The 54,688-nt window shown below is 54.8% G+C and carries 61 protein-coding genes and 1 tRNA gene (2 of these 62 only partly in view); 41 read left to right on the forward strand and 21 right to left on the reverse strand.

Annotated features, from left to right (window positions below):
* The 4 genes from MMW58_RS23105 to eutC form a co-directional block, all read left to right on the forward strand.
* A protein-coding gene (locus MMW58_RS23105; protein WP_241722178.1) for a glycoside hydrolase family 28 protein crosses the window boundary here: on the forward strand, positions 1-1,279 show its 3' portion. The gene continues 104 nt to the left of window position 1, outside the view; the window shows 1,279 of its 1,383 coding nt (coding positions 105-1,383); its start codon lies beyond the left edge, outside the window; its stop codon occupies positions 1,277-1,279.
* Between the two features lie 159 nt (positions 1,280-1,438).
* Positions 1,439-2,818, forward strand: a complete 1,380-nt coding sequence (eat, locus tag MMW58_RS23110) for an ethanolamine permease (protein WP_241722179.1) — start codon at positions 1,439-1,441, stop codon at positions 2,816-2,818.
* 9 nt (positions 2,819-2,827) lie between these two features.
* Positions 2,828-4,201 (forward strand): ethanolamine ammonia-lyase subunit EutB, encoded by a 1,374-nt coding sequence (locus tag MMW58_RS23115; RefSeq protein WP_241722180.1) that lies wholly within the window; start codon positions 2,828-2,830, stop codon positions 4,199-4,201.
* A gap of 11 nt (positions 4,202-4,212) precedes the next feature.
* The gene (gene eutC, locus MMW58_RS23120) at positions 4,213-4,992 is read left to right on the forward strand and encodes an ethanolamine ammonia-lyase subunit EutC (RefSeq protein ID WP_241722181.1); all 780 of its coding nucleotides are present in this window, start codon (positions 4,213-4,215) and stop codon (positions 4,990-4,992) included.
* 106 nt (positions 4,993-5,098) lie between these two features.
* On the opposite strand, the gene MMW58_RS23125 is transcribed toward eutC, so the two are convergent.
* Positions 5,099-5,275, reverse strand: a complete 177-nt coding sequence (locus MMW58_RS23125; RefSeq protein ID WP_045854146.1) for a hypothetical protein — start codon at positions 5,273-5,275, stop codon at positions 5,099-5,101.
* A 273-nt stretch (positions 5,276-5,548) separates the two neighbouring features.
* Here MMW58_RS23125 and MMW58_RS23130 point away from each other — a divergent pair, with 273 nt between their 5' ends.
* From MMW58_RS23130 to phnE (MMW58_RS23165), 8 genes are all read left to right on the forward strand, one after another.
* Positions 5,549-6,358: an ABC transporter substrate-binding protein gene (locus MMW58_RS23130; protein ID WP_241722182.1), complete on the forward strand. Its 810-nt coding sequence runs from the start codon at positions 5,549-5,551 to the stop codon at positions 6,356-6,358.
* A 1-nt stretch (position 6,359) separates the two neighbouring features.
* A complete protein-coding gene (locus tag MMW58_RS23135; protein WP_133596315.1) occupies positions 6,360-7,178 on the forward strand; it encodes an amino acid ABC transporter ATP-binding protein in 819 nt (272 codons plus the stop codon).
* Complete coding sequence (locus tag MMW58_RS23140; protein WP_241722183.1) at positions 7,175-7,927, forward strand: amino acid ABC transporter permease; 753 nt, start codon at positions 7,175-7,177, stop codon at positions 7,925-7,927. The genes MMW58_RS23135 and MMW58_RS23140 overlap by 4 nt, the downstream gene beginning before the upstream one ends.
* The gene (locus MMW58_RS23145) at positions 7,917-8,612 is read left to right on the forward strand and encodes an amino acid ABC transporter permease (RefSeq protein ID WP_241722184.1); all 696 of its coding nucleotides are present in this window, start codon (positions 7,917-7,919) and stop codon (positions 8,610-8,612) included. The genes MMW58_RS23140 and MMW58_RS23145 overlap by 11 nt, the downstream gene beginning before the upstream one ends.
* 179 nt (positions 8,613-8,791) lie before the next feature.
* Positions 8,792-9,634, forward strand: a complete 843-nt coding sequence (gene phnC, locus MMW58_RS23150) for a phosphonate ABC transporter ATP-binding protein (RefSeq protein WP_133596310.1) — start codon at positions 8,792-8,794, stop codon at positions 9,632-9,634.
* A 23-nt stretch (positions 9,635-9,657) separates the two neighbouring features.
* Positions 9,658-10,599, forward strand: coding sequence for a phosphonate ABC transporter substrate-binding protein (gene phnD, locus MMW58_RS23155; RefSeq protein ID WP_133596309.1), 942 nt, complete (start codon positions 9,658-9,660; stop codon positions 10,597-10,599).
* 68 nt (positions 10,600-10,667) lie between these two features.
* Positions 10,668-11,540 carry a phosphonate ABC transporter, permease protein PhnE gene (gene phnE / locus MMW58_RS23160; protein ID WP_133596307.1) on the forward strand — a complete coding sequence of 291 codons (873 nt, stop codon included), beginning with the start codon at positions 10,668-10,670 and terminating at the stop codon, positions 11,538-11,540.
* Positions 11,537-12,415, forward strand: a complete 879-nt coding sequence (gene phnE, locus MMW58_RS23165) for a phosphonate ABC transporter, permease protein PhnE (protein WP_241722185.1) — start codon at positions 11,537-11,539, stop codon at positions 12,413-12,415. Before phnE (MMW58_RS23160) ends, phnE (MMW58_RS23165) begins: the two co-directional genes overlap by 4 nt.
* A 46-nt stretch (positions 12,416-12,461) precedes the next feature.
* On the opposite strand, the gene MMW58_RS23170 is transcribed toward phnE (MMW58_RS23165), so the two are convergent.
* From MMW58_RS23170 to MMW58_RS23185, 4 genes are all read right to left on the reverse strand, one after another.
* Positions 12,462-13,124: an HAD family hydrolase gene (locus MMW58_RS23170; RefSeq protein WP_241722186.1), complete on the reverse strand. Its 663-nt coding sequence runs from the start codon at positions 13,122-13,124 to the stop codon at positions 12,462-12,464.
* A 165-nt stretch (positions 13,125-13,289) separates the two neighbouring features.
* The gene (locus MMW58_RS23175) at positions 13,290-15,080 is read right to left on the reverse strand and encodes an aryl-sulfate sulfotransferase (RefSeq protein ID WP_241722187.1); all 1,791 of its coding nucleotides are present in this window, start codon (positions 15,078-15,080) and stop codon (positions 13,290-13,292) included.
* An 11-nt stretch (positions 15,081-15,091) separates the two neighbouring features.
* Positions 15,092-15,850 (reverse strand): ABC transporter ATP-binding protein, encoded by a 759-nt coding sequence (locus MMW58_RS23180; RefSeq protein ID WP_133596300.1) that lies wholly within the window; start codon positions 15,848-15,850, stop codon positions 15,092-15,094.
* Positions 15,847-17,415: an ABC transporter permease gene (locus MMW58_RS23185; RefSeq protein ID WP_241722188.1), complete on the reverse strand. Its 1,569-nt coding sequence runs from the start codon at positions 17,413-17,415 to the stop codon at positions 15,847-15,849. Before MMW58_RS23185 ends, MMW58_RS23180 begins: the two co-directional genes overlap by 4 nt.
* Positions 17,416-17,638: 223 nt before the next feature.
* Here MMW58_RS23185 and MMW58_RS23190 point away from each other — a divergent pair, with 223 nt between their 5' ends.
* The gene (locus MMW58_RS23190; protein ID WP_241722189.1) at positions 17,639-18,706 is read left to right on the forward strand and encodes an ABC transporter substrate-binding protein; all 1,068 of its coding nucleotides are present in this window, start codon (positions 17,639-17,641) and stop codon (positions 18,704-18,706) included.
* On the opposite strand, the gene MMW58_RS23195 is transcribed toward MMW58_RS23190, so the two are convergent.
* Positions 18,703-19,647, reverse strand: a complete 945-nt coding sequence (locus MMW58_RS23195; protein ID WP_095094211.1) for a LysR family transcriptional regulator — start codon at positions 19,645-19,647, stop codon at positions 18,703-18,705. The two genes, MMW58_RS23190 and MMW58_RS23195, sit on opposite strands and share 4 nt — an antisense overlap.
* Positions 19,648-19,973: 326 nt before the next feature.
* Between MMW58_RS23195 and MMW58_RS23200 the strand changes: the two genes are divergently transcribed.
* Entirely contained in the window at positions 19,974-20,537 is a 564-nt protein-coding gene (locus tag MMW58_RS23200; RefSeq protein WP_241722190.1) for a C40 family peptidase, read from the forward strand.
* An 88-nt stretch (positions 20,538-20,625) separates the two neighbouring features.
* Here the strand turns inward: MMW58_RS23200 and phoE are convergent, their stop codons facing one another.
* The gene (phoE, locus tag MMW58_RS23205; protein WP_133596292.1) at positions 20,626-21,678 is read right to left on the reverse strand and encodes a phosphoporin PhoE; all 1,053 of its coding nucleotides are present in this window, start codon (positions 21,676-21,678) and stop codon (positions 20,626-20,628) included.
* A 288-nt stretch (positions 21,679-21,966) separates the two neighbouring features.
* Here phoE and proB point away from each other — a divergent pair, with 288 nt between their 5' ends.
* Together proB and proA are read left to right on the forward strand one after the other, a co-directional pair.
* Positions 21,967-23,070: a glutamate 5-kinase gene (gene proB, locus MMW58_RS23210; protein ID WP_041144214.1), complete on the forward strand. Its 1,104-nt coding sequence runs from the start codon at positions 21,967-21,969 to the stop codon at positions 23,068-23,070.
* A 10-nt stretch (positions 23,071-23,080) separates the two neighbouring features.
* Entirely contained in the window at positions 23,081-24,334 is a 1,254-nt protein-coding gene (gene proA, locus MMW58_RS23215; protein WP_241722191.1) for a glutamate-5-semialdehyde dehydrogenase, read from the forward strand.
* A gap of 51 nt (positions 24,335-24,385) precedes the next feature.
* Here the strand turns inward: proA and MMW58_RS23220 are convergent, their stop codons facing one another.
* Genes MMW58_RS23220 through MMW58_RS23230 form a run of 3 tightly spaced genes read right to left on the reverse strand, consistent with a single transcriptional unit; the run spans position 24,386 to position 27,739 of the window.
* On the reverse strand, positions 24,386-26,413 hold the full coding sequence (locus MMW58_RS23220) for a hypothetical protein (RefSeq protein ID WP_241722192.1): 2,028 nt from the start codon (positions 26,411-26,413) through the stop codon (positions 24,386-24,388).
* On the reverse strand, positions 26,406-27,365 hold the full coding sequence (locus tag MMW58_RS23225; protein ID WP_241722193.1) for a glycosyltransferase family 2 protein: 960 nt from the start codon (positions 27,363-27,365) through the stop codon (positions 26,406-26,408). Before MMW58_RS23225 ends, MMW58_RS23220 begins: the two co-directional genes overlap by 8 nt.
* Entirely contained in the window at positions 27,365-27,739 is a 375-nt protein-coding gene (locus MMW58_RS23230; protein ID WP_241722194.1) for a GtrA family protein, read from the reverse strand. The genes MMW58_RS23225 and MMW58_RS23230 overlap by 1 nt, the downstream gene beginning before the upstream one ends.
* A gap of 344 nt (positions 27,740-28,083) precedes the next feature.
* Here MMW58_RS23230 and MMW58_RS23235 point away from each other — a divergent pair.
* The 3 genes from MMW58_RS23235 to MMW58_RS23245 all read left to right on the forward strand — a co-directional run bounded on the left by MMW58_RS23235 (position 28,084) and on the right by MMW58_RS23245 (position 28,964).
* Positions 28,084-28,156: transfer RNA gene (locus MMW58_RS23235), tRNA-Thr, on the forward strand.
* 200 nt (positions 28,157-28,356) lie between these two features.
* A complete protein-coding gene (locus MMW58_RS23240; protein WP_241722195.1) occupies positions 28,357-28,515 on the forward strand; it encodes a hypothetical protein in 159 nt (52 codons plus the stop codon).
* 296 nt (positions 28,516-28,811) lie between these two features.
* Entirely contained in the window at positions 28,812-28,964 is a 153-nt protein-coding gene (locus MMW58_RS23245; RefSeq protein WP_167879611.1) for a hypothetical protein, read from the forward strand.
* Positions 28,965-29,052: 88 nt separating this feature from the next.
* Here the strand turns inward: MMW58_RS23245 and MMW58_RS23250 are convergent, their stop codons facing one another.
* The gene (locus MMW58_RS23250; RefSeq protein WP_241722196.1) at positions 29,053-29,841 is read right to left on the reverse strand and encodes a hypothetical protein; all 789 of its coding nucleotides are present in this window, start codon (positions 29,839-29,841) and stop codon (positions 29,053-29,055) included.
* A 159-nt stretch (positions 29,842-30,000) separates the two neighbouring features.
* Here MMW58_RS23250 and MMW58_RS23255 point away from each other — a divergent pair, with 159 nt between their 5' ends.
* The 4 genes from MMW58_RS23255 to MMW58_RS23270 all read left to right on the forward strand — a co-directional run bounded on the left by MMW58_RS23255 (position 30,001) and on the right by MMW58_RS23270 (position 32,431).
* Entirely contained in the window at positions 30,001-30,228 is a 228-nt protein-coding gene (locus MMW58_RS23255; protein WP_241722197.1) for a hypothetical protein, read from the forward strand.
* Positions 30,225-30,695 carry a hypothetical protein gene (locus MMW58_RS23260; RefSeq protein WP_128879198.1) on the forward strand — a complete coding sequence of 157 codons (471 nt, stop codon included), beginning with the start codon at positions 30,225-30,227 and terminating at the stop codon, positions 30,693-30,695. The genes MMW58_RS23255 and MMW58_RS23260 overlap by 4 nt, the downstream gene beginning before the upstream one ends.
* Positions 30,695-31,372 (forward strand): DNA N-6-adenine-methyltransferase, encoded by a 678-nt coding sequence (locus MMW58_RS23265; RefSeq protein WP_241722198.1) that lies wholly within the window; start codon positions 30,695-30,697, stop codon positions 31,370-31,372. The genes MMW58_RS23260 and MMW58_RS23265 overlap by 1 nt, the downstream gene beginning before the upstream one ends.
* 498 nt (positions 31,373-31,870) lie before the next feature.
* A complete protein-coding gene (locus tag MMW58_RS23270) occupies positions 31,871-32,431 on the forward strand; it encodes a recombinase family protein (protein ID WP_241722199.1) in 561 nt (186 codons plus the stop codon).
* 229 nt (positions 32,432-32,660) lie between these two features.
* Here the strand turns inward: MMW58_RS23270 and MMW58_RS23275 are convergent, their stop codons facing one another.
* Positions 32,661-32,846: a hypothetical protein gene (locus MMW58_RS23275; RefSeq protein WP_241722200.1), complete on the reverse strand. Its 186-nt coding sequence runs from the start codon at positions 32,844-32,846 to the stop codon at positions 32,661-32,663.
* Positions 32,847-33,803: 957 nt separating this feature from the next.
* Between MMW58_RS23275 and MMW58_RS23280 the strand changes: the two genes are divergently transcribed.
* The 9 genes from MMW58_RS23280 (at position 33,804) to MMW58_RS23320 (ending at position 39,304) form a co-directional block, all read left to right on the forward strand.
* Complete coding sequence (locus MMW58_RS23280; RefSeq protein WP_241722201.1) at positions 33,804-34,223, forward strand: hypothetical protein; 420 nt, start codon at positions 33,804-33,806, stop codon at positions 34,221-34,223.
* Between the two features lie 179 nt (positions 34,224-34,402).
* Positions 34,403-34,603, forward strand: a complete 201-nt coding sequence (locus tag MMW58_RS23285) for a hypothetical protein (RefSeq protein ID WP_241722202.1) — start codon at positions 34,403-34,405, stop codon at positions 34,601-34,603.
* A complete protein-coding gene (locus MMW58_RS23290; protein WP_241722203.1) occupies positions 34,566-35,402 on the forward strand; it encodes a DUF6945 domain-containing protein in 837 nt (278 codons plus the stop codon). Before MMW58_RS23285 ends, MMW58_RS23290 begins: the two co-directional genes overlap by 38 nt.
* A 6-nt stretch (positions 35,403-35,408) precedes the next feature.
* A complete protein-coding gene (locus MMW58_RS23295; RefSeq protein WP_241722204.1) occupies positions 35,409-35,933 on the forward strand; it encodes a hypothetical protein in 525 nt (174 codons plus the stop codon).
* Positions 35,934-36,038: 105 nt separating this feature from the next.
* Positions 36,039-36,398, forward strand: coding sequence for a hypothetical protein (locus MMW58_RS23300; RefSeq protein WP_224931139.1), 360 nt, complete (start codon positions 36,039-36,041; stop codon positions 36,396-36,398).
* 654 nt (positions 36,399-37,052) lie between these two features.
* The gene (locus MMW58_RS23305) at positions 37,053-37,394 is read left to right on the forward strand and encodes a hypothetical protein (protein ID WP_241722205.1); all 342 of its coding nucleotides are present in this window, start codon (positions 37,053-37,055) and stop codon (positions 37,392-37,394) included.
* 25 nt (positions 37,395-37,419) lie between these two features.
* Positions 37,420-38,454, forward strand: a complete 1,035-nt coding sequence (locus MMW58_RS23310) for a major capsid protein (RefSeq protein WP_241722206.1) — start codon at positions 37,420-37,422, stop codon at positions 38,452-38,454.
* Between the two features lie 65 nt (positions 38,455-38,519).
* On the forward strand, positions 38,520-38,801 hold the full coding sequence (locus MMW58_RS23315; protein WP_241722207.1) for a hypothetical protein: 282 nt from the start codon (positions 38,520-38,522) through the stop codon (positions 38,799-38,801).
* Positions 38,802-38,929: 128 nt separating this feature from the next.
* A complete protein-coding gene (locus MMW58_RS23320; RefSeq protein WP_241722208.1) occupies positions 38,930-39,304 on the forward strand; it encodes a C2H2-type zinc finger protein in 375 nt (124 codons plus the stop codon).
* 45 nt (positions 39,305-39,349) lie between these two features.
* Here the strand turns inward: MMW58_RS23320 and MMW58_RS23325 are convergent, their stop codons facing one another.
* Positions 39,350-40,558: a site-specific integrase gene (locus MMW58_RS23325; protein ID WP_241722209.1), complete on the reverse strand. Its 1,209-nt coding sequence runs from the start codon at positions 40,556-40,558 to the stop codon at positions 39,350-39,352.
* Between the two features lie 428 nt (positions 40,559-40,986).
* On the opposite strand from MMW58_RS23325, the gene MMW58_RS23330 reads away from it, so the two are divergent.
* Positions 40,987-41,277, forward strand: coding sequence for a hypothetical protein (locus MMW58_RS23330; RefSeq protein WP_241722210.1), 291 nt, complete (start codon positions 40,987-40,989; stop codon positions 41,275-41,277).
* A 208-nt stretch (positions 41,278-41,485) separates the two neighbouring features.
* On the opposite strand, the gene MMW58_RS23335 is transcribed toward MMW58_RS23330, so the two are convergent.
* Positions 41,486-41,704: a DUF7661 family protein gene (locus tag MMW58_RS23335; RefSeq protein ID WP_133601402.1), complete on the reverse strand. Its 219-nt coding sequence runs from the start codon at positions 41,702-41,704 to the stop codon at positions 41,486-41,488.
* Positions 41,705-41,972: 268 nt separating this feature from the next.
* Between MMW58_RS23335 and MMW58_RS23340 the strand changes: the two genes are divergently transcribed.
* A complete protein-coding gene (locus tag MMW58_RS23340; RefSeq protein WP_241722211.1) occupies positions 41,973-42,440 on the forward strand; it encodes a DUF2846 domain-containing protein in 468 nt (155 codons plus the stop codon).
* Between the two features lie 348 nt (positions 42,441-42,788).
* Here the strand turns inward: MMW58_RS23340 and MMW58_RS23345 are convergent, their stop codons facing one another.
* The 3 genes from MMW58_RS23345 to MMW58_RS23355 all read right to left on the reverse strand — a co-directional run bounded on the left by MMW58_RS23345 (position 42,789) and on the right by MMW58_RS23355 (position 44,361).
* Positions 42,789-43,127, reverse strand: a complete 339-nt coding sequence (locus MMW58_RS23345; RefSeq protein ID WP_241722212.1) for a helix-turn-helix domain-containing protein — start codon at positions 43,125-43,127, stop codon at positions 42,789-42,791.
* A 62-nt stretch (positions 43,128-43,189) separates the two neighbouring features.
* The gene (locus tag MMW58_RS23350) at positions 43,190-43,441 is read right to left on the reverse strand and encodes a YdgH/BhsA/McbA family protein (protein WP_133601392.1); all 252 of its coding nucleotides are present in this window, start codon (positions 43,439-43,441) and stop codon (positions 43,190-43,192) included.
* Positions 43,442-43,575: 134 nt separating this feature from the next.
* Positions 43,576-44,361, reverse strand: coding sequence for an SDR family oxidoreductase (locus tag MMW58_RS23355; protein ID WP_159237642.1), 786 nt, complete (start codon positions 44,359-44,361; stop codon positions 43,576-43,578).
* A gap of 148 nt (positions 44,362-44,509) precedes the next feature.
* Here MMW58_RS23355 and MMW58_RS23360 point away from each other — a divergent pair, with 148 nt between their 5' ends.
* Positions 44,510-45,403, forward strand: coding sequence for a LysR family transcriptional regulator (locus MMW58_RS23360; RefSeq protein WP_133601390.1), 894 nt, complete (start codon positions 44,510-44,512; stop codon positions 45,401-45,403).
* A gap of 34 nt (positions 45,404-45,437) precedes the next feature.
* Here the strand turns inward: MMW58_RS23360 and MMW58_RS23365 are convergent, their stop codons facing one another.
* The 3 genes from MMW58_RS23365 to MMW58_RS23375 all read right to left on the reverse strand — a co-directional run bounded on the left by MMW58_RS23365 (position 45,438) and on the right by MMW58_RS23375 (position 48,280).
* Entirely contained in the window at positions 45,438-46,427 is a 990-nt protein-coding gene (locus tag MMW58_RS23365; protein WP_241722213.1) for an aldo/keto reductase, read from the reverse strand.
* Positions 46,428-46,453: 26 nt separating this feature from the next.
* Positions 46,454-47,305: an aldo/keto reductase gene (locus tag MMW58_RS23370; RefSeq protein ID WP_133601388.1), complete on the reverse strand. Its 852-nt coding sequence runs from the start codon at positions 47,303-47,305 to the stop codon at positions 46,454-46,456.
* A gap of 183 nt (positions 47,306-47,488) precedes the next feature.
* Positions 47,489-48,280, reverse strand: a complete 792-nt coding sequence (locus tag MMW58_RS23375) for an MBL fold metallo-hydrolase (protein ID WP_123706697.1) — start codon at positions 48,278-48,280, stop codon at positions 47,489-47,491.
* A 552-nt stretch (positions 48,281-48,832) separates the two neighbouring features.
* Here MMW58_RS23375 and MMW58_RS23380 point away from each other — a divergent pair.
* From MMW58_RS23380 to MMW58_RS23405, 6 genes are all read left to right on the forward strand, one after another.
* The gene (locus MMW58_RS23380; protein WP_241722214.1) at positions 48,833-49,570 is read left to right on the forward strand and encodes an SDR family oxidoreductase; all 738 of its coding nucleotides are present in this window, start codon (positions 48,833-48,835) and stop codon (positions 49,568-49,570) included.
* A 259-nt stretch (positions 49,571-49,829) separates the two neighbouring features.
* Positions 49,830-50,309, forward strand: coding sequence for a hypothetical protein (locus tag MMW58_RS23385; RefSeq protein ID WP_133601386.1), 480 nt, complete (start codon positions 49,830-49,832; stop codon positions 50,307-50,309).
* A gap of 269 nt (positions 50,310-50,578) precedes the next feature.
* Positions 50,579-51,586, forward strand: coding sequence for an AraC family transcriptional regulator (locus MMW58_RS23390; RefSeq protein WP_241722215.1), 1,008 nt, complete (start codon positions 50,579-50,581; stop codon positions 51,584-51,586).
* Between the two features lie 11 nt (positions 51,587-51,597).
* Positions 51,598-52,272 carry a Rossmann-fold NAD(P)-binding domain-containing protein gene (locus MMW58_RS23395; RefSeq protein ID WP_241722216.1) on the forward strand — a complete coding sequence of 225 codons (675 nt, stop codon included), beginning with the start codon at positions 51,598-51,600 and terminating at the stop codon, positions 52,270-52,272.
* Positions 52,273-52,442: 170 nt separating this feature from the next.
* Entirely contained in the window at positions 52,443-53,273 is an 831-nt protein-coding gene (locus MMW58_RS23400; RefSeq protein ID WP_241722217.1) for an oxidoreductase, read from the forward strand.
* A 532-nt stretch (positions 53,274-53,805) separates the two neighbouring features.
* Positions 53,806-54,057 carry a helix-turn-helix domain-containing protein gene (locus MMW58_RS23405; RefSeq protein ID WP_371822944.1) on the forward strand — a complete coding sequence of 84 codons (252 nt, stop codon included), beginning with the start codon at positions 53,806-53,808 and terminating at the stop codon, positions 54,055-54,057.
* A 16-nt stretch (positions 54,058-54,073) separates the two neighbouring features.
* On the opposite strand, the gene rbsK is transcribed toward MMW58_RS23405, so the two are convergent.
* Positions 54,074-54,688 carry the 3' portion of a ribokinase gene (rbsK, locus tag MMW58_RS23410; RefSeq protein ID WP_133601381.1) on the reverse strand. Its footprint extends 315 nt past the window's final position, so the window shows 615 of its 930 coding nt (coding positions 316-930); its start codon lies off the right edge, out of view — the gene reads right to left on this strand; its stop codon occupies positions 54,074-54,076.

Consider the following 54,688-nt stretch of genomic DNA (forward strand, 5'->3'; position numbering starts at 1 on the left):
CTGCGACGTCACCCAATACGGCGCAGAAGGCCACCGCCTGCAAATTGCACTGAATACCGACGCCATTCAAAAAGCGATCGATGACTGCGCCGCCGCAGGGGGCGGCACGGTGCGGGTCCCGAAGGGAAACTATCTGAGCAATCCGCTGTTTTTGAAGAGTAATATTCGGCTCAGGCTGGAGAAAGACGCGACCCTCGTCGCCTCAAGCGAAATCGCCGCCTGGCGCGCGGATGAAAAAACGCAGTATGCCGCAGCGGAAAACGGCTGGCTGCCGTTTATCAGCATCGCCGATGCGCAAAACGTCGCTATCGTGGGTGAAGGGACCATCGACGGCCAGGGGGCGGTATGGTGGGAGCGCTGGCGAGAAAATATTCGCGCCAGCGGCAAGAAAGGCGGCACCGACCGGCCGCGGCTGATCTACATCACCCGCTCGAACAACGTGCTGATCGACGGCGTGACCCTCACCCACTCGCCCAGCTTCCACATCGTTACCCGCTACGCGCACGATGTCGACATTAACGGCACGCGAATTTTATCCCCGTGGCATGCGCCGAATACCGACGCCATCGATCCTATCGACAGCCAGAACATCCGCATCACCAACAACTATATCGACTGCAATGACGACCATATCGCCATCAAAGCGGAGAAAGCCGATCCGCGCTTCCCCGAAGGGGTGGTCGAGAATATTTACATCGCCAACAATACGCTGAAGCAGGGGCGCGGTATCTCTATCGGCAGCGAAAGCGCCGGCGGCGTCAATAACGTGCTGGTGGAAAACAACGCCTTCGAAGGCTCGATGTACGGTATTCGCATTAAGAGCCCGCGCGGCAAAGGCGGCGAGGTGAAAAATATCGTTTATCGCAACACCAAAATGCATAACGTCGAGGTGCCGCTGGTCTTCTCCGCTTACTACCAGGCCGCGCCTATCGTGCAGGCCGAGGTCGACAAGCAGCTGCAGGCCGGAGGATTTACCCTCGGCGAGCAGATCTATCCGCCGGACGGCGACCCGCAACAGCCGTTCGACAAATATAAAACCCCGCACTTCAGCAACATCACCGTGGAAAATTTAACCTCCACCGGCGATAGCAAAGCGGCGGCCTATATTATCGGCACGCCGGAGGCGCCGCTGAGCGGGTTCCACTTTAGCAACGTCAACATCGAGGCGACCCGCGGTCTGCGCATTCGTCACGCCGAGCTGGAGACACGCGGCCTCAACCTGAAGGTAAAAGAGGGCCCGGTGATTCAACAGGACGCGGGCGCCGTCGTTCGCGACTAGCGCTGCATTTGTGGGCAGCTGCACCAGGACGCATATCTTTGCGCGCGCAGGCTGCCCTTTTTTGGATCGCCCCGCGGCTAATCCCCCGCGTTTATCAGGGCTCTGACCTGGCACTCTCCTTGCAACCACCCGATATCTTTATCTGGCGAGGTCGCAAAAATGACAGAGCAAACCACAACGCTAAAAAGAACGCTCGGCAGTTTCCGCCTGTGGGGGATCGCCGTCGGGCTGGTTATTTCCGGGGAGTATTTTGGCTGGAGCTACGGCTGGTCTCAGGCCGGGACGCTGGGATTTCTGATCGTGGCGCTGGCGGTTGCCGCCATGTACTGCGCCTTTATTTTTAGTTTCACCGAGCTGACGACCGCGATCCCACACGCCGGCGGTCCGTTCGCCTACGCCTATCGCGCTTTTGGCCCCACCGGCGGCTTTATTGCCGGCTTCGCGACGCTGATTGAGTTCGTCTTCGCCCCGCCGGCGATTGCCATGGCGATTGGCGCCTACCTCAACGTCCAGTTTCCGGCGCTGGATCCGAAATGGGTGGCCTGCGGCGCCTACGTTATCTTTATGACGCTGAACATTCTCGGCGTCGGTATTGCCGCCACCTTTGAGCTGATTGTCACCCTGCTGGCGATTTTCGAACTGCTGGTGTTTATGGGCGTGGTCGCTCCGGGCTTCTCATGGAGCCACTTTACCGCTAACGGCTGGGCCGGGGCGGAGAGCTTCAGCGGGCTGGCGCTGCCGGGAATGTTCGCGGCCATTCCTTTTGCTATCTGGTTCTTTCTGGCTATTGAAGGCGCGTCGATGGCCGCCGAAGAGGCTAAAGATCCGCAGCGTACCATCCCCCGCGCGCTGGGCGGCGGGATCCTGACCCTTACCGTGCTGGCGATCGGCGTTATGGTGTTTGCCGGCGGCGTCGGCGACTGGCGGGCGCTCGCCAACATCAACGATCCGCTGCCGCAGGCGATGAAAATGGTGGTTGGTAGCAGCAGCGGCTGGCTGCATATGCTGGTATGGCTGGGGCTGTTCGGCCTGGTGGCCTCGTTCCACGGCATCATCATGGGCTACTCCCGGCAGATCTATTCTCTGGCGCGGGCCGGCTACCTGCCCGCCGGCCTGGCAACGCTCAACCGCCGCACCCGCACGCCGCATCTGGCGATCCTCGCCGGGGGCGTGGTGGGCATTGCCGCTATTTTCTCCGACTCGCTGATCACCATCAGCGGGATGCCGCTCACCGCCTGCATCGTCACGATGTCGGTATTTGGCGCTATTGTTATGTATATCACCTCGATGGCGGCGCTGTTCAAGCTGCGCCGCAGCGAGCCGAAACTGATTCGCCCGTTCCGCGCGCCGCTCTATCCGTGGGCGCCGGCCTTCGCCCTGGCGATGGCGGTGCTCTGCCTGGTGGCGATGGTCTGGTACAACACGCTGCTGGCGCTGATTTTTGCGGCCATGATGCTCGGCGGCTACCTGTGGTTTCGTAAAACCGCGGCGGCCCGCGAGCGCGCGCCGGTGGATCCGCAGCTGCGTATAGTCTCCTGAGGAGGCGGCATGTATAAAACAACGCTATCAGGCCAGGTCTGGCGCTTTGATAGTCTGAAGACGTTAATGGCGAAGGCCTCTCCGGCACGTTCCGGCGATGCCCTCGCCGGCATTATCGCCGATAGCGCCGAAGAGCGGATGGCAGCGAAAATGGCGCTGGCGGAGGTGCCGCTAAAGGCGATCCTCGACAGCCCGCTCATCCCCTACGAGCAGGACGAAGTCACCCGGCTGATTATCGACACTCACGACAGCCGCGGCTTCGCGGCGATTAGCCACCTGACGGTGGGCGACTTTCGCGACTGGCTGCTTGACGACGCCACCGATACCGCCACCCTGCAGCAGGTGGCGCGGGCGATAACCCCGGAGATGGCGGCCGCGGTCAGCAAGCTGATGCGTAACCAGGACCTGATCCTCGCCGCCAGCAAATGCCGGGTAACCACCCGCTTTCGCAATACGATTGGCCTGCCGGGGCATCTTAGCGTGCGTCTGCAGCCCAACCACCCGACCGACGATCTGAAGGGCATCGCCGCCAGCATGCTCGACGGCCTGCTGTACGGCGCGGGCGATGCGGTCATTGGCATCAACCCGGCCAGCGACAGCCTGCCGGTGCTGGCGCAGCTCAACCATATGCTCGACGATATCATTCAGCGCTTTGCGATCCCCACCCAGTCCTGCATTCTGACCCATGTCACCAACACCCTGCAGCTGATTGAGCGCGGCGCGCCTGTGGACCTGGTGTTCCAGTCGGTGGCGGGCACCGAGGCGGCCAACGGCGGCTTCGGTATCAATCTGGCGCTGCTGCAGGAGGCCAGGGAGGCCGCGCTGAGCCTCAACCGCGGCACCCTCGGCAATAACGTGATGTATTTTGAAACCGGCCAGGGGAGCTGTCTTTCGGCTAACGCCCACCACGGCGTCGATCAGCAAACCTGTGAAGCCCGCGCCTACGCCGTCGCCCGCCATTTCGATCCGCTGCTGGTCAATACCGTGGTGGGATTCATCGGCCCGGAATATCTCTATGACGGGAAGCAGATTATTCGCGCCGGCCTCGAGGATCACTTCTGCGGCAAGATCATGGGGCTGCCGATCGGCTGCGACGTTTGCTATACCAACCACGCCGAGGCGGATCAGGATGACATGGACACTCTGCTGACTCTGCTGTGCGCCGCCGGGCTGACCTTTTTAATCGGCGTTCCCGGCGCGGACGATATCATGCTCAACTACCAAAGCACTTCGTTCCACGATGCCCTGTACGCCCGCCGCCTGCTGGGCCTCAGGCACGCGCCGGAGTTCGCCGCCTGGCTGACGAAAATGCAGATAACCGACCCGGACGGCGCGCTGCGCCTGACCGACGCCCGCCATCCTCTGCTTTCCGTGATGGCGTAAGGAGAACCGGTATGAATCGCCCCGACGCCTGGAACCCGCTACGTGAATTTACCGATGCGCGCATTGCGCTGGGCCGCAGCGGCGCCAGCCTGCCAACCCGCGAGGTGCTGAATTTTGGCCTCGCTCACGCCCGGGCGCGCGACGCCATCCACCAGCCCTTTGACAGCGAAGGGCTGGTATCCCCGCTGGCGGAGCTGGGCCTCTCGTCGCTGACGGTGCATAGCGCCGCCGCCGATCGGCATATCTATCTTAACCGCCCGGATCTGGGGCGACGGCTGAACGATGAGAGCCGCGCGGACCTCGCCGCCAGCGGCGCGCGTCCTGCCGACCTGCTGCTGGTTATCGGCGACGGGCTCTCCTCTTACGCGGTGCAGCGCCAGGCCCTGCCGCTGATCCGCGCCCTGCTGCCCTATCTGCAGACGCTGGGGCTGAGCCTCGCGCCTGTGGTGCTGGCCCATCAGTCTCGGGTCGCGCTGGGAGATGATATTGGCGAAACGCTGCGGGCTCGCGCGGTGGCGATACTGATTGGCGAACGGCCGGGGCTTTCGTCACCGGACAGCCTCGGGGTTTACCTGACCTGGCAACCGCATCGTCAGCGGCTGGAGTCGGAGCGCAACTGTATTTCGAATATTCGCCCGGAAGGGCTGGGTTATGATGCCGCCGCCTTTAAGCTGGCGTGGCTGCTGGAGCAGGCTTTTCTGCGCCGGCTGACCGGCGTGCGTCTGAAGGATGAAAGCGATAATCCGGCACTGCATGGCAGGGTGAAACCCCTGGCCATCGGGAAAGATTAAAGCTGCTCGGGGCTGCGGCAGATGAGTTCGGTCGCCGCAACCGCAAGCAGCCTTGTGCTACACAAAGCACACCTCGTTCCAGTAGGCTTCACGCGTCCTGCGCCGCTCAGTATGTTTTATCATGGCGAAACCACCGCGTTTCGACATTCCCCATATCAATGCCGTACAGGCTGGCGACCGGTAATATGGCCTCCATCATTCGCTGGGTATCCTGCTGTCCGGCTTCAGCGTGAGATAGCGAAGCCAGCCAGCGCGTCATTCGTTGCCATAGTGCAAGTTTCATTTTTTCCTCCGTCGGGAAGCATTTCGCCTGGGTCTATTTCAACCACAGCCTGCGACGCTCGGGAAATATCAATTCCGTCTTTTCAATCCCGGAAGATGCATATTACGCGTCTTCTCCAGAGCCGCCGGGCGGGAGTCGCCCTGCGCCAATACCCATGAGCTTGCTAAGTTCTTTTTCGCTATAGATAAGAACTTTTTCTTCTTTGCCGTCAGCGGCCAATTTGTGGGAGCGTAATAACCACAAAACATATACAGGGACTCAGGGGATATAATAATGCGCAAGACAAAAACAAAAATTGCACTGGCGCTGGGCATTCTGGTGCTTGCCGCGCAGGCTCAGGCCGACCAGCTGGCAGACATCAAAGCCGCCGGCGTGGTGAAAGTCGCCACCTTCGACGCCAACCCGCCGTTTGGCTCGGTTGACCCGAAAACGCGCCAGATCGTCGGCTATGACGTTGATTTCGCCCAGGCGCTGGCTAAATCGCTCGGCGTGAAGCTGGAGCTGGTCGCCACCAACCCGGCCAACCGTATTCCGCTGCTGCAGTCCGGCAAGGCCGATCTGATCGTTGCCGATATCACCATCACCCCGGAACGAGCGCAGGTTATTGATTTCTCTACGCCGTATTTTGTCACCGGCCAGCAGTTCCTCGTGCCGGCTAAATCGGCGGATAAGCTTGACGACTACGGCAAAGCGCGCATCGGGGCGGTAAAAGGCACCACCGGCGAGCAGGCGCTGCACCAGCGCTTCCCGCAGTCGCGCGTGCTCTCCTATGACGATATTCCGCTGGCGCTGACCGCGCTGCGTAACGGCAACGTGCAGGCGATTACCCAGGACAGCACCATTCTCGCCGGCCTGCTGGCGGAAGCGCCGGATAAGGCCAACTTTAAAATCATCCCCGATCTGCTGAGCAAAGAGGAGATCGGCGTCGGCGTGAAGAAAGGCGAGCCGGCGCTGCTGAAGGCAGTGAACGACGAGCTGGTGAACCTGGAGAAATCCGGCCAGGCGGCAAAAATTTACGACGTCTGGTTCGGCCCGGCGACCAAAACCCCACAGCCGCGCGCGTTTACCATAGAAGCTAAATAATATGTTATCGGGTTTATTTTCACGCTCCGCGGCCTCGGCCGCGGATTTTTCACATCTGCAGAACGCCAGTATCGAACTGCGTAAAGCGGCAAAAAGCTACGGCGATCATCGGGTGCTTAACGGCGTCGATCTGCAGATAAATCCCGGAGAAGTGGTAGCGATCCTCGGCCCTTCCGGATCGGGGAAATCAACGCTGATCCGCCTGATCAACCAGCTCGAAACCCTGAGCGACGGCGAGATCCTGATCGACGGCAGGCCTACGCGTCAGCTCACCGCCGGCGCGCTTCGCCAGCTGCGCAGCCGCGTCGGGTTCGTGTTTCAGCAGTTTAATCTCTACGCCCACCTGACGGCGCAGGAAAACATCACCCTGGCGCTGGAGCGCGTGCACGGCTGGGCAAAAAATGCCGCCCGCCAGCGGGCGCTGGAGCTGCTGCAGCAGGTGGGGCTGGAGGATAAGGCCAGCCAGATGCCGGCCCAGCTCTCCGGCGGCCAGCAGCAGCGCGTGGCCATCGCCCGCGCCCTCGCCTCTTCGCCGCAAATTATTCTGTTTGACGAGCCGACCTCAGCGCTCGACCCGGAGATGATCGGCGAGGTGCTGCAGGTGATGAAAACCCTGGCGCACAGCGGCATCACCATGGTGGTGGTCACCCACGAGATGCAGTTTGCCCGCGAGATTGCCGACCGGGTGGTGTTTATCGACGGCGGCGATATCCTCGAGGTGGCGCCGCCGGCGGAGTTTTTCGCCCGGCCGCAGCACGCCCGCACCCGCCGCTTTCTGCAAAAGGTGCTTAATCCGCTGCACCAGGAGGGCCTCGAGTGACGCCGATTCTCGACTGGCACGGCGTACTCAGCGGGCAGCCGCTGCAGTGGATCGTCTCCGGGTTTCTCACCACCCTGTGGGTCAGCGTTGCCGGGATGGCGCTGGCGACCGTGCTGGCTATTCTGCTGCTGGCGCTTCGCCTCGGCGGCGGCAGGCCGGGGCGCTGGCTGGTGGCCTGCTGGGTTTCGCTGTTTCGCAACACCCCGCTGCTGGTGCAGCTGCTGTTCTGGTACTTTGCCGCCTGGAACCTGCTGCCCCTCGGCGCCCGTGATTTTATCAACGCCGACCATTCCTGGTCGATTCTGCCGGGTAACGTCTGGTGGCTGACGCCGGAGTTTATCTGCTCGATGTGGGGACTCGGGGTCTTTACCTCGGCGTTCCTGATCGAAGAGATCGCCTCCGGGCTGCGCGCGGTCGGCAGCGGCCAGCGGGAAGCGGCGGTCTCGCAGGGATTTACCCCGTGGGGCGAGCTGCGCCATATTCTGCTGCCGCAGGGGCTGGCTAACGCCTGGCAGCCGATTGTCGGCCAGTATCTGAACCTGATGAAGCTCTCCTCGCTGGCGAGCGGCATTGGCTTTGCCGAACTGACCTATCAGGTGCGGCAAATTGAAAGCTATAACGCCCACGCGCTGGAAGCCTTTGCCGTCGGTACGGCGCTGTATCTGGCGCTCGGCGTGGCAATGGGGCTGCTGCTGACGCGCCTCGGCCCGGGTCATAGTCCGCACAGGAGAGCCCAGCATGAACGCTAATCTGGCGGTTATCGCCGACAATCTCGATTACCTGCTGTGGGGACGCCTGGCGGAAGGCATTCCCGGCGGCGTAGCCCTGACGCTGATGATGGCGGTTGGCGCAGCGGCGCTGGCGCTAACCGGCGGCGTTCTCCTGGCCGCCGTCGCCTGGCGCTATGGCGGAACCGTCCGTCGGCTGCTGTTTTTGTGGGCCGAAATCATTCGCGGTATTCCGCTGATTTTCGTCATTTTTTGGCTCTGGTATCTGCTGCCGATGCTCACCGGCAGCGATCTGCCGGGCGCCGTGACGGTGACCCTGGCGCTGGCGTGGTTTACCGCCGCCTCGGTGATGCACTCGGTGCTGGCCGGCCTACAGTCGCTTCCCGCCGGCCAGTATGAGGCGGCGCGGACGCAGGGCTTTTCCGCCGGACAGGCGCTGCGCCTGATCCTGCTGCCGCAGGCGCTGCGCAACGTGCAGCCTTCGCTGGTGGGGATTTTTATCGGCCTGCTGAAGGATACGTCGCTGGCGTTTATCGTCAACGTCCCGGAGCTCACCACCGTCGCCGGCCAGGTGAACAACCGCGTCCAGATCTACCCGCTGGCCATTTTTGTCTTCACCGGCGCGGTCTACTATCTGCTGTGCTGCGGCCTGAGCCTGCTGGCAAGCCGCCGTTTTCGCTGGCGCAAGCGGCTGAAGCCGGCATAAAAATCGCCGCCGCTCCCGGCGCGTCGCCTCCCTGCCCTTCGCCATCGGAGGGCACTATTTTCGTCCTTTCCGCGGCGACAAATCGCCACCGTTCACTATTTGTTCGCCTTACCGTCATATAACGATCATAAAAAACGCCATTAATAGTGCCCAGTTTAATGACGAACCTGGACGCTGTTATGAATAGTTCTCTCGCTGCGGTAACCGATACCGATTACCCACAATTTAGTCAGCCAGATACCGATCGGCAGCGGAAAGTCTTAAGCGTGCGCGGCCTGAGCAAGTCCTACAGCGCGCAGCAAACCGTGCTGGATGGCATCAGCTTCGATCTCCACGCCGGCGAGCTGGTGGGCGTTATCGGCCGCTCCGGCGCGGGTAAATCAACCCTGCTGCACGTGCTTAACGGCACCCACAGCGCCACCAGCGGCGAGATCCTCAGCTATCCGGAAGTCGGCACCCCGCACGATGTCGCCAAACTTAAGGGCCGGGCGCTGAACGCCTGGCGTAGCGAATGCGGGATGATTTTCCAGGACTTCTGCCTGGTGCCGCGCCTTGATGTGCTGACAAACGTCCTGCTCGGGCGCCTGAGCCAGACCTCGACGCTGAAGTCGCTGTTCAAAGTCTTCCCCGATGCCGACCGGGCGCGCGCCATCTCCCTGCTCGAATGGATGAACATGCTGCCGCATGCGCTGCAGCGGGCGGAAAATCTCTCCGGCGGGCAGATGCAGCGCGTGGCTATCTGCCGGGCGCTGATGCAGAACCCCGGTATTTTGCTGGCCGATGAGCCGGTCGCCTCTCTCGACCCGAAAAATACCCAGCGCATCATGAACGTGCTGCGCGAAATTAGCGAACAGGGCATCAGCGTGATGGTCAACCTGCACTCGGTCGAGCTGGTGAAAGAGTACTGCACGCGGGTTATCGGCGTGGCGCGGGGCAACATTATTTTTGACGACCATCCCTCTCAGCTGAATCAGGATATTCTGCATCGGCTGTACGGGGATGAAATTAGCCAATTGCATTAATTTCCACTCACACGGGCAAAATAATGAAACAATATATCACTGGCGCAGTTCGTTTATCCGCAGCGATCGCGGGCATTATGATGGCATGGCAGGCGAGCGCTGCCGGGCAGCCGAAAGAGTTAAATCTGGGGATCCTCGGCGGCCAGAACGCCACCCAGCAAATTGGTGATAACCAGTGTGTGAAAGACTTTCTCGATAAAGAGCTGAACGTCGATACCAAATTACGCAACTCTTCCGATTACTCCGGCGTTATTCAGGGCCTGCTGGGCGGCAAAGTTGACGTGGTATTGAGCATGTCGCCCTCCTCGTACGCCTCGGTTTATATTAATAACCCGAAAGCGGTCGATATTGTCGGCATCGCCGTGGATGATAAAGACAAGTCTCGCGGCTACCATTCGGTGGTTATCGTTAAAGCCGACAGCCCGTATAAATCGTTAGACGATCTGAAAGGCAAAGCCTTTGGCTTCGCCGACCCGGATTCAACCTCCGGCTTCCTGATCCCGAACCAAACCTTTAAGCAGAAATTTGGCGGCACCACGGATAATAAATATAACAACTTCTTCTCCAGCGTGACCTTCTCCGGCGGCCACGAGCAGGACATTCTGGGCGTGCTGAACGGCCAGTTTGCCGGCGCGGTGACCTGGACCTCTATGGTGGGCGACTACAACAGCGGCTACAGCGTGGGCGCGTTCAACCGCCTGATTCGGATGGATCATCCGGATCTGATGAAGCAGATCCGCATCATCTGGCAATCGCCGCTAATCCCCAACGGCCCGATCCTGGTGAGCAACGCGCTGCCGGCTGATTTTAAAGCCAGGGTCATCACCGCGATCAAAAAGCTGGATACCGATAACCACGCCTGCTTTATCAAAGCGATGGGCGGTACCCAGCATATCGGCCCGGGCAGCGTTGCCGATTTCCAGCAGATTATCGATATGAAGCGCGAGCTGGTGAGCGCCCGTTAATCCCGCCTCCACGCCGCCTCCCGGCTTATCAAGCGCGAGGCGGCGGTATGCTGAAGACCCCTTGACGTATGAATATTTCGAATACCGAATTTGAACGCTATTACCAGCAGGTGCGCGCGCGGCAAAAGCGCGACACCTTTAGCTGGTCGCTGCTGCTGCTGGTGCTTTACTTCGCCGCGGGCAGCGCGGCTGAATTTAATCTCTTCACCATCTGGCACTCCCTGCCAAACTTTCTCGATTACATGTTTGAGACGCTGCCGACGCTCCACGTCAGCGATCTGTTTGCCGATTCGCATACCAAAGGGTCGTTCGCCTACTGGGGCTACCGCCTGCCGATCCAGCTGCCGCTGATTTGGGAAACCCTGCAGCTGGCGCTGGCCTCTACCCTGGTCGCCGTAGTCATCGCCACCCTGCTGGCCTTTCTCGCCGCCAACAACGCCTGGTCACCGCCGCCGCTGCGTTTCGCCATCCGCGTTTTAGTCGCCTTTTTGCGTACCATGCCGGAGCTGGCGTGGGCGGTCATTTTCGTGATGGCCTTCGGCATTGGCGCGATCCCCGGCTTTCTGGCGCTGATGCTGCACACCATCGGCAGCCTGACCAAGCTGTTTTATGAAGCGGTGGAAAGCGCTCAGGACAAGCCGGTTCGCGGGCTGATGGCCTGCGGCGCCTCGCCGCTGCAGCGGGTTCGCTTCGCCCTGTGGCCGCAGGTAAAACCGATTTTTCTCTCCTACGGCTTTATGCGCCTGGAGATCAACTTCCGCTCCTCAACCATTCTTGGGCTGGTGGGCGCCGGGGGGATCGGCCAGGAGCTGATGACCAACATTAAGCTCGATCGTTACGATCAGGTCAGCATCACGCTGCTGCTGATCATCATCGTGGTCTCGCTGCTGGATATGCTGTCCGGCCGCCTGCGACAGTGGGTTCTCGAGGGTAAAAAATGAGTCAGTGGCAAAAACAACCGGATATCGCCGCCAGCCGCCGCCAGCATAAGGCGCTGTATCAGGCCCAGGGACGCTATTTGCGCTACGTCGGCCTGCTGGCGCTGCTGAGCGTGCTCTATTACGTCTGGTTCTTTATGCAGTTTGGTATCAGCGGGGAGCAGCTCACCACCGGGCTGCAGCAAATCAGCCGCTATCTGCTGCGCATGTTCGTGTGGCACGACTTTTTTAACTGGCCGTTCCGCTACTATTTCACGCAGATCGGGATTACCCTGGCGATCGTCTTCGTCGGGACGATCACCGCCACGGTCATCGCCCTGCTGCTCTCTTTCCTCGCGGCACGCAATATTATGCGCGGCTTGATTCCGGGGATTATCGCCCTGCTGATGCGTCGGCTGTTTGACGTCCTGCGCGGGATCGATATGGCTATCTGGGGGCTGATTTTCGTGCGCGCCGTCGGCCTCGGGCCGCTGGCCGGGGTGCTGGCGATTATTATGCAGGATACCGGCCTGCTCGGCCGCCTGTATGCCGAAGGCCATGAGGCGGTAGACCGCTCACCGGGTCGCGGGCTAACCGCCGTCGGCGCCAACGGCCTGCAGAAACACCGCTTCGGCATTTTCACCCAATCCTTCCCGACGTTTCTGGCCCTGAGCCTCTATCAAATCGAGTCCAACACCCGCTCCGCAGCGGTGCTGGGCTTCGTTGGCGCCGGCGGGATCGGCCTGATTTACGCGGAAAATATGCGCCTGTGGAACTGGGACGTGGTGATGTTTATCACCCTTCTGCTGGTGGTGGTGGTGATGGCGATGGATATGCTCTCCGCCTGGCTCCGTCGGCGCTATATCGGCGGCAGCGTAGTGCCGCTGTTTAAATCCTGATAGCGCCAGCCTCCCCGAGGCGGCGCGCTGCGCCCGCCCGGAGAGATCAAAGCTGCCAGTGAAGCACCGGCCACCGGTGCTCCTCATTCGCCGCCGTCAGCTGCGGGCAAGGGTTGACCAGCCGCACGCGGTCGGCGTGCAGGCACAGCGGCAGATCGTTAATTGAATCGGTATAAAACGTCACCTCTCCGGCGAATTGCGGGTAGGCCTGCCGCCACTCAGCCAGCCGAATCACCTTCCCATGCTGATAGCTCGGCGTCCCGGCAATCACGCCGGTATAGCCGCCATCAGCCATCTCTACGTCAATGCCTAACGCCTGCTCGATGCCCAGCTCATCGGACACCGCCTGCACCAGCAGGCTGACCGAGGCCGAGATCACCAGCATCTGTTCGCCGCGCGCCCGCAGCGTGCGGATAACCTCCCACGCCTGCGGGTAGACGCGGGGCAGGATCTCCTCGCGCACGCAGCGGGCGACCAGGCCGTCGACTTCCGCCTGCGGGACGCCAATCAGCGGCGCCTGGATCAGCGCCACGTAATCGGCGATATTCATCTCACCGCGATCGTAATCCTCCATCAGCATCGCTTCTCGCGCCAGATAGTCCGGGTCGCCGGTCCATCCTTCCCTCACCAGAAAACGGCTCCATACCGTACTGCTGTCACCCTTAATCAAGGTGTTATCCAGATCGAAGATCGTGAGAGTTTTGGACATCGTTAATTTTCCCTAATCAGTAAACAGGCTCGCCAGAGCATGCTTAAGAAAGATGACAGCAGAATGATCCGCCCAGCCTGTCCGCCGTCACGCCACCGCCTCAAGGTAGCAAACGAAATATCCGCCCATCAACCCGGGCCGGCATAAAGCCAGCCCGCAGCGGCTCTACGACGCCAGCGCGCCCTTCAGCCAGGCCAGCAGATTTTCAACCGACAGTTGCGCGGGCGCCCGCGCCGTCGGCTGCCCCCGCTCGATCAGCAGCAGCGTCGGCAGACCGCGAACCCCGAGGGTCGTCGCCAGATCCTGGTGGCGATCGGCATCGAGATAGCGCCGGTTCAGCGCCGCGATCCGTTGCGCAACCTTTTCCTGCGCCAGCAGCTGCCAGAGTTTACGGCAGTGCACGCAGCGCTCAGCGCCGACAAACAGCAGTATTGGCCGCTCGCTTTCCAGCTCCTCCGCCGCGCTCAGCGGAGTGAAGGCGCTTTCCGCCACCCGGAACAGCTTCGGGCTGCGGCGCAGGGTATCGTTGTCGGTCGCCACGCACAGCGCATCGGCGCTTTTGCTGTACGGCTGCACTCCCGCGACCCGCACCACGCTCTGCGCCGGGCCCGCGGCCGCCGCGCCGGGCTGGCGTAACGTCCGCACGTCCACCGCCGCGATCGGCGTCTCCTGCGGCTGCGCCAGCTGCGGTATCCAGGCGTAGGGGATGCGGTAGGCGCGGTAGACCATATTGTTATTCAGCGTCTTGCCCCAGAACGGTGAAATATATTCCCAGACGATCTCATGGTCGCGGGTCACTTCAAAAACGCGCCCGTTCGAGCCTTCGTTAATCAAGGTATTGCCGTTTTCCAGACGCTGCATATTGCTGATATAGGGGCTGTAGAAGCGGTACGAGTCGGTCGGCTGCGGAAGATCCGCTTCATAGGGCGAGTAGCGCCACTCGATATCAAGGGTCAGCGGATTGATCTCAAGGATCCGCGAGTAATCGCGCCAGGCGTTTTTCACCCCATCCGCCGACGCCGGGTTTGGCGCGCCGTATCCGGCCCAGCCGCCGTTATCGAAGATGAGGATATTGCCCGCGCCCGGCAGCCCGTGGGGGATCATATGGGCGTGATGCTGGCCGATAATCCAGCCGATGTGCTTGAGCTCCGGCTTACTGTAGTCCGGGCCAAGCTGCCAGACGATGCGACCGCTCTGCTTATCAATGATGGCGATAATGTTGGATTCGCGAGCGTCCCAGATAATATTGTCGGGATGGAAGCGCCGATCCCCGGCGTCATACCACCTATTCGGCCCCAGCGCCGACATCGAGTTGATATGCATCCAGTCGCCCATTCCGCCGCCGCTGGCGCGCATATTGGGGTTGTTGTACAGCGCGGTGCGCGCCGCATCGTCGAAGCCAAGCTCGTGGAAATGGTCGCTGCAGCGCCACTCCCAGACCACGTTGCCCTGCCAGTCGACTTCAATAATCGTGTCATCCAGCAGCAGCTTGTCGGAGATGTCGGCATTCACCAGATTGGTGTGAGCGAGGATCAGCGTATTTCCCCCCTCCACCTGCGGCTCCAGCCCCGGCGCGTAGTAGCCTACCGGGTTGCCGGCGCGCTGGTAATCATGATGCGCGCGCGCCATCCAGCGCGTTTCATTGCCGGGATCGCTGACCCGTTCGTAGCGATCGAACTTCCAGGTCACGTTACCCTCCCAGTCCACCTGGATCAGGTCGAGCATATCCTGCATACCGTAGCGCGGATCGCGCTCGCCGCTGTGGCCGAGTATCGCGCCGCCGGGCAGGATTTTATTGGGAAATCCGTGCAGTTCAGGCCATTCGCGTACCACCTGACCGTTCATATCCACCAGCACCGCGCCGCGCTCGGTGGCCTGGAAAAGGGTGTAGCCGCTCCAGGCACGCGCGGGATCGTAAACGGTGGCGCCGGTCGGGTAAATGGAAGGATGTCCCATGGTGTTGCTCCTTAAATAACGGTATCAGGCAGAGAAGTAATCAGATTGCGGATCTGGCGGCAGGCGGCGGTAAAAGAGGCCTCTTCGCGCCGGCGCGGATGGGGGAGCTCAAGGCTCACCACTTCGCGTATCCGTCCCGGGCGCGGCGACAGTACCACCACCCGGTCGGCCAGCGCGACCGCCTCTTCCACATCGTGGGTCACCAGCAGCGTGGTGGTTCCCGCGCTCCGGTGGATCTGCAGCAGCTCCTGCTGCAGGGTATGGCGCGTCAGGGCATCCAGCGCGCCGAAAGGTTCATCCAGCATCAGAATTTGCGGGCGGCCGACGAGGCCGCGGGCGATCGCCACCCGCTGCGCCATGCCGCCCGAGAGCTGGGCGGGCAGCGCGCTGGCAAACTCGGTGAGCTGGACGCGCTCCAGCATTTCCAGCGCCCGCTGGCGTTTCGCCGTCCGGCTCAGCGGCTCATCCGCCAGGCCGAGCATCACGTTGTCGATAACGTTAAGCCACGGAAACAGGCGCGGCTCCTGAAACACGATGCCGCGCTCTTTGCCGACGCCGGTCACCGGCTCGCCGTGGATGCGAATCTCACCCTGGGTCGCGGATTCGAGGCCGACCAGCATCCGCAGCAGCGTTGATTTACCGCAGCCGCTGCTGCCTACCAGCGCCACCAGCTCGCCGGCGGCGATATCCAGGCTGAAGTTCTGTAGCGCCGTCACCTGCTGCCAGGATTTACGGACGCGGTCAAAAGAGACCAGGGGTGAAGTGGTCATAGCGACTCCTGTTGGCGCCAGCGGGTGGCGCGAATTTCCAGTAAACGTCCGGCTTTATCCAGCGCAGCGCCGGTGACGCCGATCAGCACCATGCCGCAGAGAATGGTCGGCATATCCAGCAGCTGCTGGGCATTGATCATCAGGCTGCCGATACCCACGCCGGAGGACATGAAATACTCTGCGCCGATATTGCCAAGCCAGGCGTAAATCAGCGCCAGGCGCAGGCCGGCAAACATACCCGCGGCGGCGCCGGGGAGGATCAGCCTGCGCAGGCGCGTCAGGCCGCTCAGGCGCAGCACCCTGGCAACCTCATCCAGCTGCGGGCTGCGCTGAAGAACGGCCTGCAGGGTGCTGAAGAACATCGGAAAAAAGGAGGCCAGGGCGATGAACACGATTTTGCCGCCGTTATCGTTGCCGACCCACGCGGTCAGCAGCGGTAGCCAGGCAAACAGGGCGATATGGCGCAGGACGTTAAGCGTCGGGGTAAAGATCGCTCCGGCGCGCGGGCGCAGCGCCAGCAGCAGTCCGCAGAGCAGCCCGCCGGCGATACCCAGCGCGCCGCCGGCAAACGCCCGTCCCAGGCTTGCGAGCATCGCCGCAGCCAGCTCGCCGCTGGCCGCTCCCTGAATAAAGCGCTCGGCCACCGCCAGCGGCGACGAGAAAAGTACGCTATCGATCCAGCCCTGCCCGCTGGCCAGCTGCCATAGCGCCAGCAGCACCAGCGGCAGCTGTAACGCCCGCCAGCTGGCCTGCGGTTTCCAGGCCAGGCGCCCGGTGGCCGGCTGCGGCCAGAACACCAGCCGGGAGCAGGCCCGGTTGGCCGCCCACTCCATCGCCATGCCGCTGAGGCCCACCGCCGCGATGGTGACGAAGACGATATCCAGCTGAAACAGCTGGCGCCCCCAGACCATCAGGTAGCCAATCCCTTCGGAAGAGGCCAGCAGCTCAACGACGATCAGCGATACCCAGGCCTGCGAAAGCGCCAGCCGCAGGCCGGTAAACCAGCCCGGCAGGCTCGCCGGGATCACCAGCCAGCGCAGCCGCTGCCAGCGGGAGAAGTTCATGACCCTTGCCGCTTCGCTCAGCGTCAGCGGTACGCCGCTGACCGCCTGCTGGGTATTGATGGTCATCGGCACCACGGTGGTTTTGACGATAACCGCCAGCTTGAGGCCGTTATCAATGCCGAAGATCACCATAAACAGCGGGATCCAGCCCAGCGTCGGAATTTGCGCCAGGGCGTAAAACAGCGGCTCGATCCGCTGGGCGGCAGACGGAACCAGGCCGAACAGCGCCCCGAGCAGCGTTCCGGCCACGGCTCCCAGCAGCAGGCCCAGCGCCAGATGCCGGAGGCTGAATCCCCACTGCGCCAGCAGATCGCCGCTCAGCAGCGACAGCGCGGTATCGGCAACGACCGACGGCGCGGGCAGGATCTGCTCCGCCATCCAGCCTTCGCGGGCGGCGACGTACCACAGCAGCAGCAGCAGCGCGGGCAGCAGCCACGGCCAACCGTTTAGCCTGAACTGCGGCCTGCCCGGTGCGCCTGTTTTTAAGATCATCTGCGACATATCGGTCCACTTTTGCTGAAGTTATAGCGCTATAAAAACGTTCCTTGCGCCCTGCCGCCATTGCGTTAGACGAATAATCCCGATGCAGCGAATGCATTTCAGCCTGCCGGGCACGCGGCCCCTGGCTTAGCTTTTTTTCAGCTTTGCTCTGCGCATAAAAGCATTTAACACCCGGCCCTTCGGCTCTTTAGGGTGAGAAAAAAACTCAGAGGAGCAATAACTTATGATGAAAGTATTTTTTAGCCGCACCCTGCTGGCGCTGGTCGCCGCCGTGGGCCTGCTGGCCGGCGCGCAGGGCGAGGAGCTGCGCACGATCCGCATCGGCGTGCCGGATCAAAGCGCGGGCAGCAAGCCGTTTATCGAAGGGCCCGTCGGCATGGCGTTTATCCGCCATCAGCTGGAAGAGGTGTTTAAGCCGCAGGGCGTGGAGGTGCAGTGGCAGTTTTTCAAAGGCGCGGGCCCGGCGGTAAATGAGGCGCTGGCCAACCGGCAGCTTGATTTTGTCTACCTCGGCGACCTGGCGGCGATTATCGGCAAAGCCAACGGGCTCCCGACGCGCCTGCTGCTGGGCAGCCGCGGCTCCGAATCTTACCTCGCGGCAACCACCGCCTCGGGAATTAAAAATCTCGCCGACCTGAAGGGGAAACGGGTGGCCGTCTATCGCGGTACGGCGGATCAGCTGGCCTTCGATCGCGCCTTACAAACCGTCGGTCTTAACGAACGCAGCATGCAGGTGATTAACCTCGACTGGAACGCCGGCAAAGCCGCGCTGGCGGCCGGTCGCGTCGATGCGGTGTGGGGCGGCGTCTCGCTGCTGGCGCTGCGCGGAGATAAGATAGAGGTGGTGGTGAAAAGCGGCGATTCCGGCCGTCAGAACACCACTCAAGCCGGCTTCCTCGGGACGCAAACCTTTATTGCGGCCTGGCCGCAGGCCACCCAGCAGATTATCGACGTGCTGGTGAAGAACGCTGCTGAAATCAGCGACCCGGCCAACCGGGACGCCTGGTCGGCAGAGATGGCGCAGCAGAGCCAGATCCCGCAGGCGCTGTTCCTGGAGGAGCTGCAGCCGCAGGATCTTAACTTCACCACCTCCCCGCGCATCGACCCGTTCCTCACCGACAGCTTCAGCAGCAGCGTCGGGCAGGCGCAATCCGGCCGCCTGATCCGTAGCGCTTTTGACGTCGGCCAGTGGGCGGATGGACAGTTTGTCGAACGGGCGCTAAAAACGCAGGGCCTGGAAAAGCGCTGGCCGCAGTACGATGCCAAAGGCCAGCCGGCAAACGGCGGTTAGCCCCTCTCCTCCCGATCCAGGAGCTGCAGCTGATGCAGACGGTCGGCGTGCAGGATAACCTCTATCAGCTTTGCCACCAGCGGCGGCTGCGCGGCGTGAACCGGGGAGATAATCGCAAACCGGGTCTGCATCAGCCGCCACTCGTCCGGCAGGTCGCTTAGCTCGAGCTTGACCAGCCGGTGGCTGTGCTGGCAAAGCGCGAAGCCGTCTTCGCTGGCGAAGCTTATCGCATCGGTATGCGCCAGGGTTGAGAGCAGCGCGTAGATATGGTCGCACTGAATCGCCGGGGCAAAGTCCTGCTGCTGGCTGAGGGTCGCCAGCACTTTGCGCACTCCGGGCGGCAAGTACGGCGCGGCAAAAGGATAGCGCAGCATCTCCTGGATAGAGACCGGCCCCCGCTTTGCCAGCGGATGGTCGGCGTGGCAGACGAAGAAGCAGCGCTGCGGGCTGAGCGGCTGGACCCGCAGCTGCGGGTCCAGTTCGGCCTGCCAGCTGTCGGCCACCACAAAAGGATAGTGCTGGGTGGTGAGCGCATGATGCAGGGCAAACCAGTTATCAATTTGAAAGCGCACCCGCGCCTGCGGCAGCAGACGGTGAAACTCACCCACGGCGGCCGGGATCAGCCGCGCGGAGGGCGCCGGGCCGCAGCCAAACGCGACCTCGCCGTTTTGCGCATCATCCGCCTCCCGCAGCTGGCTGCTGAGCTCGACGTTCAGCTCCTGAAACCGCCGGGCGTACGGCAGCAGCTTTTGCCCGTGCAGCGTAAGCGTCGGCAGCCTGCTCTGGCGGTCGAATAACGGATGGCCGACGCTCTGTTCGAGCGCCTGAATGCTGCGGCTGAAGGCCGATTGCGACAGGCACACCGCCTCCGCCGCACGATTAAAGGTGCCGTACTCAACCAACGCCACAAAGTTGCGCAGTTGGCGAAAATCCAGATGCATAGACCCGCCCCGTTCTCTCTTTTATGCCACAAAAGTACTGGAGGGCGGGCCAGCGGCGCAATGCCGGGATGATGAGGATCTTTCACCTTGTCGTTAGCCGCAATCCTCGCACCCGCAAAGTTTCCGTGAAATATTGTTTAATAGTGAAATTATTTATTAATAAATGAGATTGAAATGTTAACGCTAATATTCCCTGCGCCGCCGGCATGACAAATTATGCATGCGCCTAACGTAAGGTTTCGTAAAAATCATCTCATCCCATTCTGGCAATATGGTGAATACGCTATAAATAATTCCGTTCTATAGCTCACTATGAAAATAATGATATGACGCCAAAGCTTGTGCACGCCTTATTATTTGTTCCTTTTTTGATTTTGGCAGGATGTTCATCCCCGGCTAAGCACCCGAAAACCGCGGCCCACCATGAATATGCGCCTATCGACGGCGGTTCAGATGACCTGATCCCGGTCATCGCCGCGCTGCACGATCAGATGCATACCTGGCACGGAACGCCCTATGAATGGGGCGGCACCGATCAAAGCGGAGTCGACTGTTCCGGCTTCGTCTGGCGCACGCTGAAGGATCGCTTCAACCTGCCGATGGACAGGGTCACGACCAAAGAGCTGCTGCGGATGGGCGAGCGGGTCAAGCCTCAGCAGCTGCGCCCCGGAGACCTGGTGTTCTTCCGCATTAACGGCGGCATGCACGTCGGCTTCTACGACACCAACCACGATTTTCTCCACGCCTCGGCCAGCCAGGGCGTAATGCGCTCCTCGCTGGACAATCCGTACTGGAAGTCGGCTTTCTATCAGGCGCGCCGCCTGCCGAAAGAGTATAACGCTCAGATAACGATGAACGACGATCGCCAACACCTGGCTAAAAACCGCTAATGCCGAATAAGAAAAAGCCGCTGCACAAAACGCAGCGGCTTTTTTTACCCTCTACCCGGCAGCGCTTGCTGGCCGGGCGTCAGGATAATCAGAACTGATAGGTCATGCCCACGGCAACGATGTCGTCGTCGCTAAGACCCAGCTTGTTATCGCTCTTCAGCTGGTTGATTTTATAATCAACGAAGGCGTTCATGTTTTTGTTGAAGTAGTAGGTCAGGCCGACGTCGATATAGTTGACCAGGTCTTCGCTACCTACGCCTTCGATATCCTTACCTTTTGACAGCACGTAGCCCAGAGACGGACGCAGGCCGAAGTCGAACTGGTACTGTGCCACCGCTTCAAAGTTCTGCGCTTTCGTCGCAAAACCGCCGCTGATCGGGGTCATTTTGCGGGTTTCAGAATACATGGTTGCCAGGTAGATATTGTTGGCGTCATATTTCAGGCCGGTAGCCCAGGCTTCCGCTTTTTTACCCACGCCGCGTGCCAGCTGGTTCTGGGCATCGGTACGGTCAGAGCTGGTGTAGGCTGCGCTGATGGCGAAATCGCTGCCGCCGAAGTCATAGCTTAAAGACGTACCGAAGCCGTCGCCGTTCTGTTTTTTAGCGTCACGGTTTTCGTTTTTACCCTGGTACTGGAGGGTCAGATCCAGGCCATCAACCACGCCGAAGAAGTCGGTATTGCGGTAGGTTGCCAGGCCGCTGGAGCGCTTGGTCATAAAGTTGTCGGTTTGCGCGGAAGAGTCGCCGCCGAATTCAGGGAACATATCGGTCCAGGCTTCAACATCGTACAGCGCGCCGAGGTTACGGCCGTAGTCGAAGGAGCCGAAGTCCTTCAGTTTTACGCCAGCGAACGCCAGACGAGTCTTCTGGGAAGAGTCGCTTTCGGTTTTGTTGCCGGAGAATTCGGACTCCCAGCGACCGTAGCCGGTCAGCTGATCGTTAATCTGGGTTTCGCCTTTGATGCCGAAACGAACGTAGGTCTGGTCGCCGTCCTTGCTGTCATCATCGCTTAAATAGTGCATCGCTCTGACTTTGCCGTACACGTCCAGCTTATTGCCGTTTTTGTTAAAAACTTCGGCTGCCTGGGTAGCCGAAGCAGCAATAAGACCCATCATCATTAATGCCAGTGAGCTCTTTTTCATTATTCAGTCCTGGTGATTTATTTATACGCGCTAATCAATTCCGGGCGAAGGCCCCGTGAAAACAGGAGGTTTTTTAACGCTCCAGTATTAAAAATTTATGACAATGTGGAACTTTTTATAAAAAAGGGTATTTAAATGTTTCCATCATAAAATTGTCATCTTCCCTCTCCAGAATGCCCGATCCCGCGCAATAAAACGGCGCGCTAAAAACGCCGCGGTTGGCAAGCGGCCTGAGTCCTGTTACAACATCACCTCGATATCGATATTCCTTTTGAACGGCAGAGAATCATGAGTGATAGCCAGACGCTGGTGGTAAAACTGGGCACCAGTGTTTTAACGGGCGGATCCCGCCGCCTGAACCGCGCCCATATCGTCGAATTAGTGCGCCAGTGCGCGCAGCTGCACGCCATGGGCCACCGCATTGTTATTGTGACCTCCGGGGCCATCGCCGCCGGTCGTGAGCACCTCGGCTACCCGGAACTTCCCGCGACGATTGCGTCGAAACAGCTGCTGGCGGCGGTAGGACAGAGCCGTCTGATCCAGCTGTGGGAACAGCTGTTTTCCATTTACGGTATCCACGTTGGCCAGATGCTGCTGACCCGCGCGGATATGGAAGACCGCGAGCGTTTCCTTAACGCCCGCGATACCCTGCGCGCCCTGCTGGATAACAACATCGTGCCGGTCATTAATGAAAATGACGCCGTGGCCACCGCCGAGATTAAAGTCGGCGATAACGATAATCTTTCGGCGCTGGCCGCTATTCTTGCCGGCGCAGATAAGCTGCTGCTGCTGACCGATCAGCAGGGCCTGTTCACCGCCGACCCGCGCAATAATCCGCAGGCCGAGCTCATTACGGACGTGCACGGTATTGACGACGCCCTGCGCGCAATTGCCGGCGACAGCGTTTCCGGACTCGGCACCGGCGGGATGGGCACCAAGCTGCAGGCCGCCGACGTCGCCTGCCGTGCGGGAATTGATACCATCATTGCCGCAGGCAGCCGGCCTGGGGTGATTGGCGACGTGATGCAGGGCGTATCGGTCGGTACGCGTTTCCACGCGCAGGAATCCCCGCTGGAGAACCGCAAGCGCTGGATTTTCGGCGCCCCACCGGCGGGAGAACTCACCGTCGATGCCGGTGCGGTGCAGGCGATTCTGGAACGAGGCAGCTCGCTGCTGCCGAAAGGCATCAAAGTCGTGACCGGCAACTTCTCGCGCGGCGAAGTTATCCGCATCCGCAATAGCGACGGCCGCGATATTGCTCACGGCGTCAGCCGCTACAACAGCGATGCGCTGCGCCTGATTGCCGGCCAGCACTCGCAGCAGATTGATGCGATCCTCGGCTATGAATATGGCCCGGTCGCCGTCCATCGTGACGATATGATAATCCGTTAAGGAGCTGAAAATGCTGGAACAAATGGGCATAGCTGCCAAGGCGGCCTCTTACAAACTCGCGCTGCTTTCCAGCCGCGAAAAGAACCGGGTGCTGGAGAAGATTGCCGACTATCTGCAGGCCGAGACCGAGATAATTCTGCGGGCTAACGCCGAGGATCTGGCGGAAGCTCGCGCCAACGGCCTGAGCGAAGCCATGCTCGATCGCCTGGCGCTCACTCCGGCGCGCCTCGATGGGATAGCCAACGACGTTCGCCAGGTGTGCAGCCTGGCCGATCCGGTGGGACAGGTCATTGACGGCGGGCTGCTCGACAGCGGCCTGCGCATTGAACGCCGTCGCGTTCCGCTGGGCGTTATCGGCGTAATCTACGAAGCGCGGCCAAACGTCACCGTTGACGTCGCCTCTCTGTGCCTGAAAACCGGCAACGCGGCGATCCTGCGCGGCGGGAAAGAGACCTGGCGCACCAACGCCGCGACGGTGAAGGTTATCCAGCTGGCGCTGGAAGAGTGCGGCCTGCCGGCCGCGGCGGTCCAGGCGATTGAGAGCCCGGACCGGGCGCTGGTCGGCGAGCTGCTGAAGATGGATAAATATATCGATATGCTGATCCCTCGCGGCGGCGCGGGCCTGCACAAGCTGTGCCGCGAGCAGTCAACGATCCCGGTGATCACCGGCGGTATTGGCGTGTGTCATATCTTTGTTGATGAGTCCGCCGAGATTGAGCCGGCGCTGAAGATCCTCGTCAACGCTAAAACCCAGCGTCCGAGCACCTGTAACACCGTTGAGACTCTGCTGGTGCATGAGAACATCGCCGGGCGTTTCCTGCCCGCGCTGAGCAAGCAGATGGCGGAAAGCGGCGTGACGCTGCACGCTGACGCGCGATCGCTGCCGGTACTGCAGGACGGCCCGGCGAGCGTAGAGCCGGTGAAGGCCGAGCAGTACGACGACGAGTTTCTGTCGCTGGATCTGAACGTCAAAGTCGTTGCCGACCTCGACGACGCCATCGCGCATATCCGCCAGCACGGTACCCAGCACTCGGATGCCATCCTCACCCGCACCCTGAGCCACGCAAATCGTTTTATCAACGAGGTGGACTCTTCTGCGGTGTACGTTAATGCCTCCACCCGCTTTACCGACGGCGGCCAGTTTGGTCTCGGCGCGGAGGTGGCGGTCAGCACCCAGAAGCTGCACGCGCGCGGCCCGATGGGGCTTGAAGCGTTGACGACCTATAAGTGGATTGGTTTCGGCGACGATACTATTCGTGCTTAAAGCCGACATCTGTCGTTATTATGAAATGGGGGCGATTGCCCCCATTTTTATTTACTGGCTAATATCCAGGCTATCGCAGGCCGAAGAGCCATTATTATCAATAATCAAGGTAATATTTTTATTGTGAAAATCACGCATATCGAAAACCACGCTTTCTTCTGTGGCAATGTGCTTTTCTACACTATGCGTCACATCCTTGATAAGCACTTTCACACCATCGGTTTGCCCGCAGCTTTTATTGACCGAAGTAAAGCGTAAGGTGTCATATTCGCCAACAAACATCCGGACTACGGTCGGGGTAGTGGCTCCTGGATGGGCGTAGATTTTACCTTCACTATACATGCTAAACTGGCCCCAGACGTCGCCCTTTTCCACCGAAGCAGTCAGGTAACTCTCCGTAATGTTGTCTTCATACTCCGCTTTCCACGACGGGTAGGAGCGGGATAATTCATCAATCATGTTTCTGTATTCATCGACAGTATATGGTCTATTTTTTTCATATACGTACGCCCGAACGTCACCGCTCAATATAAATGGATGACTCACCCTTGTATAAGCAGAACCGATCCCTTTACCTTCTAAAATAAGATTATTTGGCAGATAAATAACCTGCTGCCCGTTGTTGCCAAGGTGCGTTTGAGCAGGATCGGTTACGATGGCAAAGCGCGAGTTAAAAGCATCCACAGCCAACTTATCGCGCAAATCCACCTGTGATACCGCAGCGATGTGCGAGGCAAAAGCAAGCGGTGAGATTGCCGAGAACAGGTCATTATTAAGCGAACCGCTGGAAGCAAAAACGGTAACTTTATCATCTGACTCAGCGCGATCGTTTATAAAGCTGATGAGTTCATGGTAGTGATTAAAATTATCCAGCCGTAGCGGGTATTCTTTACCAGGAAGATATTGGCTAACCAAAACAGGTTGACCGAATGGTCTTGAATAGGTACTCACGAAGATCGCAATCGTCAATAATGAGAATACGACAGTCAGAGAGGTTGCCCATCCTTTTTTTAACTTATCAAAACCTAGCTTTAAAGCCGCCAGCACGAGTATCGCTAACCAAAAACAGAACGGCATTCCATGCTGCATCCCCGGCGTTTGTGTCCGGGTAAAAATAATGTAGGTGATAACGAAGTTTGCCAGCGCAAACGCGCAAACAACTTTTAACCGGTAGGATGTGCCGAATAAAACGTAGATAACACCCAACGCAACCAGCGGCACCAAATACAATCCAGCATAACCTATAGTTATATAAAACGTTGCTTCCTCTGTTGCCTTATATGCTGAATAAATATCAGAATAATTTGTTGTCAGTATCCTTTTAACCAGTTCAAATTGGAAAAAATAAACTGCAATAATAACCACCAGGCCCGAAACAGCAAAGAAAGAAAAATATTTAAACACCCTCTCTTTACTAAACTTCGCATCAGCACCAAATAAGAAGGTATTCAAAAATGGCAAAGTAATAAACAGCGAAACTACGCTGTATGCATACCATCGCCTTAAGGCAAAGGGTAACCATAATAATATCCCCAACGCCACAGCAAGCAGGACAAATCTAACTCCACGGTATTTTATAACATTTACATTAGAAAGAATCCAGCAACAAAGCGATAACGGAATCATTCCTACGACATCAGGATATCCGCGCAATGTTGGGGTGATAAAAGGTATAAAGCTGGCAAAAAAAACAAAGACATAAATTCGGTATTTTTTATCAATCCCTGCAGCATCCGTAAACAGACGCATCGCGATATAAGCGAATGGCAACAGATAAAGAATGTATACGCCTAAAATATATGCTTCCCGGTTCCCAATTGGCAGATAGTTAAATGGAATCAAAGCAATAATTGGTAAGGAGTTGTAATCTGCAGAGTATACCGAGGATGCTATGCTACCAATCCATTGCCTGAAAGAGTTTTGCAGTAGTACCGTGTACTCATTCCACACTACCCAATAAAAGCGCGAATCCCACGTATAGGCCTGATTCTCACTTGCCACAAATGAGTAACAAAATGCTGATAATATAGCTATAGAAGCTATAAAAATCATCACTCTGGGAATTTTTTGCCTATTCATTATCAACCTTCTGCTGCGTTGTTTTTTCGATAAAATATTTAGGTCGACCTTTCGATTCCATATAGATTTTACCTACATATTCACCAATAATACCTAACGATAGCATCTGTACTCCCCCAAGGAAGAAAATGGCTATCATAACCGAGGTCCAGCCTTCAACGGTATTTCCCGTAAATTTCTCGAATAGTGCGTAAAGAGCTGCGCATGCTGAAAGGATGCTGATCGCAAAACCTAATACCGCGATGATTCGTAATGGCGTAATAGTCAGCGAGGTAATCCCTTCAATTGCCAGAGCAATCATTTTTTTCAATGGATACTTAGATTCACCGGCCACACGTACGGTTCTGGAATACGCGACCTGCGTTGAGCGATAGCCGATAAGCGGAACCAACCCACGCAGGTATAAATTTTGCTCTTTAAAGCTCAGCAGCGCTTTTTTTGCCCGGTTGCTTAACAACCTGAAATCAGCATGCTGAGGAACCTGCTGGACTCCCATCCATTTCATGCAGCCATAAAAGAGGCTGGCAGTTTTTCTTTTAAACGGTGAGTCTGAAGTGCGGTCATTACGTACGCCATATACAATCTCATTACCGTTAAGGTATTCTTTTACCATTAGTGCAATAACAGCAGTATCATCCTGGAGATCGGCATCAATACTCACGGTGATATCCGCTTCGGCGGCCTCGAGACCGGCAAGCAACGCAATCTGATGGCCACGGTTTCTTGAAAGCTTAACGCCTCTGACCATAGATAAATCCATCGATGCTTGCGCAATCAGCTGCCACGTTGAATCACGGCTTCCATCGTCAACAAATAGTATATAACTATCTTCTGCAATCAGCGTTGCCGATATTAGCTCCGCAATAACACCTCGCAGCACCGACAGACATTGGCTGAATACGGCTTCCTCGTTGTAACATGGCACGACAATAGCCAACTTTGGTTGTTTCATTATTTCATCACCCAGAGTTTATTAATTAAATAACCAGAAATTGTGTAAACGATCATGCCGCATAATTGAGCCATGTAAATAAAATCAGAAAATATTATCAAAAATATTTTGACCGTTATAATATTGGCTACCCAGCACACTGCACAAGACGCCAGAAATTTTATAAAACGCTTACCGGTCAAAGTCGTTGAAAAAGTGAACAACGAATTTACAACAAAGCTAAAAAGAACACCCACCACATACCCAAAAGCATTTGATATGTATATCCCTACTCCAGAAGACATTAACAAAAATATCACAACTGCAGTTATTGCTGTATTTAACAACCCCACCATCACATATTTCAAAGCAGGATTAGAAAGTAAATTTTTCACTACATCACCATGTTATTAGCCACTACTTATTTTATCACTAAGAGGAAAGCTTACAACTACTAAGGTTCGCCAATCGCCTCGGTAATATGCAGTTCGCGTTTTTTCACTAATCCGCGGCTTACAGAGTAGTCTGGTTGTGCTCAAGGGCCATTTCAATAAGCAGATCGTCCTCTGCGCCCCGGGCAATGTCAGGGGTTGGATCCCGGAAAACATGGCCATTAGTACTTAACACCGCATGTTTGATGCAAAAATAGTCATTCAATACCGGAGGCCATTGACGCATCACCCACTTAGTTTTAACCTTTTACCCCGTAGTTCACCCCAGTGAACGCGTCCTCTTCAGGGCCGATATAGCTCAGTTGGTAGAGCAGCGCATTCGTAATGCGAAGGTCGTAGGTTCGACTCCTATTATCGGCACTCACACATCAAAATCCTTATAAATCAATCACTTGAAGAGATTTTATCTCTCAATGTACGATCTTTTTATCAGGGATTCTGTCAGTAACAGTTGCCGCTGTGGTTAATAGTGGCAATTGGGATGTTAACTCATAGCGGCGTGTCGTTTCCAGGCTCAAACACGTACAAAGCGTGAACAGTCAGCACTGACGGCTTAATTTATGTCGCTGCTCTACTCGTTCCGCCAACAACTTGAAGCCGATGACGTTGCCAGCGTCTCTAATCCTTTCCCAGAACCCTTGTCAATGTGGCTCGCGCTTCGTGCGGCGTTCCATGATGCAACACATCGAGATGACGTTGCAGCGAATAAACAGGCGTAATGTTGGGAAGACTAACCGGATCGGGAAAGAATCCGGCTCTGCCACGGTTTCAGCCACCGGATCACAACGGCTACCTGATAAGAAGCCATGACAAGGCGTCATCATCTCTGTGAAGGGATCATATCTACTGCGGAAGTCGCTACGCTCCGCCTTTCCTTATGTGCCCAACACGGCACGTAATGGTCACTTATTGGGTGTCGAACCCGTTTTCAGTGACATTTTGCAGGTTTACTTCTCAGTGAGCTTTTTTATAGCCTGCCTTTGTGGCCCTACGGCGGGCCGATATGGAGGCAATCATGGTGAAGAATGCAGCAGCAACCAAACGCAACAACCGTAAAATTCACGCTCGTAAGTTTCTGGCAACACCGGAAGGTAAAGCCTGGCTTGAACGGAAGAAGGCCGAGGAGGCTGAGTTAAAGATGGTCGCAGAGGCCAGGAAATTTATCTGATTGCTATGAACCATAAAGAGGCAGATCATGGACCTATGCTGGTCGTTATAGCTGATGAAAATTCAGGCTGCGTTGGCCTGAGTAACCGTCATGGTGTTTTATGATCGGTATTTCTTTTTTCATTCTTATTTTTGACTCTTTTTACCAACGGATTTAGCCACTCTGGCTCATCAGTGAGATCAGACGAATAACAATATTCTGGGACTGCTTTCCAAAATGCTGTTATTGCGTCGGCAAACTCGACAAATTGCTTTTCTGTGATCTGGAGATCATCATGGTTCGGTACATTCTGAATACCTCGAAGTCCTGTAGGATGAGGATAATACTCTGGATGAGCTAATGATAAGGTTTGATGAGACTCTCCATCACCATGCTTGTAAACATTCACGAGCAAATTACAGGCTTTGATCTTTTCACCATATTCTGTTCCGTTGATTCTGAGTCCAATCCATTCAAGGAACTGAATCATTTGATTGAATGTGAAACCCCAAATCAGAGGAGTAATGATATCTCTTTCACACCAATGACTTAACTCTTTTATAGTATGTTCTCGCAGCCTTTTATCAAACTGGTGATACATGCCAGCTGTTACAGCCAACAATACGGAGTTTTGCATCTCCATCAGAGACCATACATAGCTGACCCCTTCTTGATATGCTTGCTCATAAGCCGCCATCGGATCATCATAATCAGGGTTAAAATGTTCAGCGGATGACTCGAGGAATTGTTCTTCTCTTTTTTCCGCTTCTTTATCCAAATCCTCGAACTGCGATAAAAGCCTACGTCTTGCTTCTGAAACATAAAATTCGTGTGGTTCAATAAAATACGGAAGATCACTCTTGGATAGCCAGAATGTCACAAAATGATCTGAGGCCATATTTTTCTCCGATTGAACAAAATTTAGTATTATTCTACATTCTACAATACCTAAACCCTTGTAATACTGCGATGAGATTTTCATTTAATCTGAAATGCGGTGGGAGGGTAAAATTTGTAATGTGTTCTTTGAGAGAAATGTCCATGAAATGAGGTGGTTATGAGTGAACGTTACGAATTCATACCTGGTTGCTTCCTTAGGTTATCCATATCTTCGGGCTATTTTACAATCATCCTCGCTGGTTCGCTTCCTCCTGATGCCCCTGGTTCTGTTCATGCGGATAATGCCGTACAAGTCGTAGGCGTACTCGATTCCTACTTCCAATTGACTTACTCGCAGCGTCAAAGTATTGCTGATTATCTTAGCTCTCAGGGGATGGAACTTTGATAAATTGGTTATCGGATACTGACAATGGGACTTTGTTTGTCGGATTAATTGCAGCATTGGCTGCAATTGTTTTTCCTTTGCACCAACTTTTGAAATCGAAGACTTCACTGGAGCTGTCTTTAGGATGTGACCAGTACGAAGATCGGATTAGTGTTTATAACAAGAGCGCTCACGACGTGACGTTAAGCTCGGCTGGTGTAGTTACAGCCAGCGGGCACCTCAGCGATAGTTCGAACGAACATTGTGATGAATATATGATCAGCCCGATGTTGCCGCGGCGATTGAAAGCCCGTGATGAAATGATCCTGAAAGTGCCATTCATCAATAAGGCATACCATAACAAGGTACATCATCGTGGTGGTGTGTATGTGAAGACATCGGACGGGAAGCTATTCAGTGATGTTAGTTGGCTGCGTCGCCGTTGGTGGTGGCTGCTTTCCGTAATCCTGAAAGATTCCAGACGTTGATGCATCATTTATCCATAGGCAAGAGTCGCGGAGGTAATGACAACTGGCAATCGCCCTGGTCATTGTTCCGTGGCTTGAATAAAGAATTTAGCTTTACTCTGGATGCAGCGGCAAGTGCTGAGAATGCATTATGCCCCAGATTCTGGACTGAGGCAGAAGACGCATTGAAGCAAGATTGGTGTGCTGAATCGTCCATATGGTGCAACCCACCATACAGCCAGATCCCATCATTCATTGAACATGCTCACAAAGCGGTGGTGACCTGCTTTCTGATCCCAGTGAGAACACAGGCCAAATGGTGGCTTAGACTCATTCTGATGAACCCGAATGCTCACGAAATCCGTTTCCTGTCTCGTAATGTGCGGTTCAAAGCTGCGCTTGGTACTAAGCAAAAGAGATTTAATAACCGTGCTCCTATGGCCTGCTGTGTTGTCATCTTCCGAAGCGTTCCACGCAAGGGGGAGATCAGGCAGACCGTCAATTGTGCTGACACTGGATTGTTGTTGCACGTCATCAACCGGGGTAGCGTTCCGGGCAGGCCGACAATCTATGATGCGGAAATGTTGGATCAGGTTATCGACCTCTATGAACGTAAACGGGCAACGCCAAAAGAGATTGCCGAACGGCTGAAAGTACCATTGCGGACAGTCCAGAGGATTGCACAAAGGTTGGCTTGATTGCGCCTTAATCCCCCGTGATTATGGCGCGTTCTGCACATCAAACGCACCGCATTTCTGCCACTCATGCCGCGTTAATCTGCACTGTTACCCTTCGCCCCCGGCGCGAAATCGCAACGCGGGGTGCTTCCAGTGTGAAAGGGCTGGCAAATATCGTTGGTTCCCAGAGCGCACTGTTAGACGGACAGCCCCAGCCATCGCGGAAAAATACCCCTACACATCAACTGATCTGCCTGACGGACACTCACACTCCCCGGGAAAAGTCAACAGAAATTTCAAAATATCTTCGTATCAGGGACATCGAGACCTCTCACGGTTCTTGGCCGCTTGGTTCATCAGACTGGCTGCATAACCTTTACCATGCAGTCTTAAAAGGACTTCCTTTTGAGACGATTTTACTTAACGGAAGAATGCGCCCTAAGAATGTCTTAAAAGATTGATTTTTATTTTTGAGACTACTATATTAATGAGACTTACTTTTGAGACAGGGAATTGATTGTGACATCAATCATTGGATATGTGCGTGTGTCTACCAACGAGCAGACGGTAGAGAACCAGAAGCAACAGATCGCTGAGGCTGGTTACCAGGTTAGCAAGTGGTACTGCGATGAAGCCACAAGTGGCAGTGTGAAGGCGGCAGAGCGTAAAGGGTTCGGTGACCTTCTGGCTTACATTCGCGAAGGTGATACATTGATTGTGGTTGGTATAGACCGCTTAGGCCGTAACACCATCGATGTGCTCTCTACTGTTGAGGCGCTCCAGGCCAAAGGCGCGAAGATTATCAGTCTGCGCGAAGGGTTTGACCTGTCAACGGCAGTGGGTAAAGCGATGCTCACCATGATGGCTGGACTGGCTTCACTGGAAAAGGATTTGATCGCAGAGCGTAGAACCGCTGGCATTAAACGTGCTCAGAATGATGGCGTCCATTGCGGTAGGCCTAATAAGGCAACCGTCGAGGATGTGCAATTACTGCTTGAAAAAGGCATGACTCCTAAGGAGGTGATGGCTGAATTGTCTATCAGCAAGGCTACCTTCTACCGTTTAAGGCCAGCGGTGTAAGCCTTCCAGGCATACCGTATTTCACCTTGTCTCTCTGACCTCGCTCCGGCGGGGTTTTTTATTGCCTGAAATTCTCCGAGCCTCCACCATCCGGTAATGCCTTCCACGCTTCATCAGAAGCCCTTAGCGGCGTTTACCGTCGCGACCTGAATCAGGATTATCACAAGCGAAGCGCCCTCCAGAGCGCGTCCCGTGAGCCTGAAAATCGGGCTGAAAACCGAGGCGATTCTCATCTTTTCTGGTTTTTTGGCGAAGGAATTTTTTTTTCAACGAAATTGGGTGCTGTTAATGGATTCGGTTTAGCACCGCGATGAACAGGCGAGCCTGCAATATCGACAGACAGAATTGACGAACCCGCGCCAGCCGTGGCGCTCAGGTCATACCGTTGTATGATTTCCACCATAGCGAAGGTCATAACTTGCTCACATCCTCGCGCGCTATTAGCACAGATTTTCCCTGAAGTGTGGAAATTATTGGTATTTAATGGCTATTAATTGATATTTATTAATAGAATAATTCTATTAATTGGTGGTTGATATCTTAGAATAGATGTGATGATCCCCACCGGGGGGGGGGACATCATGTTGTCTCCGGTAATTTCCACATCCATTGGTTAAGGATCTTTACTAATGGAATCCACCACTGAGGAAAGGTAAGTGGTCGTTGGCGACCCAGGAACACCCGTTAGCAAAGTTTGTACATGGCTTTTAGCAAAGTTTGTACACTAATCAGTAAACAAGTGAAATCAAGAATAAGATCTAAAACCCAGTCATGTACAAACTTTGTACCTTAATCATATAAAGAAGAAACCTTCTTTTTGTGTCTGGCTGTAGCCAGTTGTGTAGGTCTCTCTGTTCAGTCGCAGACGCTCCACGCTCCGCGATATGCATCGCCCATGCGGTGTCCGGCTAATCTCTCCCTGACCGGGAGAGGCCCGCCACCTTTTGGGCAGCAAGGGCGACAGCCCGCGCAGTAATTTGGACACATTGTCACGAGGAGTGTAACCCGCAGAGTCAATGGGGGCGGCGAGAGTGTGGGCCGGGGCATAATAAGCAAACATCATTAAGCAAATACCATGCCAATCCGCCACAGACTTCACAGGAAGCCCGTGGAGCGATTTAAACACTCTTGGTAATGCCGATTACTACATCAACGCTATAACGCAGCAAGACGCGATACAGAGCGTTTCATGGCGCTTGCGTCTGATGACTGGTTTCCGAGTCACTACGCAATTTACAAAATTATTATTGACTTCTGTATAAATACAAAAAGTTAATCATTGCAATTTTTAACTTATGATGGTAATATCTATAACAATGAGGCGACGTGAACATAATCAACCGCCATAAAATCAACTACATGGAGGAATAAATTGAAGAAAGCAAAAATCGACTTCGGTGTGGAAAATGCTGAGAAAATTTTCAACGCGATCATTCACGGTGAGACAACGCAAACCGCGCTATACGGATTCATCAATCGTGTCGGAACCAACAAGCGGAACACGTCTAAAGCGCTCGAACTGCTCAAGGAGCATAAGCTCCGCCTGAAACGTAATGCCCGTGCGTCACGCACTGTCCGCACGACTCTGAAACCCTACAGCGCTGAATTAGCAAAAGGCCGCGACGTGATCGAAATCATCCAGCCCGTGCTCACCGCGTGGCGTCTGTTCTACGCGAAGCAGGGCATCGGCCTGATGAATGATCAGGTGCTGCTGTTGAAAATGGTTGAGGCGGCTGGCGAGCTGGAGAAGCTGACGGGTGAACCAGTCCCGGATATGGCAACGACGGGCTGAGCCATGAAAATTCACCTCGATGATGAGACATTAGAAATCCTCCGCCAATACGCCGCTGCGCGTAACGTTCCCATCGCTGGCCTAATCTCGACGATGTGCCGGAATATGGCGAAACAGCTACAGGCGCGAGAGATAAAAACGCAATCTTCCGTCCTATGGAAATAACAGGAGACTTGAACATGAATATCTCATTCCCGGATGAGACGTACCGAACGTTGCTGAGAGAAGCGAACCGCCGCGACATGCCAATGGCGAAAATGTGCAGTGAACTGCTTCAAATAGCAGCAAAGATCATTGAAAAGACAGATTCAGATAACCAAACAGATAACCAGCGAGGGAATAGTGACCACAGAGACAGAAAAATACATCACGGTTTTTAAACGCCTCCAGTATGCAACGCACGTTGTGCGCCGTGATACCGGGGAGGAGATAAAAAACCGCATCGAAGTCGCCAGCTTCTACGGCTACATGCGTGATCAATACACGAGCTACTCCGCAAAGGACTTGGAGTTCTTCGAGTCGATGGAGAGCATGGGACTGAAATTTCAGAATACTGATCGCCGGACAGTTAAAAAATGGCTGGACGTGTTAAACGCTATCGGGCTGGTTATTTCAGACAAGCGGGGGAAGGATGAGCGCGGCTATGATCGCTATTACCACACAGTGATTCCCCTGGAGGAGATCGCGGACAACTTACTTTTCTACGGTTCAGCATCAATCAGCGGTGGACTACTGGCTGAGGGAATGTTGATCCGCTCGTTGGAGAAGAAAAAGCCACGAGGGAAAACGAAACAAAAATCCGAGGATAAACAGAGAGATGGAAATGGTCATGAGCAGGCAGAACTACAGGCAGAGCAGGCAGCAACCGCTGATCCGAGTGTTAACCTTGCCCCTGAGCCTGCCCCGGATGATTCTGAACAGCAATCTGGCATGGCATCTGACGATGACGGCAGCAGCGATGATCGCGCCGCTGGTAATCATGAGGTGAGTCAGCAGAGGCCATTCCCCTGGCAGGGTGACACCTTTATTAAGAATCGCCTGTCTGAGAACGCCTATAAATGGGCGCTCACTGCTGGCGCGACTGACTGGCATCATGCCTGCCGTTTAGTGTGGGAAAAAGTCGAAGTGACTCCGCCCACTGAGATCGACGAATGCTATAAACCGTTATCGCTATGCTGAGGAATAATGACTAATGATGACCGCAACGGCGTAAGCGCCGAACCACTCCCCGACCTACCCGATTTAACCCGCCTGTTTAAAAACCGCGCGCGAAATTTGGATGTTATGCGGAAATGCAAAATCCTCCTCATTGCAGGCTACTCCCCGCAACGTGTCTCGCTGCTGCTGCGTTTGCCGCTGGATCGTGTTATGGAATTATTTGAAAACTCATATAACGCAAAATGCAGGCGATTTGCCAAACAGAACGAACACACCAATGCCCGTTTGGCGCTGACCTCATTCAATGAAGGTGCACCGCTCGCCGATATCACAGCGGCGCTGGGATTGTCGCTGTACTGGGTGGTGATGTCTCTCCGACAGAATGGCGTTGCTGAATCCGCGATCAATTCACGTCTGCCGCCAGCAGATGACCCGCTCTATGAGGAGTATCGGAAAGTCTGTGAGCGGAAGGCATCAAGCCGTTTTAAACCGATCCAGATTAACCCGGTGAGACGCGTTAGAAAAGCCGCAGGCACGACAGCTAAAGCCTGATAGTTCCATAATTGAACCTCTTAGAAATCTTACCCTACCTGCCCGTTACGTGGCTGGCGTATCGCTGCGCCTGTGATGGGCTGGCCCTGTACAGGAATCATAAGAATGAAAACAACATTGCAAAAAGTCAGAGACGGCATTGCCGCCGTGCTTCAAGGAAGGACGGTCGAAGAGATAGAGGACGCCCAGCGCCAGGAAGCAGTCTGCGCCGCCGTTGGTCGTTTTCTTGAGTCTAACCCGGACTGGAAACCGTCTGCGAAGCCAGCGCCAGTGAGAGACAGCAAGCAGAAAACCGCAAGGATCAAAAAGAGTCTGGGTGCTGGGGCAGGTGGTTTCCAGGCCCACGAGATTGATCCGGAAATGCTCCGCTTAGCGCGGGAGAAATGCCGACAGGTGGTCGCCTCAGACCCTGAACGTTATTCGCACATTATCGAATCAACACCGATTAAAGGGACGAATGATTGAAGGTAGAATCTCTTTTAATTCACAATATGAACTTAAAGTCAATAAGCAATCGTCATTTTTGTTGTGAAATCTGGCGATGTATGGTAAAATACTAACATAGGGTGATTAATGGATTCGAAAGAGTCTACTGCGTACTACTGCCAATTGTCGCATTTAATCTCCTCTCAGGCGCTGGCCTTCGATAATGTATGAGTATGCAGCCTCATCACTTCCCAGCGCCATTTATTCTCCTGTTGTGGTACGCCAACCACGATATGGGTTTGCCCCTCCTCGGGTTGTCTGCCGGACATAAAACGGCATCGAGCGCACGGCGGTGCGATTGGTCTCCTGCCGCCGTTGCCGCTCCTCCTTTCTCTCTCAGAAAAATAACAATAACAACGCACAACGCGTACCTGTCTATTGTCCTCCGGGGTGGTATCTCCTGCCGCCTTGCTTTTTTCTGAAATGATACAGCGGCACGAATTGCCGTTAACGCCGCCGCGTTAAACCGTTGAATCCGGGCTGAATAATCTCCCGTCTGGGCTGATACAGAACTACCAAATAAAAGAAGGTCGCCACCGTGCGGCCTCTTTTTCACCTGCATATCGTCAGATTTGACGAACACAGAAACCATGCGGCCTGTAGGCCGACAACAAAACTTTATGGAGTGACATTATGAAAATGGGTGAAACCCAACGCACGTATAACGACGTGATTACGTACCACGCAGACGGCAATTTTGATCGTTGTGTCGTGAATATTCCAACCCTCGCCGTCGAGGTTCAGCCGGGTTCTGTCATCAAGTCTGATGGCACCGCGTATACCTCCGGCTCTGATGCTCTGCTGGTTCTAAGTCATCATCGCGCCGGTTCTGATGCAAACATCATCGTAGCTGACCGTGGCGTTTACATCCGTGCTGAAACAGTGATTGCCGTTATGGGTGAGACTGCTGGCGCTGCTGCTATTGCTGCACTGACTGCTAACGGCAACATTCGTGTTGCACTGGCTGACAAATAACCCCACTGATAAGGACATCAAAACTATGGCTCTTTCTTCCAATTTCGAATACGTAGATTATTCTGCGTCATTTACCAATATCCCGACACGTAACCGCATCCTGACCAATCTTGGGATTTTCCAGCGAGATACCACCGACCAGTTTAAGACCAGCGTGGATATTCTGGCCCAGATGGGGGACACCGTGGCACCTGCGGGTATGCGTTTCGGCTCTCAGTGGGGCAGCACGCCGAAGCCTAATGCATCTAACCATTTGATTGAACTGCCATTATTTCCTACTCAGGATGTGATCACGGCAGCAGACGTGCAACCATACCGTAAAATCGGATCTCCTCTACAAGCCAGCGTGCTGGATGCTGTGACCGCAAAGGGGCTGGCTCATTACGAGCGCTTCGCCGCCACAAAAGAGAAGGCATTTGCTGAGGCATTATTTCGCCACCGCGTGATCGATATGCAGTATACCCAGGACGGCCCGATCCTCGATTGGTCTGATGAGTTCGGCATTGAACAGAGCACCGGAACAATTTACACAGGTGTTGCTGCTGATCCTTTAGAGTCGCTATCTGATGAAGTTAGCAAAATGAAGCGCCGTGCGGGTGGCCTGGCCTCTCAGCTCAAAGGCATTTACCTGTTTGCGGGTTCCAACCTGTTCAAAAAGCTGCGATTCAATCCAAGCGTGCGCCAGCTCGTACAGTATGGTGTGCTTGATCCTCAGGGTCTGGTTTTCAACCGCGAGATTAACCCGGCGTTCAGTTATTTCGTGCTGGATTCCGTCACAGTGGTTGAGATGAGCGATACCGATTTTTACGGTGTGGGCGCGGATCAGGGCTATCTGGTGCCAGTGTTTGATAAACCTCTGAGTGGTCAGTCTGGAGCTTGGACAAACATTGTCGGGCCAACCAGCCGCAATCTGGAGCTTGCCTTCGCTGACGTGGTGGATTTCCGAATCTACTCCAACACCGATGCGTATAAGAATATTACGCTGTCCAGTGAGTTCAGCCTGCTGCCTGTGGCCTTCCGCCCTGACCTTTGTACGGCTATCACCAACGATGCGTCGTAATCAGGCGAGGTAAAGAAGTTGGGCGGTGATTGCCGTCCTCTTTGTTCACTTGGAGAGGTAAATATATGAAGATCGACATTATGGGCGTGGCCCAAACCAGGCTTCTGAGCGTCAGCGTTAAGACGCTTGATGATGCAGGAATTTTAAATATCAGCGGCCTTTGCCGCAAGCTGGGCGTTAAGCGCTCGACCTTCCTCAGCAAGGTAGCGACATCTGGACTCGAACAGGCGATTTTGCATTATGCAGCGCTCAAGAAGCAGCGGGATGTGCTCGCCACATTGTCAGAGAAAGATGCAGCCGCGTTTTTAGCAGCCTGCAAAGCAGGCGATAGCAATGCCAAACACTAAGGCCGGACAGGGTAAACCTGCCCGGTTTTTTTATGCCTGTTGTTCTATTCCGATCTGGATAAACTCCCCAAATCATGTAATCGTTTTACCCTCTGGGTGTAATGATCAAACTTAAAAAGGATAGTGACATGACTACATGTAGAATCTGTGGATTAACGTATGTTCCTGATGAGCCGGGTGATCAAAAGATTCACGCAGAAGAGCATAAAAAGTTGGCCTCAGGTGTGCAGCCACGCAAAGTCCGCGATTTTTCTAAGGCTTTCGGTTGGGCTGTTGCTCATAATGATGGTGGTATTGAGCGGCTCAAGAATGAAGATCCAGAGCTTGGAAAATTGGTTGTCGTTTACTCATGGTGGAGCCGTGCTCTTCAAAACGGTGTTCCTACAAAAGATTTCGATGCTTACATGAATGCACACTTGGCTTTCGCTGACTCTTTGGTTAGCCGCGAAGGAGAAGTTGAGGCTCGCGCTGGTATCGCGAAATGGGGACGATACGACGGGTAAGTTGTCACCTTAGTTTGCCGCCATCTTAATGGCGGCAATGTAGCTCTAAGGGTGAAATTCGTAACTTACCAACTCGACATAACCAGAAAGCTCCTTCATGCTGGCCCCTTGGCTGTAGGTGCGGAATGATTCAGTTTTTCCTCTCTCGTGACCTACTATCAGCGCGATCCTGTCTTCTGGAACGCCGCCACGATCAAGCTGGCTGATGAACATCCCCCGCAGGCTGTGGAATACCTTCCGTTCAGTCCCTTCCTCTCCCAAAGCCTTACGTTTAGCCCGTGTGAAACGCTGTGTGTGCCAGGTAGAGCGCTTGCCGTCGGCACGTTCAGTTATGCTGGCATGGTAGAACAGGAAACCGCTGTGATTGTTCTGGATAAGCTGTTTAACGAGAGTCCGTAACTTGCTACGAATGGGAACCTGCCGGGCCGCATTGCGCGTTTTGCCCTCCGTCACCTCGAAACACCAAACCCCCTCTACCGTTTTGATATTGTCGATCTGTAGCGAACAGATTTCATTAAGCCGCATCCCGGTATACATCCCCACCAACGCGACGGCCTTCATTTCCTGATCAAGCAGTCCCACAACCCGAGACAGTTCATCACCGCTGAATGGTTCGTAACTCTCGCGATCATGTCGCACATCCAGTTTATGAGCCGTGAAGACGTTCTCCTTTGGCGCGTCGTGGTAGCGGTTCTGGGCCAGCGCCACCAGTTGAGACAAGCAGCCCAAATAATTTGCCAGTGTCTGTGTCGCCCGTTCAAGTTTGGCGTTGTCGAGCCAGTCAGTCACCATCGTTCTATTGATCTCGTGCAGGCGGAAATCTTTGCACCTGAAATGTGCCGTGAACACCTCCACGGCCTTGATGTACTTGCTCAGAGTAGACAGCTTGCGCCTGTCACTGTGTTGGACAATGAATTCATCCCGCAGTTGGATAAGGGAAGGACACACACGAGCAGTGGCGAAGTCGATCCCCGCATTTTGGGTGACGTATTGGTCAACCTGGCGTAGTTCGTTCAGAACGCGATCAACATAACCTCCCTGCGGTTTTGGTCTCAGCCGATCACGGATGGTGAAAAACTCATACATTATCCGGTCACGAATGACACGGGCTTCTCTGATATCTGTCGTGCCAGTTGAACGCATGAACGCTGTTCGATTCCCAAACAGGGAACGCATATAAAGCGGCAAAGATACCTTAACCGCATAACACGATGATCTTTCTCTGACTAAGTACGCATTCGGCTTGTATTTCATGTTCACCCCGATCTAAGATTCAGGGGCAACTACTACTGGTTGTGTTAGTACCGATTATCAGTGACAGCGCATTCGATTCGAAGAATCAATGACTTGCGCAGCCAGTCGTTGGAATAGAAGGTCGTAGGTTCGACTCCTATTATCGGCACCATAAAAAAATCATTTAAAATCAATAAATAAAACTTAAAACCCGTCTTTCATTGACCTATAAGAATCGATAAATCCCCCCATAGCGACCTGGCTGATGATGCAATCTCTCGACGGCGGGTATCCCAGCCGCAGCTTTATGGCCGCTATTGTCCTAAGGCTCGCCCAGCCAGCTCCAGCAAGCTGGCTGTGGTCATACAGCCTCCCATTCAGTTTCCCCCTGGTTAAAATGGCCTTCGAGGAGCTACAATTCCCGCAAATCTTCCGGTAAGGGCTTCTCAATGGACGACGAAAAATTACGCGCCTACCTTAAAGCGATTGGTATGGGGTGCTTTGTGACGTATTACGACAGGTTTGCCAGCGCAGCTGTTTCACGCGCGGACCTTATTGAACTGCTGCATGCCCAGGAAGGGTACACGGAAAAAAGCGGTGGGAGCCGCACCAGTAAAGCGAGGGCAATTATTGCCGCAGGGGCAAGTGAAGAAGCATTAAGGGTGATTATTGCATCCAATCGGGTGAACGATGATTTAAGAGATGCGACGCGAAAATTACTGATGAAAAAATTTGCCTAAAACCAGCGTAACATCGGCTACTCCCGGCCCTCATTGGTATCGCAACATATCCGTGAAGGCCGTAGGTTAGTTTTCTGTTATCTCCCCTCTCCCCTCCTCCCTCAAAAATCATTCAGACACCGCTACGTCTATTTGCTTTTTTTAACGTTAAAGCTGCCTTTTTGCCCTTTCCAGGGATGGCAGGATTGTTATGGCAAAGCCGCCTTTATTATTCAATCCGCCTCACGTTGGGATGCTTTTCCGTTGCCGCCTCGTGAAAAATATCATCCAGCCAGCCGGGAATCTCGGTTTCGGTAAGATCGTCGGGAATAATAACCTCATACAGGCGGGAAAACTTTCGCTCCGTCAGGTCAGCACGAAATACCAGCCAGCGTTCACCTTCGCGCTGAACCCCTATATGTCGGCCAAATACGTCATAAATCAGCATCATTACCTTCTTTTAGCCCCGCGTTGATCCTTTCTGCTCCTACTTTAGCTGAATCCCCATGCAAAACGAAGACGTTCGTTTTATCGAGTTGAACGGCAATAAGCCGCAGCCACGCCTCAATGCGCCCCTGCCTATTCCCTGACATCCGTCCATTTTTTATCCGCTACTCCACCCTGAAATCACACTTTGTTACACCATATTTCAGAGGTGACACACTTTAAAAACAGGATTATTCTGATCCCAATTTCTTTAACCCTCTGAGAATTCAATGAATAAAATAATCTTCGCGGCGGTAATTCTTTCTTCAGCTCTTCTTGGCGGCTGCGCCTCGGTCCCTTTAGCCAGCAATGCTGAAAATGCGACGGCTAAATCATTCCCCGCGCCGGAAAGCGGTAAGGCCGGTCTCTACGTGTACAGGGACAGCTTTGTCGGAAAAGCGCTAAAAAAAGACGTTTATCTGGATGGGCGCTGCCTCGGAGAGACCGCCGACAGGGTCTTTTTCTATCAGCAAATATCGGCCAGCCAGCCGCATACGCTGGGGACAGAATCTGAGTTCTCACCAAATAACCTGACGCTCAACATCGCCCCGGGCAAGAACTACTTTGTTCGCCAGTACATTAAAATGGGCGTTTTCGTCGGCGGAGCCGGGCTGGAACAGGTTCCTGAAAGCGAAGGTATGCGCGTCGTTTCCAAACCGGAAGTTAAGCTAGCGGTACCGGGTAAGTGCGATAACTAATCGGCGACGATTGTATGCTGCTGACATCCAGCCCCTATCGGCGGCTGGATGCCGGCGTAATCATCATCAGGGTGCGTCAATCTGCCCTGAGTGGCATAAATAAGATCCTCGGCTCCTGGTAACAGGATATCTGTCTTTATCTCAGGCCAGCGGGAACTGGATATACAAAATAACCAATTCGTTTAAAAAGGCGATGAGAACGTAATAGACGGAGAACGTAGCGGACTGAACGAGAAATTTAACAATAATATCCTGGCGGTTTTATCTTAAACCGGGGTATGGTTATTACGCGCGCTTAAATAATTAATTGAAGCAGCGCCGGAAGAATATCGTTGATAAGAAGGAAGATTAATCCGTGACGCTATTAAGCTTCCGGTACCTGAGCGGCGGCAAGCTATAGTTATTTGAAAAAACTCGGGTAAAGGTCTGTTGAGAATCAAAACCATACTTAAAGGCGATTTCCATTATCGTGTCGTTGGTCTCTACAAGGTCTTTTGCCGCGCGGGAGAGGCGCCGATCGCGAATATACTTGCCAAGGCTAATGCGTTTAACCTGGAAAAATACCCGCTGAAGATGCCACTTAGAGTAGCCCGCCCGCGCAGCAACATCCTCGATCCTCAGCGGTTTATGTAAGTTTGAATCAATCCATTGGCTTATCTCATCGATGATGTCTTCTGTTTTGAACATAAATAGACGCTCATTATGCAAGGGTTATGATATGACATCATCCTTCTCAGGATACATATGATCTATTTGTAGATTTCTGCTACGCCGTGCAGCCGATTATTTCCTGTTGTTGACAGGATTTTGAACGACGTTGCCCCCTGCTCATCTGCCTTGCGAGAAAGCGCATTCGATAAGTCATCCAGCGTATAGGCGTTGCTGGCCGAAACTACGCCAATTTTCTCCTTGCCGTCGGCATGGTTTATTTCCTGCGCGGCAGATGCGGCATTTACTGAAATGAATCCCATGAGTAATGTGGTAATAAGCAGTGTTTTCATATCCAATACCTCTTATAAACTGTATGTTTGAAACTGGACTCGGATCAGGAGGAACGTCCTGCGTCTGTATATTTAAATATACAGATCGAAGCTGTCATAAGACTGACCGCTATATGACAAAATTGTCAGGGTTATTAAATCGATGTGACCCGTTTGGACAACAGGTTTAGCTCGTTAATCACGCACTCTGGCTCTTCATTGAGAGGCATATTGTCCATATCTAAGACTCCCTCGTTTCTTTGCGGACTGTCGTTCTTGAGAGCCGCAAACAGCGGCGAGAGATCCGCCTGCTCTTGCCCTTGCTCGGCCACCAGCTCGAAGGTCTTATTTTTTGCCGCATCGCTGGTCAGGGCGCTCACCAGCACCCGGGCGATTTGAGCTCTGGATATCACGCCATCATCCGGCGTTCCGGCGTGGCGCCGATCGCCCTGGAGCATCACGATCCTCTGCTCATCATCATTGTTGTAATCAAACCAGCCCGGCCTGACGATGGTATAGGGATGACCGCTGGCTCTGACCAGACGCTCGGCGCGCCTTTTCCAGTCATGAACCTCGGTGCGTTGATTCCAGGTGCTGAGCCGCTCGGTGACGCCAATCGTGGTCATTAAAGCGATGCGAACAGGCTTCTCTTTAAACATTATGAGGATATTACGCACGCCGCCATAATCTATCGCCCTGGCGCCAATACGCCCCTGCCCATCTGAACCGAGCGTAAAAATAACGGCATCAATATCTTTCGCCACATCGTTCAGCGTTTCGGGCAGCGAAACGTCGCCGTAAAAAATATCGCTTCCGCGAGGAAGCAACTTCACCTTACGCCGATTTCTGACCAGCGCCACGGGCCGATGGCCCATTTCGATTGCGCTATTCATGACGTGAAGTCCGATACTTCCTGTCGCGCCGGCAACGAGTATTTTCATAATAAACCTTCTGATAATTCAGACATATTTTTGATAGGGATAGAATATCAATTATCATTATTGTCAGTAACAGGGCTAAAATGATTGTGTCTATGAACGCCCTTCATGAGTTCTCTTTGGGGGGAATGTTTCAATAAGGAAACCGCCAATGCTCAAAGAAAACTTCAACGAACTCCAAATCTTCCTTGTGGTGGCACGAGAGCGAAGTTTTACCAAAGCCGCGGGTAAGCTTGGCGTTTCCCAGTCAGCGCTTAGCCACGCGATGAAAGCGCTGGAAGAACGGCTAAACATCCGCCTTTTGACCCGAACCACCCGCAGCGTGGCTCCTACCGAAGCAGGTGAAAGAATTATTGCCTGCCTTGAGCCCCGCATTGCCGACCTCGAGCAGGAGCTGGAGTCGCTGGTTCAGCTGAACGGCACCGCCTCCGGTAATATCCGCTTATCCGCCGGGGAGCATGCCGCCCGGAGCCTGGTCTGGCCGAAGCTCAAACCCTTTCTCAGGGAATATCCGGAAATCAATATCGAACTGGTCGTGGATAATGGTTTTGTCGATATCGTTGAGGGGCGCTTTGACGCTGGGATCCGCCTCGGCGAAAGCGTGGATAAGGATATGATCGCCGTAAAGATAGGCGCAGATATGCGAATGGCGGTGGTCGGTGCACCGGTATATTTCGCCGCTAACCCCGCGCCTGAAACGCCGCACCAGCTACAAAACCATCGCTGCATCAATATGCGCCTGCCTACCGCCGGCGGCCTGTATCACTGGGAGTTCGAGAAGGATGGCAAACCGCTGCGCGTCAGGGTCGAGGGACAGGTGACGTTTAACCTGCTGGCGGAAAGAATAGATGCCGTTCTCTCTGGCTTTGGCATCGCCTGCGTTCCAGAAAATATGGTTGAAGGTTATGTCCAGTCGGGGGAGCTCATTCAGGTTCTGCAGGAGTGGTGCCCTTCTTTCCCCGGATACTATCTTTATTACCCCAGCCGCAAGCAGCACCCGCCCGCTTTTGCGTTAATGATCGACGCCCTTCGCTACGCTGAATAGCTGGCCCGCCGAGCGCGGCGAACCAGCCAGGGTCTTAACGGCCTACCCGAGCCTGATGCTCAGGCGAGTAGCGCTCGCCGACGATTTTTATCGTTTCAAGCGCCTGCGTGACCTGGCGTAAATCATCCTGAGACAGCGTAATGTCCACGGCGCCCAGATTCTCCTCCAGACGGTGCAGTTTGGTCGTGCCGGGGATGGGAACAATCCACGGTTTTTGTGCCAGCAGCCATGACAGCGCGATTTGCGCCGACGTTACGCCTTTTTCGGCTGCCAGTGCGCCCAGCAAGGTGACCAGCTGTTCATTGGCTTCAATCGCTTGCGCGGCGAAACGCGGCACCGTGCTGCGATAATCGTCCTGACCAAACGAGGTTCCGGCCCTGATAGAACCGGTCAGGAATCCTTTGCCTAGCGGACTGAACGGCACGAACCCAATGCCCAGCTCGGCCAGCAGCGGCAGGATCTCCCTTTCAGGCTCGCGCCACCACATGGAATATTCGCTTTGCAGCGCAGCGACCGGCTGTACGCTATGCGCACGTCGGATGGTCTGCGCACCCGCTTCGGAAAGGCCGAAGTGTTTGACCTTTCCTTCGGCAATCAGATCTTTTACCGTTCCGGCCACATCTTCAATGGGGACCTCAGGATCGACGCGATGCTGGTACAGCAGATCGATAACCTCCGTTTTGAGACGGCGCAATGACCCTTCAACGGCCTGGCGGATATGCTCCGGCCGGCTGTTTAAAATCTGCTGCCGGTTGTCATCCCCGAAGGTAAAACCAAACTTGGTGGCGATGACCACCCGGTCGCGAAAGGGTTTTAAGGCTTCGCCAACCACCTCTTCATTGAGGTATGGGCCATACACTTCGGCGGTATCAAAGAAGGTGACGCCGCGTTCAACCGCGGCGCGAATGAGTTCGATAGCCTGACGGGTATCCGTTGCCGGGCCGTAGCCGTGGCTCAGCCCCATGCAGCCGAGTCCGAGGGCCGACACTTCAAGTCCGGAGTTGCCCAGATAGCGTGTTTGCATTGAATAAGTACCTCTTTTGTCGTGGCTTAAACGTCAAGTTTGCGGCCGGTCAGCCACTCCACCATTGCCGGATCGCGATGGGAGAAGAAGGCGCTGGTTGCGGTGTCCAGGGCGGCAATCTGCAGCATATCTGCAGAGCTGAGTTCAAAATCGAGAACGTTGATGTTCTCCGCCATGCGCTCTTTGCGTACCGATTTCGCCAGCGAAACGATGCCCCGCTGGAAGATCCAGCGCAGAACAACCTGGCCGACGCTCTTGCCATACTTCTGGCCGATCGCCGTTAACACGGGGTGCTGGAACAGACCATTTTTGCCTTCGGCAAACGGCGCCCAGGCTTCCGGCTGAATGTCACGGCTTTGATTCCACGGCACCGCGTGCAGCTGCTGGTTGAAGGGGTTAACTTCAATCTGGTTTACCGCCGGCGCGACCTTGTTGAAAGCGATAAGATCGGCCAGTCTGTCAGGGTGGAAGTTGCTGACGCCAATCGCGCGAATTTTGCCAGCCTGCTGCAGCTCTTCCATCGCGCGCCACGCTCCGTGGACGTCGCCGTAGGGCTGGTGAATCAGGTACAGATCAACGTAGTCCAGCTGCAGCCGGTTCAGAGAGCGCTCGAACTGCGCCTTAGCCCCTGCGTAATGGGTATCCTGCAGCCAAAGTTTGGTGGTGACAAAGAGTTCGTTGCGGGCGATCCCCGTCTGCTTCAGCGCGTTCCCGACCTGGGTTTCATTCTGGTAAGAAGCCGCGGTATCGATCAGGCGATATCCCGTATCGATGGCATCAATAACGGCTCTCTCGCATTCGGCAGCATCAGACATCTGAAACACACCAAAGCCCAGCAGGGGCATTTCAATACCGTTGTTCAGTTTTACAGTTTGCATGACGTTATCCTTCAGCTGTTGTGTGGGAAAAGCATAACGCAAAGCAATTTATTCGATTAGATAGGGTAATTAGCTAGGGTTTATTAGATGAGTTCATTAATACGGCTGACGTCGGCGTGCAATCATTCGATCAGCCGCTATTTTTCCAGGCTCACCCTTCGTCCGGGGTTATTAGCCGCCCGTTTATCTGAGGCAGGAAATATACTTTTCGCCTGAACGACGCACGATTTCATCGGCGTTTTGCGTAATGTCTTTTCCTTCAAACGCACCGTAGAGTTTTTTAAATTTGACCGTACCCAGGCGCTGGATAATGTCGCTGACCGCTGCGGCTGGCAACGGCAGCATGTTAGGGTAGCTCCACATAAAGGAGACGGCATGCGCGCCAGGGGTGACCTGAACGATATCGCCCGAAAGCACTACGCCCTCATCTCGCATCCAGTGCAGAACACAGCCGCCGGCAAAGTGCCCTCCGAGACGTATCACATTGACGTCACGAGTCAGATTTAGGCTGTCGCCTTCCCAAAAGGTAATCCAGGGGCTGTCGCGCATGACCCATTTGCTATCACTGGCATGAAGGTAAATCGGGACGCTAAATTCTTCAGCCCAATCCTGCATGGTGGTGTAGTAATGCGGATGCGATATCGCGATGGCCTTCAGCCCGCCCAGGGACGTTATTAGCATTTTCGTGGCGTCGTCGAGCGTGGCAATGCAGTCCCATAGAATATTGCCCTGCGGGGTACGCAGAATAAACGCGCGCTGATCGATCGCAAAATCAGGGACGGTGCGGATGCTGAGGAGATCGCCGTCGTGTTGTTGCCACTTATTTGTGTGCGTCGCGCAAAGGACGTCAAAATCGATCCATTTCTGCCCGCTAGCGGGGACATACTGGCGTTCATCTTCGCAGATATTACACTGCTGCGGGCGGGAGTCGGTTATCTCATAGGATGTGCCGCAGGTTTTGCATAAAACGATCATTGAGTCCTCCTTATTTTTCCGTCTGAGCCAGCGGCAAGGGGGCAGAGCACGGCCGCGCATCGGATAAAAAACACAGTCAGCATGGCACACAGATACACAAGGATGTGCCCGTTCGTGCTGCCGCTTAGCGAGGATGGTCAAAACAGGCAAAGAGGGTTCTATTTTGTCTTGCTTCTGGTTCTGGTAGCTAAAGGTATTTTTGTCTTTTTATTGGCGCGCATAATCCTGCGGTAAAACTGGATGGATCCGCGCTGGAAATGCGCGGAGCGTTATTATCCCCTGGATATGGGCATCGGGCGCCTGTAGTGGGGACATACATTGTTTATTACTACCGATTCTGCATCTGACAAATCACGAGCACGCTGGCTGCATATAAATTCTTATCACTGGACGTTCGCTTCGTGCCAGAAGCGGAGGTTGCTGCTCCCTGATAAACGTGCAAACGGCAGTCTGTATCCCGCGATATAAATGGCACTAACTGGAAGATGTCACCCTACCCCACCATGCTATATATCCATCGACACATACTCATCACGAAAAGGAAGCATGACTATGCTGAGAGGAAAAAGAGCAGTTATCACTGGAGGCGGTGGAGGATTCGGTCAGGCATTATGCGTTTGGCTGGCGCAAGAGGGAGTGGAGGTGAGTTTTTCTGCTCGACGGGTTGATGATATTGAAAAAACCTGCAGCATCATCACCGCTGAAGGTGGTGATGCAAAAGGGTATATATGTGATTTAACTCAGCCCGAATCCATTTCTCAGTTTTCTTCACAGCTCTTAAACTCAGACAAGCCTGTAGATATTTTAATTCTCAATGCCGCTCAGTGGCTGTCAGGGACAGTAGACGATCAATCAAACACCGAGATCCTTAATACCATCAGTTCAGGTCTGACGGGTTCAATTCTGCTCACACAGGCATTGCTTCCAGGATTAAGGCGCTCAGATGGTGCTGACATCGTTTCGATTATATCCGTATGCGGTATTCCGAATTTTACCGACTCAGTCGCCCATCCCGCTTTTTTTGCCAGCAAGCATGGACTTAGCGGTTTTACAACTAAGCTGTCAAAACAATTATCCAAAGAAAACATACGGGTAACCGGGTTGTACCCACCGGATTTCGACGTTACCGGGTTAGAAGCGCCTGTCGATAATCATTCCAGAATGGGAGAACGTCTCATGGATGGACGTTCTGTCTGGGAAACGATTCGTTTTGTGCTGACTCAACCCCGCAGTTGCCATATTAGTACTATCTACTTTCAAGGGCCCACTCGCGAAGATTTGGCATATTAAGGCCTGGGCCTGACGGCGTTAAACCGCGCAGCCCCCATGCACCTAAAGTCAGGCCGCTCCGTGCCAGGAGCAGACCTTCGCCCCTGGCACTTGTTTGCTCTGTTCCAGTGTGGACTTTTTGGTAGTTGTTAGTAGGAAGGTATTTCAGCAGAATAAGACTGCCTTTAAGTATGGTCATTTTTTATGTAGTCAATACTATTGAATCTAGTTCCGACAGGGATTACTAACTCAAAGAATAAAGGATGCACGAGACCAGGCTATGCGTACTCATCAACTGAATAAGCCCCGTAAACTGTATCGTAGCGTCAACACGACTACGCAGCACCATTCTAATAATCCAGGTGCTGAGTATCGCTGGGAACGCAATCGTAAAAAAGCCGGAGATGAGCTACTGGCAAAGCGCGAGACAATGCATGGCAGACAGAAGCGGGGGCGAGACTACACACCGTTATTTCATTTTCTGATTAGACAGATTGGCAAACCGTGGAATGAAATATTCAGCGAAGTATGTGGACGTCTTGATACTACCGAACCTGTATTCTGGTTGGTCGCGCTACATGAGCATCAACGAAGGGATTTAGTCTGCATTGGCGAAAGCAGTTTTTATCCGGGTCTGTTTGTTGATGAGAATGGAATTCTACAACAGGTAAACCCTTCAATTAAGAAAAAGGACGTCGTGGTGACTTGCCGCTGCTGCACACACACTTATATTGGTGAACCTGTACCCTGGATAGAGTGAGTGACAACACCACCTATCCTGTCACGGGGGCGGCAGAGCTATTGCAAACTTCCGCTCTTCGCTCATAGCAGCCCCCTCCGTTCTTCAGACGGCCCGCTCCGTGTCAGAAACGGATATCTATCTCTTGCCCTAAATTTGTCCGCCAACAGACAGTACAGATGATGGCGTGATTTGCCATAACTATGGCGCATTTAGAATGCAGGCTTCAGGTTTAAAAGAATATGATACCCGCTCCATCGCTGTAAATTTTTCACGTCAGGAACCTGAAAATGGCACGTAACCGTACCTTCTCTCTCAATATCGGCTGGAGAACGTTGCTCAAAGACGTCGGGCTTACGCCGCCAGACATATTGCGAAAAGCGCGCCTGCCAGACGACACCTTTTCAAAGGCAGAAAGTGGCCTCGATACTGAAGAATACGTTCGTTTGTGGCATGCAATAGAAACAGGAATGAACGATCCTGCTTTTCCCCTGCCCCTTATCGCAAAAGTTTCAGCTGAAGTATTCGATCCGCCGCTTTTCGCCGCACTGTGCAGCACTAATATGATGCAGGCCGTACAGCGACTTACAAGATATAAGCAGCTCATTGCGCCAATGGTACTGGAGACGGCCGTCGATCGTAACGGCATTCTGACCGTTTCACCGCGCTGGTTGTCCGCCACAAATATCCCCACATCCCTGCAGGTAGCTGAACTGGCTTTCTTACTGCAACTCGCGCGGCTTGCAACACGAGAACCAATCAGGGCATTAAAAGTCCAGCTCCCGCAGCTTCCCGCAGGAGCACAGGCCGGGCATTTTAAGCGGTTCTTCGGTACGGTCATTTCACCCGGTGAAAAACCAGCCATCAGCTTTGCCGCCGCTGATGCCATGCGGCCTTTTTTGACGATGAATGAAGGCATGTGGCTGGTCTTTGAGCCTGGGCTGCGGCGGCGTCTTAGTGAGCTGGATGTAACGGCTTCAACCTCTGAACGCGTGCGCGCGGTACTTCTGGAGCTGCTACCGGGTAACGAAGCCACCATCGAGAAAACCGCAGAGCGCCTGGGGATGAGTAAACGCACACTGCAGCGAAGACTTGAGGATGAGGGGGAGAATTTTCGCTCCCTTATCAATACCTGTCGCGAAAATCTGGCCCGCCACTACCTGGGCAATACCAGCCTGCCCGGATACGAAATCGCATTCCTGCTGGGTTTTGAAGACCCGAATTCATTCTACCGTGCTTTTATGACCTGGACCGGCCAGACCCCTGAAACGGTCAGGGCAACCATGCGTCCTAACTAAAAGAGATAATCATGACCATCCCCAAAAATAATCGCGTTGTATTGCTTGCAGGAGCCTCAGGTCTGGTTGGTGGACAGTTACTGCAGATCCTTCTGCATGACGCCGGGGTGTCCTGCGTTCACGCCCTGAGCCGTAAGCCACTTAACGTCAGCCACCCAAAGCTGCAGGTCCATCTGGTTGACTTCACCTCACTGCCGCAGCTTCCTCATGCGGATGAAGCCTACCTTGCACTGGGTACAACAATAAAAGTCGCCGGCAGTAAAGCGGCGTTCCGGGCCGTGGATTTTGACGCAAATCTGGCCGTTGCGCAGGCCGCTATATGGGCGGGGGTCAGCCGTATAGGACTGGTCAGCGCTGGGGCAGCAAATGCTAAATCGTCCATGTTTTACACCCGTATTAAGGGAGAGCTGGAAGATGCGCTGAGAGCACTGCCGCTAACCTCGCTGGTGATTGCGCGACCGTCTTTATTGCTTGACTACCGCTCAGGGCTGGGACAACCCGTTCGCCTGGGGGAGATGATTTCCATACCGATAGCCAGACTGTTATCTCCCTTTCTTCCCGGGGCTTACAAACCCGTAAGGGCTCTGGCTGTTGCCCGGGCGCTGACGCAAAAAGTCCCCATCAGTAAAGGCGTTGTTGTTCTCTCTTCCGACCAGCTGATCAAATCGGGAACCGGGTCAGCGTGAAATGACAGAACGTAAACCTTATCGATCAGCGTTACAGCACTCCCGTTTATCTGAACAAGGCCCGCTTCCTGCCCCGCATGGCACCTTCGGCAAGCACTCTGGCACGTAGCGCAAGAGGGTTCAGGCATTAGATCGGGCAAACTGGACGCAATTCCTTCATTGAGGTGCCTATGTTTACTCAGGAAAAGAAAACCGCGCTGGTCACCGGCGCATCGTCCGGCATGGGCAAGGCCATTGCCCGCTGTCTGATTCAGGACGGCTATCAGGTTTACGTTGCCGCCCGCAGCGTTGAGAAAATGGCCGATCTGGCCATTCTTGGTGCGCAGCCGCTTCGGATGGATATTTCTGTCGACAAGGAAATTGTATCCGGCGTGGATACCATCCTGGCCCAGACCGGCGGTGTCGATGTACTGGTGAATAACGCCGGTTTTGGCCTCTACGGCCCCGTGGAGGAGATCGGTATCGACGAAGCGCGTTATCAGTTTGAGATCAATCTGTTCGGTGCAGCACGGCTCACGCAGCTGCTGCTCCCTGCGATGAGAGCCAGACGCTCCGGTCATATTATCAACATCACCTCCATGGGCGGAAAGATGTACAGCACTCTGGGAGCATGGTACCACGCAACCAAACACGCAATGGAAGGCTGGTCAGACTGCCTCAGGCTGGAAGTCGCCGGGTTCGGGATAAAGGTCGTGATCGTTGAACCGGGAGTGATAGAGACAGGCTTCGGCGATGTCGCCAGTGACAGTATTGTCAGGCGTTCGGCCAGCGGACCTTATGGTCATCTGGTGAAAACGGTGGCTATGTCGATAAAAAAAACGTACGGACAGGGTACAGGCACTTCTCCGGAGGTCATTGCGGAGGTGGTATCCCGTGCAGCGAGCAGCGATAACCCGCGTACACGCTATGCGGCCGGTAAGTTTGCAAAGATGCTCATCCGCATGCGCGTCTGGCTGGGCGACCGTATATTTGACCGCATCATTCTCAGTCAGACCCGATGAGCCGTAACTAACGTAGCGGCATTTTCAACGCATGAGGTAAATACCATGGCATCGAAAATCTGGTTCATCACAGGAGCGGCACGCGGGTTTGGTCATATCTGGGCAGAAGCGGCACACGAAAGAGGGGGATACTTAACATTGTCGATGCGCAACAACCGCCGCTACGAATTTTCCCTGGCACCGAAGGCATGCCTCTGTTCCGCAAAGCCTATGAGACCAGACTGGCTGAATGGGAAAAATGGGAGGGTCTGTCTAACGCAGCCCAGGGGAATTCGGTCAAACGTCATATTATATCCTCACGCATTCTATGGCCGATAGCTTATCAGCTATCGGCCATGCTTCTGACCTGCATTTCCATATGAGAGACTGTGCATCATGCCGATCATTGAACTTCAGAGACTTCCCCTCCTCGCGCACAGCAGCTACTCGCATGCAACAGCTCTTCACCACGACCACGCCACTTTAGCCTTTATAAAGCCGCTGCTCGTACTGAGCCCTCAATAAAATTTTCGCCGGGTGAACTCGCGGGGCATTGAAGCTGCCGCGCAGCTACACCTCGCGAAGATTTCGCCAGCAGACGGGCGGCAGCATCCGTGAGTATCTGCTGACACGCCGAATCAAACGCAGCTGCGATCTCCTGCGCAACACCACCGCCAGTATTGATGAGATTGCCGCCGAGGTTGGATTTCGCGAAGTGACCGACTTTATTACCTGCTGCAGAAAGATGATAGGCCAGACGCCGCGGCGGTACCGCAAGGTAAGTCTGGCCAGGAACTGCGCCTGAGAAGGGACAGGCCGGATTAAACCGCTGCCGTCTGCCGCGCTCGCGCCTCCTCATAGCTCGGCATCGACGAAGCGGCGCCCGCCCGCTCCACGCACACCGAGGCGTAGGCCGAAGCGAAACGAGCGGCATCAGCGAGATCGGCTCCGGCGGCGAGCTGCGATGCCAGCGCGCCGTTAAAGGCGTCGCCTGCGCCGGTGGTATCGACCGGCACCGCCGGGAATGCCGCCACCAGCGCGGTTTTTCCCGCCACGGAGAGCAGCGCCCCTTGCGTCCCGAGGGTGACGATCAGCGCCTTAATCCCCTTCGCGTGCAGCGCTTCGGCGGCCACCTTCGCCGAGGCGACATCCTGTACCTCAATGCCGGTCAGCAGCGTACACTCGGTCGCGTTAGGGGTGAGCAAATCGACCTGCGCCAGCAGAGCGTCGGGGACCGCCTGGAACGGCGCGGGGTTGAGAATAATAAACGTCCCGCTCGCTTTGGCGATGCCGATCAGCTTCTCAATGGCCGAGAGATTGTTTTCCAGCTGGGTCAGCAAAATATCCGCTGCCGCAATCGCCGGGCGGCACTGCTCAACCTCTTCGTCCGTCACGGTGAGGTTGGCGCCGGGATCCACCGCAATCATGTTTTCCGC

The sequence above is a fragment of the Klebsiella sp. HC6 genome, assembly GCF_022605325.1.
In the GTDB taxonomy this organism is placed as follows: Bacteria; Pseudomonadota; Gammaproteobacteria; order Enterobacterales; family Enterobacteriaceae; genus Klebsiella; species Klebsiella terrigena.

Excerpts from the sequence above, each read along its gene's own strand:
- eat (WP_241722179.1), top strand. The coding sequence starts at position 1,439 with ATGACAGAGCAAACCACAACGCTAAAAAGAACGCTCGGCAGTTTCCGC.
- MMW58_RS23115 (WP_241722180.1), top strand. The coding sequence starts at position 2,828 with ATGTATAAAACAACGCTATCAGGCCAGGTCTGGCGCTTTGATAGTCTG.
- eutC (WP_241722181.1), top strand. The coding sequence starts at position 4,213 with ATGAATCGCCCCGACGCCTGGAACCCGCTACGTGAATTTACCGATGCG.
- MMW58_RS23125 (WP_045854146.1), bottom strand. The coding sequence starts at position 5,275 with ATGAAACTTGCACTATGGCAACGAATGACGCGCTGGCTGGCTTCGCTA.
- MMW58_RS23130 (WP_241722182.1), top strand. The coding sequence starts at position 5,549 with ATGCGCAAGACAAAAACAAAAATTGCACTGGCGCTGGGCATTCTGGTG.
- MMW58_RS23135 (WP_133596315.1), top strand. The coding sequence starts at position 6,360 with ATGTTATCGGGTTTATTTTCACGCTCCGCGGCCTCGGCCGCGGATTTT.
- MMW58_RS23145 (WP_241722184.1), top strand. The coding sequence starts at position 7,917 with ATGAACGCTAATCTGGCGGTTATCGCCGACAATCTCGATTACCTGCTG.
- phnC (WP_133596310.1), top strand. The coding sequence starts at position 8,792 with ATGAATAGTTCTCTCGCTGCGGTAACCGATACCGATTACCCACAATTT.
- phnD (WP_133596309.1), top strand. The coding sequence starts at position 9,658 with ATGAAACAATATATCACTGGCGCAGTTCGTTTATCCGCAGCGATCGCG.
- phnE (WP_133596307.1), top strand. The coding sequence starts at position 10,668 with ATGAATATTTCGAATACCGAATTTGAACGCTATTACCAGCAGGTGCGC.
- phnE (WP_241722185.1), top strand. The coding sequence starts at position 11,537 with ATGAGTCAGTGGCAAAAACAACCGGATATCGCCGCCAGCCGCCGCCAG.
- MMW58_RS23170 (WP_241722186.1), bottom strand. The coding sequence starts at position 13,124 with ATGTCCAAAACTCTCACGATCTTCGATCTGGATAACACCTTGATTAAG.
- MMW58_RS23175 (WP_241722187.1), bottom strand. The coding sequence starts at position 15,080 with ATGGGACATCCTTCCATTTACCCGACCGGCGCCACCGTTTACGATCCC.
- MMW58_RS23180 (WP_133596300.1), bottom strand. The coding sequence starts at position 15,850 with ATGACCACTTCACCCCTGGTCTCTTTTGACCGCGTCCGTAAATCCTGG.
- MMW58_RS23185 (WP_241722188.1), bottom strand. The coding sequence starts at position 17,415 with ATGTCGCAGATGATCTTAAAAACAGGCGCACCGGGCAGGCCGCAGTTC.
- MMW58_RS23190 (WP_241722189.1), top strand. The coding sequence starts at position 17,639 with ATGATGAAAGTATTTTTTAGCCGCACCCTGCTGGCGCTGGTCGCCGCC.
- MMW58_RS23195 (WP_095094211.1), bottom strand. The coding sequence starts at position 19,647 with ATGCATCTGGATTTTCGCCAACTGCGCAACTTTGTGGCGTTGGTTGAG.
- MMW58_RS23200 (WP_241722190.1), top strand. The coding sequence starts at position 19,974 with ATGACGCCAAAGCTTGTGCACGCCTTATTATTTGTTCCTTTTTTGATT.
- phoE (WP_133596292.1), bottom strand. The coding sequence starts at position 21,678 with ATGAAAAAGAGCTCACTGGCATTAATGATGATGGGTCTTATTGCTGCT.
- proB (WP_041144214.1), top strand. The coding sequence starts at position 21,967 with ATGAGTGATAGCCAGACGCTGGTGGTAAAACTGGGCACCAGTGTTTTA.
- proA (WP_241722191.1), top strand. The coding sequence starts at position 23,081 with ATGCTGGAACAAATGGGCATAGCTGCCAAGGCGGCCTCTTACAAACTC.
- MMW58_RS23220 (WP_241722192.1), bottom strand. The coding sequence starts at position 26,413 with ATGAATAGGCAAAAAATTCCCAGAGTGATGATTTTTATAGCTTCTATA.
- MMW58_RS23225 (WP_241722193.1), bottom strand. The coding sequence starts at position 27,365 with ATGAAACAACCAAAGTTGGCTATTGTCGTGCCATGTTACAACGAGGAA.
- MMW58_RS23240 (WP_241722195.1), top strand. The coding sequence starts at position 28,357 with ATGTCGCTGCTCTACTCGTTCCGCCAACAACTTGAAGCCGATGACGTT.
- MMW58_RS23245 (WP_167879611.1), top strand. The coding sequence starts at position 28,812 with ATGGTGAAGAATGCAGCAGCAACCAAACGCAACAACCGTAAAATTCAC.
- MMW58_RS23250 (WP_241722196.1), bottom strand. The coding sequence starts at position 29,841 with ATGGCCTCAGATCATTTTGTGACATTCTGGCTATCCAAGAGTGATCTT.
- MMW58_RS23255 (WP_241722197.1), top strand. The coding sequence starts at position 30,001 with ATGAGTGAACGTTACGAATTCATACCTGGTTGCTTCCTTAGGTTATCC.
- MMW58_RS23265 (WP_241722198.1), top strand. The coding sequence starts at position 30,695 with ATGCATCATTTATCCATAGGCAAGAGTCGCGGAGGTAATGACAACTGG.
- MMW58_RS23275 (WP_241722200.1), bottom strand. The coding sequence starts at position 32,846 with ATGACCTTCGCTATGGTGGAAATCATACAACGGTATGACCTGAGCGCC.
- MMW58_RS23285 (WP_241722202.1), top strand. The coding sequence starts at position 34,403 with ATGAATATCTCATTCCCGGATGAGACGTACCGAACGTTGCTGAGAGAA.
- MMW58_RS23295 (WP_241722204.1), top strand. The coding sequence starts at position 35,409 with ATGACTAATGATGACCGCAACGGCGTAAGCGCCGAACCACTCCCCGAC.
- MMW58_RS23300 (WP_224931139.1), top strand. The coding sequence starts at position 36,039 with ATGAAAACAACATTGCAAAAAGTCAGAGACGGCATTGCCGCCGTGCTT.
- MMW58_RS23305 (WP_241722205.1), top strand. The coding sequence starts at position 37,053 with ATGAAAATGGGTGAAACCCAACGCACGTATAACGACGTGATTACGTAC.
- MMW58_RS23310 (WP_241722206.1), top strand. The coding sequence starts at position 37,420 with ATGGCTCTTTCTTCCAATTTCGAATACGTAGATTATTCTGCGTCATTT.
- MMW58_RS23315 (WP_241722207.1), top strand. The coding sequence starts at position 38,520 with ATGAAGATCGACATTATGGGCGTGGCCCAAACCAGGCTTCTGAGCGTC.
- MMW58_RS23320 (WP_241722208.1), top strand. The coding sequence starts at position 38,930 with ATGACTACATGTAGAATCTGTGGATTAACGTATGTTCCTGATGAGCCG.
- MMW58_RS23325 (WP_241722209.1), bottom strand. The coding sequence starts at position 40,558 with ATGAAATACAAGCCGAATGCGTACTTAGTCAGAGAAAGATCATCGTGT.
- MMW58_RS23330 (WP_241722210.1), top strand. The coding sequence starts at position 40,987 with ATGGACGACGAAAAATTACGCGCCTACCTTAAAGCGATTGGTATGGGG.
- MMW58_RS23335 (WP_133601402.1), bottom strand. The coding sequence starts at position 41,704 with ATGCTGATTTATGACGTATTTGGCCGACATATAGGGGTTCAGCGCGAA.
- MMW58_RS23340 (WP_241722211.1), top strand. The coding sequence starts at position 41,973 with ATGAATAAAATAATCTTCGCGGCGGTAATTCTTTCTTCAGCTCTTCTT.
- MMW58_RS23345 (WP_241722212.1), bottom strand. The coding sequence starts at position 43,127 with ATGTTCAAAACAGAAGACATCATCGATGAGATAAGCCAATGGATTGAT.
- MMW58_RS23350 (WP_133601392.1), bottom strand. The coding sequence starts at position 43,441 with ATGAAAACACTGCTTATTACCACATTACTCATGGGATTCATTTCAGTA.
- MMW58_RS23355 (WP_159237642.1), bottom strand. The coding sequence starts at position 44,361 with ATGAAAATACTCGTTGCCGGCGCGACAGGAAGTATCGGACTTCACGTC.
- MMW58_RS23360 (WP_133601390.1), top strand. The coding sequence starts at position 44,510 with ATGCTCAAAGAAAACTTCAACGAACTCCAAATCTTCCTTGTGGTGGCA.
- MMW58_RS23365 (WP_241722213.1), bottom strand. The coding sequence starts at position 46,427 with ATGCAAACACGCTATCTGGGCAACTCCGGACTTGAAGTGTCGGCCCTC.
- MMW58_RS23370 (WP_133601388.1), bottom strand. The coding sequence starts at position 47,305 with ATGCAAACTGTAAAACTGAACAACGGTATTGAAATGCCCCTGCTGGGC.
- MMW58_RS23375 (WP_123706697.1), bottom strand. The coding sequence starts at position 48,280 with ATGATCGTTTTATGCAAAACCTGCGGCACATCCTATGAGATAACCGAC.
- MMW58_RS23380 (WP_241722214.1), top strand. The coding sequence starts at position 48,833 with ATGCTGAGAGGAAAAAGAGCAGTTATCACTGGAGGCGGTGGAGGATTC.
- MMW58_RS23385 (WP_133601386.1), top strand. The coding sequence starts at position 49,830 with ATGCGTACTCATCAACTGAATAAGCCCCGTAAACTGTATCGTAGCGTC.
- MMW58_RS23390 (WP_241722215.1), top strand. The coding sequence starts at position 50,579 with ATGGCACGTAACCGTACCTTCTCTCTCAATATCGGCTGGAGAACGTTG.
- MMW58_RS23395 (WP_241722216.1), top strand. The coding sequence starts at position 51,598 with ATGACCATCCCCAAAAATAATCGCGTTGTATTGCTTGCAGGAGCCTCA.
- MMW58_RS23400 (WP_241722217.1), top strand. The coding sequence starts at position 52,443 with ATGTTTACTCAGGAAAAGAAAACCGCGCTGGTCACCGGCGCATCGTCC.